The organism is Arthrobacter sp. GQ119, assembly GCF_059759125.1.
On the sequence record NZ_JCAXEA010000023.1, the window covers coordinates 1 to 56,967 of the forward strand.

At 66.0% G+C, this 56,967-nt stretch carries 50 protein-coding genes and 1 pseudogene (1 of these 51 only partly in view); 26 read left to right on the forward strand and 25 right to left on the reverse strand.

All coding sequences use genetic code 11. The features are described 5' to 3' along the window. Positions 1-94 precede the first annotated feature (94 nt). From AC6CH3_RS18810 to AC6CH3_RS18820, 3 genes are all read right to left on the reverse strand, one after another. Complete coding sequence (locus AC6CH3_RS18810; protein ID WP_498133863.1) at positions 95-901, reverse strand: IclR family transcriptional regulator; 807 nt, start codon at positions 899-901, stop codon at positions 95-97. A 150-nt stretch (positions 902-1,051) separates the two neighbouring features. Continuing rightward, a complete protein-coding gene (locus AC6CH3_RS18815) occupies positions 1,052-1,624 on the reverse strand; it encodes a GNAT family N-acetyltransferase (protein WP_498133864.1) in 573 nt (190 codons plus the stop codon). Between the two features lie 34 nt (positions 1,625-1,658). Next, positions 1,659-2,969: a helix-turn-helix transcriptional regulator gene (locus AC6CH3_RS18820; protein ID WP_498133928.1), complete on the reverse strand. Its 1,311-nt coding sequence runs from the start codon at positions 2,967-2,969 to the stop codon at positions 1,659-1,661. Positions 2,970-3,183: 214 nt separating this feature from the next. Here AC6CH3_RS18820 and hxlB point away from each other — a divergent pair, with 214 nt between their 5' ends. Together hxlB and hxlA are read left to right on the forward strand one after the other, a co-directional pair. After that, a complete protein-coding gene (gene hxlB / locus AC6CH3_RS18825; protein WP_498133865.1) occupies positions 3,184-3,786 on the forward strand; it encodes a 6-phospho-3-hexuloisomerase in 603 nt (200 codons plus the stop codon). A 90-nt stretch (positions 3,787-3,876) separates the two neighbouring features. Beyond that, a complete protein-coding gene (gene hxlA, locus AC6CH3_RS18830) occupies positions 3,877-4,500 on the forward strand; it encodes a 3-hexulose-6-phosphate synthase (protein ID WP_494036737.1) in 624 nt (207 codons plus the stop codon). 123 nt (positions 4,501-4,623) lie between these two features. On the opposite strand, the gene AC6CH3_RS18835 is transcribed toward hxlA, so the two are convergent. Further along, positions 4,624-5,880, reverse strand: a complete 1,257-nt coding sequence (locus AC6CH3_RS18835) for a D-arabinono-1,4-lactone oxidase (protein WP_498133866.1) — start codon at positions 5,878-5,880, stop codon at positions 4,624-4,626. Between the two features lie 231 nt (positions 5,881-6,111). Between AC6CH3_RS18835 and AC6CH3_RS18840 the strand changes: the two genes are divergently transcribed. The 6 genes from AC6CH3_RS18840 (at position 6,112) to AC6CH3_RS18865 (ending at position 13,148) form a co-directional block, all read left to right on the forward strand. Beyond that, positions 6,112-7,113 carry a LacI family DNA-binding transcriptional regulator gene (locus AC6CH3_RS18840; RefSeq protein ID WP_498133867.1) on the forward strand — a complete coding sequence of 334 codons (1,002 nt, stop codon included), beginning with the start codon at positions 6,112-6,114 and terminating at the stop codon, positions 7,111-7,113. A 184-nt stretch (positions 7,114-7,297) separates the two neighbouring features. Continuing rightward, entirely contained in the window at positions 7,298-8,629 is a 1,332-nt protein-coding gene (locus tag AC6CH3_RS18845) for an ABC transporter substrate-binding protein (RefSeq protein ID WP_498133868.1), read from the forward strand. A 27-nt stretch (positions 8,630-8,656) separates the two neighbouring features. Further along, positions 8,657-9,625: a carbohydrate ABC transporter permease gene (locus AC6CH3_RS18850; protein WP_498133869.1), complete on the forward strand. Its 969-nt coding sequence runs from the start codon at positions 8,657-8,659 to the stop codon at positions 9,623-9,625. A gap of 2 nt (positions 9,626-9,627) precedes the next feature. Further along, positions 9,628-10,515: a carbohydrate ABC transporter permease gene (locus AC6CH3_RS18855; RefSeq protein WP_498133870.1), complete on the forward strand. Its 888-nt coding sequence runs from the start codon at positions 9,628-9,630 to the stop codon at positions 10,513-10,515. 54 nt (positions 10,516-10,569) lie between these two features. Further along, a complete protein-coding gene (gene arfA, locus AC6CH3_RS18860; RefSeq protein ID WP_498133871.1) occupies positions 10,570-12,108 on the forward strand; it encodes an arabinosylfuranosidase ArfA in 1,539 nt (512 codons plus the stop codon). A 491-nt stretch (positions 12,109-12,599) separates the two neighbouring features. Continuing rightward, positions 12,600-13,148, forward strand: a complete 549-nt coding sequence (locus tag AC6CH3_RS18865) for a hypothetical protein (RefSeq protein ID WP_498133872.1) — start codon at positions 12,600-12,602, stop codon at positions 13,146-13,148. Between the two features lie 145 nt (positions 13,149-13,293). Here the strand turns inward: AC6CH3_RS18865 and AC6CH3_RS18870 are convergent, their stop codons facing one another. Continuing rightward, the gene (locus AC6CH3_RS18870; protein WP_498133873.1) at positions 13,294-13,965 is read right to left on the reverse strand and encodes a GntR family transcriptional regulator; all 672 of its coding nucleotides are present in this window, start codon (positions 13,963-13,965) and stop codon (positions 13,294-13,296) included. Positions 13,966-14,107: 142 nt separating this feature from the next. On the opposite strand from AC6CH3_RS18870, the gene glyA reads away from it, so the two are divergent. The 7 genes from glyA to purU are packed head-to-tail and all read left to right on the forward strand — an operon-like array spanning position 14,108 to position 22,973. Further along, positions 14,108-15,460: a serine hydroxymethyltransferase gene (gene glyA, locus AC6CH3_RS18875; RefSeq protein ID WP_498133874.1), complete on the forward strand. Its 1,353-nt coding sequence runs from the start codon at positions 14,108-14,110 to the stop codon at positions 15,458-15,460. After that, on the forward strand, positions 15,457-16,677 hold the full coding sequence (locus AC6CH3_RS18880) for a sarcosine oxidase subunit beta family protein (RefSeq protein WP_498133875.1): 1,221 nt from the start codon (positions 15,457-15,459) through the stop codon (positions 16,675-16,677). The genes glyA and AC6CH3_RS18880 overlap by 4 nt, the downstream gene beginning before the upstream one ends. A 27-nt stretch (positions 16,678-16,704) precedes the next feature. Beyond that, positions 16,705-17,127 carry a sarcosine oxidase subunit delta gene (locus tag AC6CH3_RS18885; RefSeq protein ID WP_498133876.1) on the forward strand — a complete coding sequence of 141 codons (423 nt, stop codon included), beginning with the start codon at positions 16,705-16,707 and terminating at the stop codon, positions 17,125-17,127. Beyond that, a complete protein-coding gene (locus AC6CH3_RS18890) occupies positions 17,124-20,072 on the forward strand; it encodes a sarcosine oxidase subunit alpha family protein (protein WP_498133877.1) in 2,949 nt (982 codons plus the stop codon). The genes AC6CH3_RS18885 and AC6CH3_RS18890 overlap by 4 nt, the downstream gene beginning before the upstream one ends. Beyond that, complete coding sequence (locus AC6CH3_RS18895) at positions 20,065-20,700, forward strand: sarcosine oxidase subunit gamma (RefSeq protein WP_498133878.1); 636 nt, start codon at positions 20,065-20,067, stop codon at positions 20,698-20,700. The genes AC6CH3_RS18890 and AC6CH3_RS18895 overlap by 8 nt, the downstream gene beginning before the upstream one ends. After that, entirely contained in the window at positions 20,700-22,073 is a 1,374-nt protein-coding gene (locus AC6CH3_RS18900; RefSeq protein WP_498133879.1) for an L-serine ammonia-lyase, read from the forward strand. Before AC6CH3_RS18895 ends, AC6CH3_RS18900 begins: the two co-directional genes overlap by 1 nt. 3 nt (positions 22,074-22,076) lie before the next feature. Further along, on the forward strand, positions 22,077-22,973 hold the full coding sequence (purU, locus tag AC6CH3_RS18905) for a formyltetrahydrofolate deformylase (protein ID WP_498133880.1): 897 nt from the start codon (positions 22,077-22,079) through the stop codon (positions 22,971-22,973). A gap of 127 nt (positions 22,974-23,100) precedes the next feature. Here purU and AC6CH3_RS18910 read toward each other — a convergent pair whose 3' ends face one another. Further along, a complete protein-coding gene (locus AC6CH3_RS18910; RefSeq protein ID WP_498133881.1) occupies positions 23,101-24,675 on the reverse strand; it encodes a PucR family transcriptional regulator in 1,575 nt (524 codons plus the stop codon). Positions 24,676-24,781: 106 nt separating this feature from the next. Here AC6CH3_RS18910 and AC6CH3_RS18915 point away from each other — a divergent pair, with 106 nt between their 5' ends. Together AC6CH3_RS18915 and AC6CH3_RS18920 are read left to right on the forward strand one after the other, a co-directional pair. Beyond that, the gene (locus AC6CH3_RS18915; RefSeq protein ID WP_498133882.1) at positions 24,782-26,299 is read left to right on the forward strand and encodes a purine-cytosine permease family protein; all 1,518 of its coding nucleotides are present in this window, start codon (positions 24,782-24,784) and stop codon (positions 26,297-26,299) included. A 12-nt stretch (positions 26,300-26,311) separates the two neighbouring features. After that, positions 26,312-27,271: a polysaccharide deacetylase family protein gene (locus AC6CH3_RS18920; RefSeq protein WP_498133883.1), complete on the forward strand. Its 960-nt coding sequence runs from the start codon at positions 26,312-26,314 to the stop codon at positions 27,269-27,271. Positions 27,272-27,380: 109 nt separating this feature from the next. Here the strand turns inward: AC6CH3_RS18920 and bcp are convergent, their stop codons facing one another. The 8 genes from bcp to AC6CH3_RS18960 all read right to left on the reverse strand — a co-directional run bounded on the left by bcp (position 27,381) and on the right by AC6CH3_RS18960 (position 36,041). Next, positions 27,381-27,860: a thioredoxin-dependent thiol peroxidase gene (gene bcp / locus AC6CH3_RS18925; RefSeq protein ID WP_498133884.1), complete on the reverse strand. Its 480-nt coding sequence runs from the start codon at positions 27,858-27,860 to the stop codon at positions 27,381-27,383. 146 nt (positions 27,861-28,006) lie between these two features. Continuing rightward, complete coding sequence (locus AC6CH3_RS18930) at positions 28,007-28,693, reverse strand: winged helix-turn-helix domain-containing protein (protein WP_498133885.1); 687 nt, start codon at positions 28,691-28,693, stop codon at positions 28,007-28,009. An 11-nt stretch (positions 28,694-28,704) separates the two neighbouring features. Then, complete coding sequence (allB, locus tag AC6CH3_RS18935; protein ID WP_498133886.1) at positions 28,705-30,048, reverse strand: allantoinase AllB; 1,344 nt, start codon at positions 30,046-30,048, stop codon at positions 28,705-28,707. Beyond that, entirely contained in the window at positions 30,041-31,240 is a 1,200-nt protein-coding gene (locus tag AC6CH3_RS18940; protein ID WP_498133887.1) for a glycerate kinase, read from the reverse strand. The genes allB and AC6CH3_RS18940 overlap by 8 nt, the downstream gene beginning before the upstream one ends. A 31-nt stretch (positions 31,241-31,271) precedes the next feature. After that, the gene (gene gcl / locus AC6CH3_RS18945; RefSeq protein ID WP_498133888.1) at positions 31,272-33,062 is read right to left on the reverse strand and encodes a glyoxylate carboligase; all 1,791 of its coding nucleotides are present in this window, start codon (positions 33,060-33,062) and stop codon (positions 31,272-31,274) included. Positions 33,063-33,188: 126 nt separating this feature from the next. Continuing rightward, a complete protein-coding gene (locus AC6CH3_RS18950; protein ID WP_498133889.1) occupies positions 33,189-34,067 on the reverse strand; it encodes a 2-hydroxy-3-oxopropionate reductase in 879 nt (292 codons plus the stop codon). A 53-nt stretch (positions 34,068-34,120) separates the two neighbouring features. Next, entirely contained in the window at positions 34,121-34,921 is an 801-nt protein-coding gene (locus AC6CH3_RS18955; RefSeq protein WP_498133890.1) for a hydroxypyruvate isomerase family protein, read from the reverse strand. A 226-nt stretch (positions 34,922-35,147) separates the two neighbouring features. Further along, on the reverse strand, positions 35,148-36,041 hold the full coding sequence (locus AC6CH3_RS18960) for a LysR family transcriptional regulator (protein ID WP_498133891.1): 894 nt from the start codon (positions 36,039-36,041) through the stop codon (positions 35,148-35,150). A gap of 110 nt (positions 36,042-36,151) precedes the next feature. Here AC6CH3_RS18960 and AC6CH3_RS18965 point away from each other — a divergent pair, with 110 nt between their 5' ends. From AC6CH3_RS18965 to AC6CH3_RS18980, 4 genes are all read left to right on the forward strand, one after another. Next, positions 36,152-36,919 (forward strand): enoyl-CoA hydratase/isomerase family protein, encoded by a 768-nt coding sequence (locus AC6CH3_RS18965; RefSeq protein ID WP_498133892.1) that lies wholly within the window; start codon positions 36,152-36,154, stop codon positions 36,917-36,919. A 14-nt stretch (positions 36,920-36,933) separates the two neighbouring features. After that, positions 36,934-38,517 carry an acetate--CoA ligase gene (locus tag AC6CH3_RS18970; RefSeq protein WP_498133893.1) on the forward strand — a complete coding sequence of 528 codons (1,584 nt, stop codon included), beginning with the start codon at positions 36,934-36,936 and terminating at the stop codon, positions 38,515-38,517. A gap of 5 nt (positions 38,518-38,522) precedes the next feature. Further along, positions 38,523-39,845 carry an MFS transporter gene (locus AC6CH3_RS18975; protein WP_498133894.1) on the forward strand — a complete coding sequence of 441 codons (1,323 nt, stop codon included), beginning with the start codon at positions 38,523-38,525 and terminating at the stop codon, positions 39,843-39,845. Positions 39,846-40,195: 350 nt separating this feature from the next. Beyond that, positions 40,196-40,402: a hypothetical protein gene (locus AC6CH3_RS18980; RefSeq protein WP_498133895.1), complete on the forward strand. Its 207-nt coding sequence runs from the start codon at positions 40,196-40,198 to the stop codon at positions 40,400-40,402. A gap of 154 nt (positions 40,403-40,556) precedes the next feature. Here the strand turns inward: AC6CH3_RS18980 and AC6CH3_RS18985 are convergent, their stop codons facing one another. From AC6CH3_RS18985 to AC6CH3_RS19000, 4 genes are all read right to left on the reverse strand, one after another. Beyond that, positions 40,557-41,834 carry a phosphotransferase family protein gene (locus AC6CH3_RS18985; protein ID WP_498133896.1) on the reverse strand — a complete coding sequence of 426 codons (1,278 nt, stop codon included), beginning with the start codon at positions 41,832-41,834 and terminating at the stop codon, positions 40,557-40,559. 138 nt (positions 41,835-41,972) lie between these two features. Further along, positions 41,973-42,923, reverse strand: a complete 951-nt coding sequence (locus AC6CH3_RS18990) for an SRPBCC family protein (RefSeq protein WP_498133897.1) — start codon at positions 42,921-42,923, stop codon at positions 41,973-41,975. Between the two features lie 299 nt (positions 42,924-43,222). Next, the gene (locus tag AC6CH3_RS18995) at positions 43,223-43,825 is read right to left on the reverse strand and encodes a dTMP kinase (protein WP_498133898.1); all 603 of its coding nucleotides are present in this window, start codon (positions 43,823-43,825) and stop codon (positions 43,223-43,225) included. 173 nt (positions 43,826-43,998) lie between these two features. Next, positions 43,999-44,253 carry a hypothetical protein gene (locus AC6CH3_RS19000; RefSeq protein ID WP_498133899.1) on the reverse strand — a complete coding sequence of 85 codons (255 nt, stop codon included), beginning with the start codon at positions 44,251-44,253 and terminating at the stop codon, positions 43,999-44,001. Between the two features lie 418 nt (positions 44,254-44,671). Here AC6CH3_RS19000 and AC6CH3_RS19005 point away from each other — a divergent pair, with 418 nt between their 5' ends. Next, complete coding sequence (locus tag AC6CH3_RS19005) at positions 44,672-46,063, forward strand: cation:dicarboxylate symporter family transporter (RefSeq protein ID WP_498133929.1); 1,392 nt, start codon at positions 44,672-44,674, stop codon at positions 46,061-46,063. Between the two features lie 16 nt (positions 46,064-46,079). Here AC6CH3_RS19005 and AC6CH3_RS19010 read toward each other — a convergent pair whose 3' ends face one another. Then, positions 46,080-46,520, reverse strand: coding sequence for a VOC family protein (locus AC6CH3_RS19010; RefSeq protein WP_498133900.1), 441 nt, complete (start codon positions 46,518-46,520; stop codon positions 46,080-46,082). Between the two features lie 215 nt (positions 46,521-46,735). Between AC6CH3_RS19010 and AC6CH3_RS19015 the strand changes: the two genes are divergently transcribed. Beyond that, positions 46,736-47,656, forward strand: a complete 921-nt coding sequence (locus AC6CH3_RS19015; protein WP_498133901.1) for a 2-hydroxyacid dehydrogenase — start codon at positions 46,736-46,738, stop codon at positions 47,654-47,656. A 12-nt stretch (positions 47,657-47,668) separates the two neighbouring features. Here the strand turns inward: AC6CH3_RS19015 and AC6CH3_RS19020 are convergent, their stop codons facing one another. Together AC6CH3_RS19020 and AC6CH3_RS19025 are read right to left on the reverse strand one after the other, a co-directional pair. Continuing rightward, a complete protein-coding gene (locus AC6CH3_RS19020) occupies positions 47,669-48,508 on the reverse strand; it encodes a PhzF family phenazine biosynthesis protein (protein ID WP_498133902.1) in 840 nt (279 codons plus the stop codon). A gap of 101 nt (positions 48,509-48,609) precedes the next feature. After that, the gene (locus AC6CH3_RS19025; RefSeq protein WP_498133903.1) at positions 48,610-49,128 is read right to left on the reverse strand and encodes a YbaK/EbsC family protein; all 519 of its coding nucleotides are present in this window, start codon (positions 49,126-49,128) and stop codon (positions 48,610-48,612) included. A gap of 183 nt (positions 49,129-49,311) precedes the next feature. Here AC6CH3_RS19025 and AC6CH3_RS19030 point away from each other — a divergent pair, with 183 nt between their 5' ends. Continuing rightward, the gene (locus AC6CH3_RS19030) at positions 49,312-51,060 is read left to right on the forward strand and encodes an ABC transporter ATP-binding protein (RefSeq protein WP_498133904.1); all 1,749 of its coding nucleotides are present in this window, start codon (positions 49,312-49,314) and stop codon (positions 51,058-51,060) included. Further along, the gene (locus AC6CH3_RS19035) at positions 51,057-53,111 is read left to right on the forward strand and encodes an ABC transporter ATP-binding protein (protein ID WP_498133905.1); all 2,055 of its coding nucleotides are present in this window, start codon (positions 51,057-51,059) and stop codon (positions 53,109-53,111) included. Before AC6CH3_RS19030 ends, AC6CH3_RS19035 begins: the two co-directional genes overlap by 4 nt. A gap of 122 nt (positions 53,112-53,233) precedes the next feature. Here AC6CH3_RS19035 and AC6CH3_RS19040 read toward each other — a convergent pair whose 3' ends face one another. Next, positions 53,234-53,815, reverse strand: coding sequence for an IclR family transcriptional regulator (locus tag AC6CH3_RS19040; protein WP_498133906.1), 582 nt, complete (start codon positions 53,813-53,815; stop codon positions 53,234-53,236). A gap of 733 nt (positions 53,816-54,548) precedes the next feature. Here AC6CH3_RS19040 and AC6CH3_RS19045 point away from each other — a divergent pair. Then, positions 54,549-54,782 (forward strand): annotated as a pseudogene (locus tag AC6CH3_RS19045) (PDDEXK nuclease domain-containing protein); the annotation flags it as partial. Positions 54,783-54,880: 98 nt separating this feature from the next. Here AC6CH3_RS19045 and AC6CH3_RS19050 read toward each other — a convergent pair. The 3 genes from AC6CH3_RS19050 to AC6CH3_RS19060 form a co-directional block, all read right to left on the reverse strand. Further along, a complete protein-coding gene (locus AC6CH3_RS19050) occupies positions 54,881-55,048 on the reverse strand; it encodes a hypothetical protein (RefSeq protein WP_498133907.1) in 168 nt (55 codons plus the stop codon). Continuing rightward, positions 55,045-56,583, reverse strand: coding sequence for an alkaline phosphatase D family protein (locus AC6CH3_RS19055; protein WP_498133908.1), 1,539 nt, complete (start codon positions 56,581-56,583; stop codon positions 55,045-55,047). The genes AC6CH3_RS19050 and AC6CH3_RS19055 overlap by 4 nt, the downstream gene beginning before the upstream one ends. A 124-nt stretch (positions 56,584-56,707) precedes the next feature. Beyond that, positions 56,708-56,967, reverse strand: the final stretch of a protein-coding gene (locus tag AC6CH3_RS19060; RefSeq protein ID WP_498133909.1) for a TetR/AcrR family transcriptional regulator. Its footprint extends 397 nt past the window's final position; the window shows 260 of its 657 coding nt (coding positions 398-657); the start codon falls outside the window, past its right edge — the gene reads right to left on this strand; the stop codon is at positions 56,708-56,710.

Here is a 56,967-nt window from a genome sequence, read left to right on the forward strand (position 1 = left end):
CCACCCCGGCCTCCTAAAGCACCGGCTCCAGTAACCCCATAACCAATTCGATGACCCCGGGCCCCAGCCCGGGGTCATCGCCGCGTGTGATTGCTTAACGCCGCGTGTACCCCATGTTCGCGCTGATCTGCATCCCCGCCTCCTTTAATGCATCAAGGAGTCCCGGAGTCTTTTCCGGGTCGAAACGGAAGGCAGGTCCCGAGATGCTGACCGCGCCGATCACCGTGCCAACGTGGTTGTACACGGGAACGGCCATGGATTTCAGCCCGATCTCGAATTCCTCGAGGGTCACCGCATAGCCCTCATGGATGACCTGGACGAGCTGATCCTCGAGCTTGTCCCGTTTGGTGATGGTCCGGGGCGTGCGGGCCGGGAGCCCTGTTTCTTTCAGGATCCTGTCCCGTTCGTCCGCGGACAGCGCGGCCAGGAGGACCTTCCCGCTGGACGTGGCGTGCAGCGGCGTCAGGCTGCCCACCCAGTCGTACGTGGCCAGCATGGACGGGCCCATGGCCTGGTCGACGTTCACCGCGTAGTTTGAGCGCAGCACGGCGAGGTTCACGGTTTCCTTGAACGCCTCGGCCAGGCCCTCCAGTACAGGCCGCGCCTCACGGACCAGGCTCAGCCTGCCGGGGATGGAGCTGGCCAGCCGCAGGATGCCGAAGCCCAGCTGGTACTTTCCGCGGTCACTGTTCTGATGGACCATCTCCCTGTTGACGAGGGATCCCAGCAGCCTGGAAACCGTGGACTTGTGAATGCCCATTTCCTCGGCTATTTCGCTCACGCCGGCGTGGCCGTCGCGGGCCAGGATCTCCAGGACTGCGAGGGCCCGGTCTACGGACTGGACACCGCCGTGGCCAGCCTCAGTGTCGTTCTCAGATTCAGGGTCACTGTTCGAAGCCATGCTCCATACTCTCGAGTAATTTCTGCGGCCCGGTTACCCGCCACAAGGCCGCCGCAGCGTCCTCTCATTTAGTTGCACACTCCGATCCTAGACCGGGAAGTGTGACGGGGCCGACATTGCATTAAATGGTTTAACGGAGCGGCCCAAACTTCAGCGCAGGTTAAGGCGCATCAGCACGCGTGGGAAGCCGTTGATGACGGAGTCCGTGTCCGCAGCCTTGGTGAACCCGCCGCCTTCGAAAAGCGCCCGAGTGCCGACGTAGGCCATCGTCAGATCGACTTTTGTCCCTTGGTTGTCCACGGGGTAGCCCTCGATGGCGGGTGCGCCGTAACGCCGGGCGAATTCGACGGCCCCTTGCAGGAGGTGATGCGAGATGCCGTTGCCGCGGTGCCCGGGCCGCACCCTGAGGCACCACACCGACCACACATCCAGATCGTCCACGTGGGGAATCCTGCGGTTGCGGGCAAAGCTGGTGTCGGCGCGCGGATGGACACCGGCCCAGCCCACCACCTCGTCGCCGTCGTATGCGAGGACCCCGGGTGGCGGGTCCTGCCGGACCAGTTCCTTCACCAGCTCCCCGCGCTCGACGCCCCGCAACTCCACGTTCTGTTTGGAGGGGATGCGGTAGCTCAGGCACCAGCAGACGTTCGCATCGGGCCGCTTCGGCCCAACCATTGCCGCAACGTCCTCGAACCGGTTTGCCGGGCGGATGTCGATAGCCATGGCTGCTATCCTTCCCCCGAAGCTCCGGCTCCGGCTACCGCAGGCCCTTGCTGTGGGCCATCGCGATGGCTTCCGTGCGCGAGGACGCGCCCACCTTCCGGAAGATGTTCCGGAGGTGGAACTTCACAGTGTTCTCGCTGATATGCAGTTTCGCGGCGATGGCCCGGTTCCGCTGCCCGGCGGCCAGTAGCTGGAGCACCTCCAGCTCGCGGTCGCCGAGCTTCCACTCGGAGACGTCGGCCATCTGGCGCGCCGGCGGATCGAGGGGAATTGCGACGGCGACGTCGGCGCCCCAGCCCGGCATTACATCGACGGACATGCGGCCGTTCAGGGCTTCCACCCGGTGACCGAGACGGGCCAGGTTCGGCGACTCTCCGGACAGTTCGCCGGGACCGTCGTCGCGCACGTTGACGAGCAGGTTCTCCCCGTCGCAGTCCCACTGCGTCCGGATCCGGCGCACTCCGCCCTGGTCCACCATCGCAAGGACGAGGCCCCGGACGATCGCCCGGGCGGCGTGGGCCACCTCGCCGGGAAGGGCTCGGCCGTTGACGGGGGGTTCGATGAACTGGACGTCAATGCCGCTGAAGTGCATCAGCGGTTTCAGATCCTCGCGGAGGCGTTGGAACGCGGAGGAGACGGGCTCCTCCACGAGTTCGGTGGTGCGGTCGCTGAGCGTGCGGAGTCCCACCAGGGCCTTGGCGGCAGTTTCGGTGGCCGCCTTGCGTGCGGCCTCATCAGTGAGTGCCGGAGAGCGCAGCGCGGCGAGCAGGGTTTCGAGGGTGGTTGAGTGCCTGTCCACGAGCTCGGCCGTCACCCTTACCCGTTCGGCTGAGGCCGCACGGGACTCAATGAGGTACGACGGCGGTGCATCCGCCACCTTCTCGCGGATGCGCTCGGCAGCCAGCGTCCAAAGGTAACGGAGCAGCCGTTCCGCAGGTGCCCGGTCGGCCGCATCCGGCAGGGGCTGCGGATCGGCGAGGACCAGCAGCGCATTGCTCGGCGAGGAGAGGGCCAGGACCGGGCGTTTCTCGCCGCCGAGCACGGCTTCGCCGAGCCAGGGGGAGCTGCCGCCGCCGGGCAGACCGTCGCCGCCCAACTCCCTATCGGAAAGGGACGACCGGATGTGGTCGAGTTCGGCGATGGAGACGCGGCTGATGATGGCCTCGTTGCCGGCCTTCTTTTGGGGCCGGCCGGTGCAGTCCTCGGTGAAGATGACCAGGGCGCTGCTGCGTACATAGGGGAGCGTGGCATCCCGCAGCCGCGCAGCGATGGTTGCCAGCGGCGCGGTGGACAGTGCGGCGATGGACTCAAGCAGCGGCTGCGCGTGGAGGGACAGCGTGCCCAGGTCCGGCACTCGGGCGTCCAGCGGGGCGTCCAGCGGGGGAAGGGGGGAAGTTTTGGGAGCTTCGACGGGAGTAACCACCTACCCAGTTTACGGGTCCTCGACAATTTGCCTACCCCTTTGGGTGGTTGAGACCGTCCGATCATAGCGTTGGACCCACTCAACGGATGGGCGAGGATGGACAGGTAACAACTTTCGTGAAGGAGGGTATCTGCCAATGAGCGTCGTCTCAGAAACTGACCAGGCCGCCCCGGCCGGTGTGTCCCGGTCATTTGATCGCAACCGGAGCCTGGTTCAGGACGAAATCAGCGGAGTGTTCCAGCGCGTCGATCCGGCGCAGGTCGCTGCCCTGGTCACCGAACTGAGGCTGGCCGACAGGATCTTCGTGACCGGAGCAGGGCGCAGCGGCCTCGTCCTGAAGATGGCAGCCATGCGGCTGATGCATCTCGGACTGACGGTGCACGTCGTCGGGGAGATCACCGCGCCCGCCATCCGCTCCGGCGACCTGCTCCTTGCAGCTTCCGGCTCGGGCACGACTGCAGGCGTGGTCAAAGCCGCCGAAACCGCAGCGGCCCAGGGCGCCCGGATCGCTGCCTACACCACAAACGCCGGTTCCCCGCTCGCCAAGGCGGCCTCCGCCGTCGTCATTATCCCTGCCGCGCAAAAGACGGACCACGGCTCGAACCTCTCCCGGCAGTACTCAGGGAGCCTGTTCGAGCAGGTGCTGTTTGCCACCACGGAAGCGGTGTTCCAAAGCCTCTGGGACGAGGACGCCGCAACACCTGAGGAACTCTGGCAGCGCCACGCGAACCTCGAATGAGCCGCCCGGCCCCGCTGACCTAAAACCTCACCCCTGAAGCCAGCAACAACAAAAAAGCCAGCCTCAATAAAAAGAGAAAGAGAATCACATATGAAACTGCAAGTCGCCATGGATGTCCTGACCGTCGAAGCCGCCCTGGAGCTCGCCGGCCAGGTTGCCGAATACGTGGACATCATCGAGCTCGGCACGCCGCTCGTGAAGAACGCCGGGCTGTCCGCCGTCACCGCGGTGAAGACCGCGCACCCGGACAAGATCGTCTTCGCCGACCTGAAGACCATGGACGCAGGCGAGCTGGAAGCCGACATCGCCTTCACAGCCGGTGCGGACCTCGTCTCGGTGCTCGGCGGTGCCGATGACTCCACCATTGCCGGTGCGGTCAAGGCAGCCAAGGCCCACAACAAGGGCGTTGTGGTTGACCTGATCGGCGTTGCGGACAAGGTGACCCGCGCCAAGGAAGTCCGCGCGCTGGGCGCCAAGTTCGTAGAGATGCACGCAGGCCTGGATGAGCAGGCCAAGCCGGGCTACAACCTGGACGTGCTGCTCAGCGCCGGTGAGGAAGCCCGTGTGCCGTTCTCCGTGGCCGGCGGCGTGAACCTCTCCACGATCAACTCGGTGCAGCGCGCCGGCGCTGACGTCGCCGTCGTCGGCGGCTCCATCTACAGCGCCGCCGATCCCGCCGTTGCAGCCAAGGAACTGCGCGCAGCGATCATCTAGTTGGCGATCATCTAGTTCGGCCGGGCTCATCCGGCCAACGACAGCGGATCCGCCGTCGCCTTACGGTGACGGCGGATTCGCTGTTGTCGAGGCAATACAGGGAGGCCGGCGTGGCGCAACCGCCTAGCGCGCGCTCACCGCAGGGACGCCGAGGATGCTGTCCAGCAGCCCGTTGCGGAACTTGCCCTCCGGATCGTGAGCTGCTTCCAGCAGCCGGAAATCGGCAAGGCGCGGGTAGAGCGACTCCCAGTCGTGGCCGCCCGGCGAGAACAGCTTGCCCCAGTGGGGCCTTGCCCCGAACGGCCGAAGCAGGTCCTCGAGCTGCGGCAGAACCGCCTCCACCTCCGGCTGCAGCGGCTTCCAGGTGAAGTGCACGGCAACGCTCTGCTGCCGGTAGAAGGGGCTCAGCCAGAAGTCCTCTGCGGCGCCGGTACGGACCTCGGAGACAAAAAGCAGCGGCGCGAGTTTATCCGCGAGGCTCCGCACAGCTTCGAGTGCGGCACGTGCATGCTCCAGCGGCAGGATGAATTCGCTCTGCAGTTCCTCGCCCTTGCTGGGCGTGAAATCGTGCCGGAAGTGCGGCAGCCGGTCCAGCCAGGGGCCGGGTTCATCCATCTGGACGGTGCAGTTCTCGGCTGACATGCCCGGCAGCGGGTGCCGGGGGAGTGGGGCAGGTGTGGCGCCGAACAGTTCGGTCAGCGGAGACTCAGTGTCCAGCGCCTTGAGCCAGACCTGGCTGATGGAATCGCCCGTGAAGTCGGTGAAGAGGCTCACGCTGTAGGCGCTGGAAACCAGTTGTGTGAAGTCCGCCATTGCCCGCTCCCACGGCAGGTTCTCCAGAACGCGCTGGCGCATCTGGAAGCTTGGCCTGACGGCGAGCTTCAGGCTTGTGACGATGCCAAGGGCGCCCAGGCCCACCACGCTGCCCAGGAACTCATCGCCGTCCCCAGGCGAGAGCGAAACCTGCTCGCCGGAGGGCCTGACCATATCGATTCCGACTACTGCCCCAGCCAGGGAGGGGTTGTTCACGCCGGAGCCGTGGGTGCCTGTTTGAATTGCTCCTGCCACGGAAATGTGGGGCAGCGACGCCAGGTTGTGGATTGCGAGGCCGGATTGTTCCAAGGTGCGGCACAGGGCACCATAACTCACCCCGCCGGTGACGCGCACCGTCTGCCGTTCCGGGTCCAGTTCGATGTGCTGCGGCAGGGCGTCCAGCAGCACGTGCACGCCGTCGGTATCCCCAACGCGGTTGAAGGAATGCCGGGATCCCAGGGCTTTGACCCGATCAGTGCGCGCCACCAGTTCGGCGAGCTTGGCCACGGATTGGGGCCGCTTGACAGCCGTTGAGGCGTAGTTCAGGTTTCCTGCCCAGTTCTTCATTCAGTCAGCTTTCCGGTGGAGGCGGTTTCCACCCTACTGTGAGCGCTAACAATTGCGGTTGTCAAGAAGCTTCCGGCGCCGGCCCGGGCCGGGCGGTAACATCGTCAGCAGACAATCCAACCGGGTCCGCCTTGGCGGCCGGCTCCGCCGGGGGCCGTGAATCCTGAGCCGTCAATCCCGGGAAGCGTGAGTCCCGGGAACGGTGAGTCCCGGAATCGTGAAAGGGGAGCAGTGCGCGCAACCGTCAAGGACGTCGCGCGTCTCGCCGGCGTTTCTCCCAAGACTGTCTCGAATGTCATGAACGGCATCGTTCCGGTCAGCGGATCCACTCGGCTCAAGGTGGAGCAGGCCATGCTCGAACTCGACTATGTGCCCAACCTCTCCGCGCGCGGCCTGCGCAACGGCAGGTCGGGCGTCATTGCCCTTGCGCTGCCGGACCTTGCGACGCCCTACTCTGCCGAAATTGCGCACAACGTGGTGGAAGTTGCCCACGAGCAGGGCTGGAGTGTCCAGATCGAGGAAACCGGGTCCGATCCGCAGCGCGAATACGAGCTGATGTCCCGCGCCCGCTCCAATCTCGTTGACGGCCTCATCCTCAACCCCGTGGTGCTGGACGAGAGTGCCGTCCAGGTGGGTGTCTCGCTGCCCCCGGTGGTCCTGCTGGGAGAAGTGTCTCAAAAGCTGGCTGACCGCGTGTGGGTGGACAGCGTTGCTGCTGCCCGCGACATGACGCTGGCGCTTGGCAGATCGGGTCGGCGTCGCATAGCAGTGCTTGGAACCGCCGAGGGCCGGAGTTCGGCCGCCGCAATTCTGCGCACCAGCGGCTACCAGGCGGCGCTGGATGAGCTCGGCATTGACCGGGACGACTCGCTGCTGATCCCCTGCGAAAAGTGGACGCCGCAGACGGCTGCCGCCGCGCTCACCGCGTACCTGGACTCGCACCCGCTCCCCGAAGCGCTCTTCTGTTTCACGGACTCCATGGCCATCGGTGCGCTCAGCGTGCTGTGGAAGCGGGGAATCCGTGTTCCGGATGATGTCGCCGTGGCCGGATTTGACGACATCGCCGACGGTCAATATGCCGTGCCGTCGCTGACCACCGTTTCCTTCGACAAGCGGCGCATCGCCACCGAGGCGCTGCGGCTGCTCACGGAGCGTATGGCAGACCGTACGGGCGGGCAGAGGGTGGCCACCGTCGACTACAGGATCGTCGAGCGGGACAGCACCCGGAGCTAATCGAGGCCCAAGCAGTAAAATTGTTGGCGCTAACAATTTTACCTTGTGGCTCTCATTACATCGATGTAATGTGGGGCCTGCGTCACACCACAGCCCTGCTCGTCCCGCGCGTAGCTAACCGGATCAAGAGGGTGGTGTGCCACTAGGACCTACTTTTCAGCGGACCCATCCAAAGGAGTGACGGGTGAAGCAGTTTGATTCTTTTGCCGGGAAACAAGTGACCCGGCGGCAGTTACTGGCAGGTTCGGCCGTCCTCGGCAGCATGCTCGCGGCCACCGGCCTCACAGGCTGCGGCGGAAGTGCCAACGCCTCGGCGCAGGACATTGCATTCTGGCATCTGCTGTCCGGAGGGGACGGCGTCAAGATGCAGGCAATGATCACCAAGGCGAACGAGGGCAATCCCGGTTTCACCGTTCATCCAACCGTTCTGGCGTGGGGGCCTCCCTACTACACAAAACTGGCCATGGCGTCCGCAGGCGGCCGTCCGCCGGAACTGGCCATCATGCACGCCAGCCGGGTTCCCGGTTACGCGCCTGGGGGACTTATCGACCCCTGGGATATGTCCTTGCTGGCCGAACACGGCGTGACGGCCCAAAGCTTCGCACCGAGGATCTGGGACAAGAGCCAGCAGAATGGCCAGGTCTTCTCCATCGCCCTGGACTCCCACCCCTTCGTCATGTTTTACAACAGCGACGTTGCGGGCAAGGCCGGAGTTCTCGCCCCCAACGGACAGCTGCAGGAGGCCGGCTCCCCGCAGGAGTTCCTCAAGATCGCCCGCGAGATGCAGAAGGTGACCAAGGCGCACGGCCTGTCCTTCGGCTACCTTGGCAGCGGGTCCCAGATGTGGCGTCTCTTCTACACCCTCTACAAGCAGCACGGCGTGGACATGGAACTCACCCCCGGCCGGCCCATGAAGGCCGACAGGGACGCCGCGGTGGAGTCCCTGGAGTTCATGGCGTCCCTGTTCGACGACACCATCGCCGCCAAGAGCGGGGACATCAGCACCGGCATCGCCGAGTTTGCCCGCGGCGGTTCAGGGATGCTCTTCAGCGGCGTCTGGGAACTTCCCACCCTTAAGAAGGCCGGGTTGCCCGTCGACGCGGCAACCATCCCCACCCTCTACGGGACCCCGGCTTCCTATGCCGACTCGCATTCCTTCGTCCTGCCCCGCCAGTTGAACGACAACGACGAGAAGCGGCGCAGCGCATACAAGTTCGTCAGCGATGTCCTCAAGGGGTCGCTGTCGTGGGCAGAGGCCGGACACGTCCCGGCCTATCAGCCGATTGTGCAGTCACAGGCGTACCGGGAACTGACCCCTCAGATTCATTACGCCAACGCGGCGGACATCATCACGTACGACCCCGAATCCTGGTTCAGCGGCTCCGGCTCGGACTGGCAGACCTACTTTGCGGAAAACGTGCAGAACGTGCTCCTCGGCCGCGACAAGGCTGCCGACGGCTGGGACGCCTTCGTGCACCGCACCAACACCCTCCTCTTCCGGCCCAACCCGGTGTGAGCCACCCGAGTGACAAAGGAGTCCCTGATGAGTTCCTTAGCAACATCCGGCCGCAGCGCTGAGCCTGCCGCCACCTCGAATCCCGCCGGCCCCGGTCTCACAACGTCCGGCCCGGACCCGTCCCGTCCCCGCCAAACCAGGGACAACCTGACCGGCTGGGGCTTCGCCGGCCCTTTCCTTGCCTTTTTCCTGGTCTTCCTCGTCTGGCCCATTCTCTACGGCCTGTTCATGAGCCTCACCGGCAAGTCCCTCACCGGCGCCAACGACAGCATGATCGGGCTGGCCAACTATGCTGAGGCCCTGGCCGACGCGGACATGTGGCGTTCCCTCGGCAACACGCTCTACTTCACGGTGATCAGCACCGTTCCCTTGGTGCTCGTTGCCCTGGTGATGGCAGCACTGCTGAACGTCGGACTGCCTGCGCAGTGGCTGTGGCGGCTCTCTTACTTTGCTCCGTACCTGCTCGCCTCGACGGTGGTCTCGCTCTTCTTTACCTGGATGTACAACCCTCAGCTGGGGCTGATCAACGATTCCCTGTCCAAAATCGGGCTTCCCAAAGTGGCCTGGCTGAACGATCCGAATGTGGCGATGTGGGCCATCGTCATCGCCACCCTGTGGTGGACCGTCGGGTTCAACTTTCTGTTGTACCTGGCGGCCATGCAGAACATCCCCCACCAGCACTACGAGGCGGCATCCCTCGACGGGGCCGGAGCCTGGCGGCAGTTCTTCTCCATCACCCTGCCGCAGCTGGCGCCGACCACCGTGATGATCGTCCTCCTCCAAATCCTGGCATCACTGAAAATTTTCGATCAGGTGTACCAGATGACGGCCGGAGGGCCCAGCGGTTCCACCCGGCCGGTGGTGCAGTACATCTTCGAAACCGGATTTACCGGCTACCGGCTGGGCTACTCCGCAGCCGTGTCCTACATTTTCTTCGGGCTGATCGTGATCGTCTCGGTCATGCAGTTCGTCGTCACGCGCCGCAGGAGTGCATAACCATGGCTACCCAGACACTCACCCGCCCCGCTCCCGCCGCATCCGCCGTCCGGAAACCCCGCAGGAAGATCACCGCCGGCAAGGCGGCCGTGACGGCGGTGGCCGCGCTCCTGGCAATCCTGTGGCTCGTTCCCTTCACGTGGGCCACGGTCACGGCCTTCAAGAGCGAGACCGACGCCGCAGCGCCGGAAGTCAGCTGGTTCCCGCCGTCGGGCTTCACCGCCGATGCCTTCGTCAAAGTGTTCCAGGACGGCAACATCCCGCTGTGGACGTGGAATTCCTTCTACACCTCAGCCGCCATCACGGTGATCACGCTCGCCATCTCCGCACTGGTCGCCTACGCCCTGTCCCGCATCGACTTCCGGGGCAAGAAAGTCCTGATGACGGTGATCATCGCCTCCATCATCATCCCGCCGCCGGTGCTGATGATTCCGCTGTTCTACCAGATGGTGGCGCTGCACATGATCGACACGTCCTGGGCGGTCATCCTGCCCCAGGTCATCCATCCAGCCATGGTGTTTGTGCTCAAGAAGTTCTTTGACCAGATCCCGCGCGAACTCGAGGAAGCCGCGGTGATGGACGGTGCCAGCCGGATGCGGATTTTCCTCCAGATCATCCTGCCGCTCTCACGCCCGATCCTCGCCGCAGTTGCCATCTTCGTTTTCATCAGCGCGTGGAACAACTTCCTCTGGCCCTTCATCTCCACCAACGACGGGTCCATCCTGACCCTTCCGGTGGGACTGCAGACCATCAAGAGCGCCTACGGCATCCAATATGCACAGAACATGGCGTCCGCGCTGCTCGCGGCGTTGCCGCTCATCCTGGTTTTCCTCTTCTTCCAGCGCCAGATCATCAAAGGCGTAGCGACGACGGGACTCGCCGGCACCTGAACCGGCCCCTTGATTACTTCCAACGAACCTGTTCAACCAAAGGAGATACTCCACATGTCCCGCGCAAGAATCACCCTCGACCGCGACTTCACCATCGGGGAGGTGCCCCGCCGCCTTTTTGGCTCCTTCGTTGAGCACATGGGCCGCTGCGTCTACACCGGAATTTACGAACCGGGCCATCCGGAGGCCGACGAGAACGGTTTCCGGCAGGACGTGCTCAAGCTCGTCAAGGAACTCGGGGCCACCGTCATCCGCTACCCCGGCGGGAACTTCGTCTCCGGTTACAACTGGGAAGACGGCGTGGGTCCCCGGGAAAACCGCCCCCGGCGGCTCGACGGCGCCTGGCACACCCTGGAAACCAACGCCTTCGGACTGCACGAGTTTGTGGACTGGTCCCGGCAGGCGGGGACCGAAATCATGGAAGCTATCAACCTGGGCACCAGGGGAGTGGATGCGGCACGCGAGATCGTGGAGTACGCCAACCACCCGGGCGGAACCCATCTGTCGGACCTGCGCGCCAGGAACGGGCACAAGGATCCCTTCAACATCAAGCTGTGGTGCCTCGGCAACGAATTGGACGGGCCCTGGCAGATCGGCCACAAGACCGCGGACGAGTACGGCCGGCTGGCCCAGGAGGCCGCCAAGGCGATGCGCTTCGTGGACCCGGACATCGAACTCGTGGCCTGCGGTAGCTCCAGCTCCGGCATGCCGACCTTCGGCGCCTGGGAACAGACGGTGCTGACCCACGCCTACGAGGAAGTGGATTACGTCTCGCTGCACGCCTACTACCAGGAGCATGAGGGCGACGCCGGCAGTTTCCTTGCCAGCGCCGTGGACACCGACTACTTCATCGAATCGGTCATCGCCACCGCTGACGCCGTCCGTGCCAAGGGAAAGCATAAGAAGCGCATCAACCTGTCCTTCGACGAGTGGAATGTCTGGTACCAGCGCGGCCTCGACACGGAAGACCAGCCGCACAAGGTCTCCAAGGCCGGCTGGCGCGAGCACCCCCGGGTCATCGAGGACAAGTACAACGTGACGGACGCCGTCGTCGTGGGTACCCTGCTCAACTCGCTGCTGCGCCACGGCGACCGGGTCAAGATCGCCAACCAGGCGCAGCTGGTCAACGTCATCGCCCCGATCTTTAGTGAGGAAAACGGCCCGGCCTGGCGGCAGACCATCTTCCACCCCTTCGCACGCATGGCCGAACTCGCGAAAGGCCAGATCCTGCGCCTCGCCGTCGACTCTGACAAGTACGAAAATGCCCGCTTCGGGGACACCGACCTCGTGGACGTCAGCGCAACGTGGAATGAGGAGACGGGCCGCGTGGCTCTGTTCTTGGCAAACCGCGGCCTCGAGGAAGCCGCAGACATCGACGTCGCACTGCGCGGTTTTGATGCCCGCCAGGTGCTCCGGGCGGAGGTCCTGGAAATCCCCGAAGGAGGGGACCGCTTCACAATGAACACCCAGGGCAGCCCGGAGCGGGTCGGGCTCAGGCCGCTCGAAGGCGCAAAGGCGAGCGGCTCCGAACTCCGGGCCACCCTGCCGGCGCTGTCCTGGGCCGTGATCGAACTGGACGTGGTCAAGAACTGACCAGTCGCCGGCAATGGTGAGAGGACGACGGCGGGAACCTCCCGCCGTCGTCCTCTCACTTGGCCGTTAAAAGCCATTCCTTAGAGGGCGACGTCGTGGCACACTTGATGAACTATCGAGTGGCTGGGGGATCCAAGTCAGGAGATCAGTAATGTGCATTCCCATGCACCCCCGCACCCCGGGCCGTCGCGTAGCGGTGAGCAACCCATGATGATCGGGTGGGCCTACCTCATTGCGGCAATCATGACGGTTGACTCCTTGTTGCTGGGATTGCTCCTGTTGAACGTGAAGTGGCCGACGCGCCGGAAGAAACACCGCTGAAGCCGTGCCCGCCCTCGGCGAGTGACATGATCGCCTGGCTCGCATTCACAGCGCGCTGACAGGTTCCGAACAGCCGTGCCTTAACCCGCTGCCTCATCTTTGAGGAAGGGCGGAAAACAGCCGCCTTTTCAGCAAAAGCCGCGTCATGCGGCGGATTGAGGAGAATCGGCATGTCACGTAGTAAGAGAATCACGCTGGGCATCGCGGCCGGGGCATTGGCCCTCGGCGCCGGAATGGGAGTCACGGGGATGGCATCGGCTGCCGAAACACCGGCGCCCACCCCAAGCGCCAGTGCATCGGCAGACGGCACAACACCTGCCGATGGCTTCGGCAAGCGCGGCGGCCACAAGGGGGATCGCGGCCAGCTCGCGGCGGATCTTGCCTCCAAGCTTGGGGTCGAGGAAGCCAAAGTGACCGAGGCGCTCCAGGCGTTCCGTGAAGCCAACAAGCCCACGACGCCGCCTGCCGAGGGCACCAGGCCCGACCGTTCCGCCATGGACGCGGCGATGGCCAAATCCCTGGCTGAGAAGCTCGGGGTCGAGGAATCGAAGGTCACGGCGGCTCTCGAGGAAATCCGCACCGCCGCCCAGGCCGAGCGCGCCGCCGCCCTGAAGACCAGGCTCGACACCGCTGTCAGCGACGGCACGCTGACCCAGGCCGAGGCCGACGCCGTCACCAAGGCCGTGGAGAAGGGCGTGATCGGCGGAGGCGGACGCTAAGTCCCTGTTTGAGGGGTCCCTGTTGAGCGCCTGACGCAGTTGGACAGCGAAGGATCCCCCGGGACCACCCGGGGGATCCTTCGTGTGAGTGAGGGGAGTGAGGGAGCGTTGGGGAAGTGAGGGAGCGTTGGCTGGGGTGGCGGGCCTACAGCACCTTGCGGATGGTTTCTTCGAAGCTCGTCACGTGATGCAGCGCGAGCTCGCCTGCCTTGTCCGCGTCTCCGCCCGCCACGGCCTTCAGCAGGTCCACGTGCTCGGTGATGTGGCCGCTGACCGACGGGACCTTGTCCAGGACAACGCACCAGATGCGGGTGGCCAGGTTGTCGTAGCGGATCAGCGTGTCTTCCAGGTGCGGGTTGGCAGCCGCGCGGTAGATCAGGCGGTGCACCATCAGGTCGTAGCGCATCAGTTCCCGGGACTCCGCGGGGTTGGGGGCGAGCTCCGCGATGGTCTCGGCGACCTCGAGCAGCTCGCGGCGCATGGCAGCGCTGGCGCGGATGGCGGCACGGCGGGCCGCCAGCGGTTCCAGCAGCTCCCGGATTTCCGAGACGTCGGCCAGTTCCGTGAAGTCCACGGTGGTGGCAAAGGTTCCCCGGCGGGGATACGAAACCACGAGGTGGTCCACCTCCAGCCGTTTGATCGCCTCGCGCACCGGCGTCCGGCTGAAGCCGAGCTCGATGGCCAGCTGTCCGTCATTGATGGGTTCACCCGGGCGGATGTCCAGCATGATCAGCTTGTCGCGCAACTGCCGGTAGGCGGCCTCCGCCTGGGACGGCGCTTCTTCCTCGGCGGGAAGCAGGGCGGTCAGTGCATTCACGGCGCGGCTCCAATCCTGGGATCGATCGGAAGCGGGGCCCACTTTGCTTCCGGCTATTGACTCACTTGTGATTGCAATCATACCATTGAGACCAACACTGATATATCAGTCCAAGTCAAAAAGGTATTTCAAAGGAGCACCCGTGGTTGAGCAGTTGAACGAGCGACTTTCCGCAGTCGATCCCGAGATCCAGCAGGCAATTGACCGCGAGCTGGTGCGCCAGCAGTCCACCCTGGAGATGATCGCCTCGGAGAACTTCGCTCCGTCCGCCGTCATGGAAGCGCAGGGTTCGGTCCTCACGAACAAGTACGCCGAGGGATACCCCGGCAAGCGCTACTACGGCGGCTGCGAACATGTCGATGTGGTCGAGCAGCTCGCCATTGACCGCGTGAAGGCCCTCTTCGGCGCCGAGTTCGCCAACGTCCAGCCGCACTCCGGCGCCCAAGCCAACGCCGCCGCCATGTTCGCACTGCTGAACCCGGGCGACACCATCATGGGCCTGGACCTGGCCCACGGCGGCCACCTCACCCACGGCATGCGCATCAACTTCTCCGGCAAGCTTTACAACGTGGTTCCCTACCGCGTCCGTGAATCCGACTTCCGCGTAGACATGGCCGAAGTCGAGGCCCTGGCACTGGAGCACAAGCCGAAGCTCATCGTCGCCGGCTGGTCCGCCTACTCCCGCCAGCTCGATTTCGCGGAGTTCCGCCGGATCGCGGACCTCGTGGGCGCCTACCTCATGGTGGACATGGCCCACTTCGCCGGCCTGGTCGCAGCCGGGCTGCACCCCAACCCGGTTCCCTACGCCGACGTCGTCACCACCACCACCCACAAGACCCTGGGCGGACCGCGCGGCGGAGTCATCCTCGCCAAGGAGCAGTACGCCAAGAAGATCAACAGCGCCGTATTCCCTGGCCAGCAGGGCGGCCCGCTGGAGCACGTCATCGCCGCCAAGGCCGTGGCCTTCAAGCTCGCCGGCGGTCCCGAATTCAAGGAACGCCAGGAGCGCGTCCTGCAGGGCGCCAAGCTGCTCGCCGAGCGCTTCCTGCAGCCCGACGTCGAAGCTGCCGGCATCACCGTGGTCAACGGCGGCACGGACGTGCACCTGGTCCTCGTGGACCTGCGGAACTCCGAACTGGACGGCCAGCAGGCCGAAGACGCTCTGCACAAGATCGGCATTACGGTCAACCGCAACGCCGTGCCGTTCGACCCCCGCCCGCCGATGGTCTCCTCGGGCCTCCGGATCGGCACCCCGGCCCTCGCCACCCGCGGCTTCGGCGCCGCCGAATTCACCGAGGTTGCAGACGTTATCGCGACGGCGCTCATCGCCTCCGCCGGCAGCGGCAGCAGCGGTGTATCGCTTGACGATGCGACCGCCGTCGAACTCCGCGCACGCGTGACGGCGCTCGCCGAGCAGTTCCCCCTCTACCCGCACCTGAACGGCGACTCCGAGATTGCCGCCTTTGAAACAGACATGATTGGAGCAGCCCAGTGAGCACCCATCAGCTCCCGGAACACCCGGACTTCCTGTGGCGCAACCCGGAGCCCAAATCCTCCTATGACGCCGTGATCGTGGGTGGCGGCGGGCACGGCCTGGCAACCGCCTACTTCCTTGCGAAGAACCACGGCATGACCAACATCGCCGTCCTCGAAAAGGGCTGGCTGGCCGGCGGCAACATGGCCCGCAACACCACCATCATCCGTTCCAACTACCTCTGGGACGAGAGCGCGGCCATCTACGAGCACGCCCTGAAGCTGTGGGAGATCCTGCCTGAGGAATTGGAGTACGACTTCCTGTTCAGCCAGCGCGGCGTGATGAACCTGGCCCACACCCTCGGCGACGTGCGCGAGAGCATCCGCCGCGTGGGCGCGAACAAGCTCAACGGCGTTGACGCCGAATGGCTGGAACCGGAGCAGGTCAAGGAACTCTGCCCCATCCTGAACACCAACGACAACATCCGCTACCCCGTCATGGGCGCCACGTACCAGCCGCGCGCCGGCATCGCCAAGCACGACCACGTCGCCTGGGCCTTCGCCCGCAAGTGCGACGAACTGGGCGTGGACATCATCCAGAACTGCGAAGTCACCGGCTTCCTCAAGGACGGCGAGCGCGTGGTGGGCGTCAAGACCAACCGCGGCACCATCAACACCGAAAAGGTGGGCCTGTGCGCCGCGGGCCACAGCTCGGTCCTGGCCGAGATGGCCGGATTCCGGCTTCCCATCCAGTCCCACCCGCTGCAGGCACTCGTGTCCGAACTGCACGAGCCGGTCCACCCGACCGTGGTGATGTCCAACCACGTGCACGTGTACGTCTCCCAGGCGCACAAGGGTGAGCTGGTCATGGGCGCCGGCGTCGACTCCTACAACGGCTACGGCCAGCGCGGTTCCTTCCACGTGATCGAGCACCAGATGGCAGCCGCCGTCGAACTGTTCCCCATCTTTGCCAGGGCACACGTGCTCCGGACATGGGGCGGCATCGTGGACACCACGCTCGACGCCTCACCCATCGTGGGACTGACCCCGGTGGAGAACATGTTCGTCAACTGCGGCTGGGGGACCGGCGGCTTCAAGGGCACCCCGGCTGCCGGCCTGACCTTCGCGCACACCATCGCCACGGGAACACCGCACAAGCTGAACAGGCCGTTTGCCCTGGAGCGCTTCGAAACCGGTGCCCTGATCGACGAGCACGGCGCTGCCGCCGTCGCCCACTAGCCGCCGTCCACAAGAAAGAAAACGCACATGCTGCTTATCTCCTGCCCCAACTGCGGCCCGCGGGACGAAACCGAGTTCCACTACGGCGGCCAGGCCCATGTGGCCTACCCCGAAAGCCCCAACGATCTCAACGACCGGGAATGGGCTGAGTACCTGTTCTACCGGGACAACACCAAGGGCAGCTTCGCTGAGCGGTGGGTGCACAGCACCGGATGCCGGCAGTGGTTCAATATGCTCCGCGACACGGTCACCTACGACATCCAGGCCATCTACCCGATGGGCACGCCGCGGCCCGACGTGAGGATCCCCGCCGCAGCGGAAGCCGGAACTGCCAGCACCGCCGCTGACAGCACCACCACCGGGAATGCCGCACCCAGCATCTCTGCTACCAGCATCGCCCCGGCTGCTTCAACAGCCGGCACCACCGCCCCGAAGGGAGCAACGAAATGACTTCCCAGAACGCGCGCCTCAGCACCGGCGGACGCATTGACCGCAGCATCTCCTGGCGCTTCACGGTGGACGGCGAGGAATTCACGGGACACCCGGGCGACACGCTGGCCTCTGCGCTGCTCGCCAACGGCCGGGTTGCCGTCGGCAGTTCCCTGTACGAGGACCGGCCCCGCGGCATCATGGCCGCCGGGGTGGAAGAGCCCAACGCCCTGGTGCGGATCGAAGCCCGTTTCCCCGGTGACGTGGCCGAGTCCATGCTTCCCGCCACCACCGTTAGCCTGGTGGACGGCCTGAAGGCTGACCTGCTGAACGGCCTGGGCCGTCTGGATCCGGCTGAAGACAAGGCGGAGTACGACAAGAAGTACGTCCACACCGATGTCCTGGTGATCGGCGGCGGCCCCGCAGGCCTCGCCGCCGCCCGCGAAGCAGTGCGGACCGGCGCCCGCGTCATCCTGATGGACGACCAGCCCGAACTGGGCGGATCGCTGCTGTCCGGATCCACGGCTCCCGGACTGGCGGACACCATCGAAGGCAAGCCCGCACTGGAATGGGTGGCCGACGTCGAGGCTGAGCTCGTCTCCGGCGCCGAATGCACGGTGCTGAACCGCACCACGGCCTTCGGCGCCTACGACGCCAACTACGTCATCGCCGTGCAGAACCGCACCGACCACCTGTCCAGCCCGGCCGCCCCCGGCGTGTCCCGGCAGCGTATTTGGCACATCCGTGCCAATCAGGTGGTCCTGGCTCCCGGTGCGCACGAGCGCCCCCTGGTGTTCGAGAACAACGACCGCCCCGGCATCATGCTCGCCTCGGCCGTCCGCAGCTACCTCAACCGCTACGCCGTCGCCGCCGGGACGCGGGTGGTCATCGGGACCACCAACGACTCCGCTTACGCCCTCGCCGCGGACCTGCGCGCCGCCGGCGTCAAGCTTGCGGCCGTCGTCGACGCCCGTCCCGCCCTCACGCCGGCGGCTGCAGCCGCCGCCGAAGCCGGCACCCGGGTGCTGATCGGCAGCGCCGTGGCCGACACGGCTTCCGGCACCGACACTGACGGCCGGCTCAACAGCGTCACCGTCCGCAGTATCAACGACGACGGCGAACTCACCTCCGGCGTCGAAGAGATCGACTGCGACCTGCTGGCAGTCTCCGGCGGCTGGAGCCCGCTAGTGCACCTGCACTCACAGCGGCAGGGCAAGCTGCGCTGGGACGAGGACCTGGCGGCCTTCGTGCCGTCCACCGTCGTGCCGAACCAGCAGACAATCGGTTCAGGCCGCGGCACCTTCGAACTCGCTGACTGCCTCGCCGAAGGCATCTCGGCCGGAGCATCGGCGGCCATCGCCGCCGGCTTCGAATCCGCTGTGCAGCCTTCCGTCCTCAGCGAGCCGAAAGCGTCCGGTACCACCCGCCAGCTGTGGCTCGTCCCCGGGCAAACCGGCACGCCGGATGACTGGCACCACCACTTCGTCGATTTCCAGCGCGACCAGTCCGTGGCCGACGTCCTGCGTTCCACCGGCGCCGGCATGCGGTCCGTGGAGCACATCAAGCGCTACACCTCCATCAGCACCGCGAACGACCAGGGCAAGACCTCGGGCGTCAACGCGATCGGCGTCATCGCCGCGGCCCTCCGGCAGGCCGGCGAAGCGTCCCGGGGCATCGGCGACATCGGCACCACCACCTACCGCGCGCCGTTCACCCCCGTGGCCTTCGCGGCACTGGCCGGACGCCAGCGCGGCGAGCTGTTCGACCCCGCCCGCGTCACCTCGATCCACCCGTGGCACGTCGCCCAGGGTGCACTGTTCGAGGACGTGGGGCAGTGGAAGCGGCCCTGGTACTACCCGCAGGGCGGGGAAGACATGGAAGAAGCCGTGCTCCGCGAGTGCGCCGCCGTCCGGGAATCCGTGGGATTCATGGACGCCACCACCCTCGGCAAGATCGAAATCCGGGGCAAGGACGCCGGTGAGTTCCTCAACCGGATCTACACCAACGCGTTCAAGAAGCTCGCACCGGGGTCTGCCCGCTACGGCGTCATGTGCCTGCCCGACGGCATGATCTTCGACGACGGCGTGACCCTGCGCCTCGACGAGGACCGCTACTTCATGACCACCACCACCGGCGGTGCGGCGAAGGTGCTGGACTGGCTCGAGGAATGGCTGCAGACCGAGTGGCCGGAACTGGACGTGCACTGCACCTCGGTGACCGAACAGTGGAGCACCATCGCCGTCGTCGGGCCCAAGTCCCGCGCGGTGATCGCGAAGGTGGCACCCGAACTTGCCGCCAACGGCGGCCTGGACGCCGAGAATTTCCCGTTCATGACCTTCCGCGAAACCACCCTCGCCTCGGGCGTGCGGGCGCGGATCTGCCGCATCTCGTTCTCCGGTGAGCTGGCCTACGAGATCAACGTGCCGTCCTGGTACGGGCTGAACACCTGGGAATCCGTGGCCGCTGCAGGCGCCGAATTCAACATCACCCCGTACGGCACCGAAACCATGCACGTGCTCCGCGCCGAGAAGGGCTACCCCATCGTCGGGCAGGACACCGACGGCACGGTCACCCCTCAGGACGCCGGCATGGAGTGGATCATCTCCAAGGCCAAGGACTTCATCGGCAAGCGCTCGTACTCCCGCGTGGACGCGCAGCGCGAAGACCGCAAGCACCTGGTCAGCGTCCTGCCCGTGGACGGCAGCCTGCGGTTGCCGGAAGGCACGCAGCTCGTGGAGAAGGGGATCCCTGTGAAAACTGCGTACGGCCCCGTGCCCATGCAGGGCTTCGTGACCTCGAGCTATCACAGCGCCGCACTCGGCAGGTCGTTCGCACTGGCGCTGATCAAGAACGGCCGCAACCGCATCGGGGAGACCCTCGTGGCCGCCGCCGGCGACCAGCTGGTCGACGTTGTTGTCGCAGAAACCGTACTTTTTGACCCCGAAGGGACCCGCAAAGATGGCTAACACCGCAGCTTTCACAGGCATCAATGGACTCCGGGAAATCCGCCGCAGCCCTGCCTCACACCTGGCCGGTGCCATGGAGGCCGGTTCCATCGAAGGAACGGTCGCCCTGAAAGAGGGACAGTTCCAGACCATGGCGGGCGTCCGGGTGGATCCCGGCTCCGAGGCAGGCGCACGGATCGCGTCCGTTACCGGCGGACTGCCGGCACGCTGCGGCGAAGTGGCCGGCACTGAGCGCGTCACGGTTCTGTGGCTGGGCCCGCAGGAGTTCCTGGTCGTGGCTCCGGAAGAGGCGCACGACTCCCTGGGCGGAGACCTGATCGGCTCCCTCGTCGCCGCCCTGGGCGACGCCCCCGGCCAGGTGGTGGACCTGTCCGCCAACCGCACGACGTTCGAGCTCTCCGGAGCGCGGGCCCGGGCCGTGCTGGAGAAGGGCTGCTCCCTGGACCTGCACCCGCGCAGCTTCACGCCGGGGACAGCCTTGAACACCGAAGTGGGCAACATCCCGGTGGTCCTGTTCAAGACCGGCGACGAAAGCTTCCGGCTGTTCCCCCGGGCCTCCTTTGCGGACTACCTGGGCCGCTGGCTCCTGGACGCCATGAGGGAGTTCGCTTCCCCTGAGGTGCCCTGATGGCGCTCAGCGCCCTGGATCTGTTTTCTGTTGGCATCGGGCCGTCGTCGTCACACACGGTCGGCCCGATGCGGGCAGCAAAGCAGTTCGCTGACGGACTGAAAGGCACCGGGCTCCTGAGCTCAACCAGGCGGGTCCAGGCAGAGCTGTTCGGGTCGCTCGGTGCGACCGGCCGCGGCCACGGCTCGGACAAGGCTGTGGTCCTCGGACTGCAGGGCCTGGAGCCGGAAACCGTGGACACGTCCACCGCGGACGACCAGGTGGCTGCCGCCGCGCTGGATGCCGAACTGCGCATCGGCGGGGACCACCGGGTGGACTTCAACTGGGACGAGGACGTGGTGCTGCACCGCCGCAAGTCGCTGCCCGCACACCCGAACGGCATGACCTTCCGGGCCCTGGACCACACCGGTGCTGTCCTCAGCGAGCGAAGCTTCTATTCCATCGGAGGCGGTTTCGTCGTTGACGGCGACGCCGCCCCCGGCGACAACGTGGTGGCTGATGACACCCCGCTGCCGTACCCCTTCACCACTGCCGACGAACTCCTGGCGATCTGCCGGCGTGAAGGCATGTCGATTTCCGACGTGATGCTCGCCAACGAGCTGGTGTGGCGCAGCGAAGCGGAGCTCCGCGAGGAGCTGCTGAAGCTGTGGGCGGTCATGCGCGAATGCGTGGACAACGGCTGCTCCGCAGAGGGGATCCTTCCCGGCGGGCTGAAGGTGAGGCGGCGTGCGCCGCAGCTCTTCCAGACCCTGACGGCGGACACCGGCATCACCGATCCGCTCCGGGCGATGGAGTGGGTGAACCTCTTCGCGCTCGCCGTCAACGAGGAGAACGCGGCCGGCGGCCGCATTGTCACAGCCCCCACCAACGGCGCGGCCGGAATCGTCCCGGCCGTCCTGCACTACTACGCGAAGTTTATTCCGGGGGCGGACGACGACGGCGTCGTGCGCTTCCTGCTGGCGGCAGCCGCCGTCGGAATTCTGTTCAAAGTCAACGCCTCCATTTCCGGCGCTGAAGTGGGCTGCCAGGGCGAAGTGGGCTCGGCCTGCTCCATGGCGGCAGCCGGGCTGTGCGAGGTGCTCGGGGGAACGCCCGAACAGGTGGAAAACGCCGCCGAAGTCGGGATCGAACACAACCTCGGGCTGACCTGCGACCCCGTGGGCGGCCTGGTGCAGATCCCCTGCATCGAGCGGAACGCGATCGCCAGCGTGAAGGCCATCAACGCCGCGCGGCTGGCGCTGCACGGCGACGGCAGCCACAAAGTGTCCCTGGACAAAGCCATCAAAACCATGCGTGAAACAGGAGCTGACATGAAAACCAAGTACAAGGAGACGTCCCGCGGGGGCCTCGCCGTGAATGTGATCGAGTGCTGAGCCATGACTGCCACTAAACCTGAATCCATCCCTGCCGAGCCCGCGACCACCGTCGAGCACGTGCTGACGCTCGACTGCCGGGAGTCGCCGGGCATCGTCCACGCCGTCTCCGGCTTCCTGCTGGAGCACGGCTGCGACATCATCGACAACCAGCAGTTCGGCGAACGCTCCGAAGGGCACTTCTTCATGCGGGTGCACTTTGCGTCCGACGGCGACGCCTCCACCGCTGACACCTTGCGTGCCGCTTTCGGCCCCGTGGCCGAACGCTTCGGAATGCGCTGGCGGCTGGAGCCGCACGGATCCAAGCGCCGCGTGCTGATCATGGTCTCCAAGTTCGGGCACTGCCTCAACGACCTGCTCTTCCGCGCCCGCATCGGCGAACTCCCTGTGGACGTGGTGGCCGTGGTCTCCAACCACACCGACCACCAGACGCTCGTGGAATGGCACGGCATCCCGTTTTTCCACGTGCCCGTCACGGCGGCCACCAAGCCCGAGGCGGAGGCACGGCTGCTGGAACTCGTGGACGAGTTCGACGTCGAGCTTGTGGTGCTGGCGCGTTACATGCAGGTCCTCAGTGACAACCTCACCCGCAAACTGGAGGGGCGTGCCATCAACATCCACCACTCGTTCCTGCCGAGCTTCAAGGGCGCCAAGCCGTACCACCAGGCCTACGCCCGGGGCGTGAAGACCGTCGGTGCCACCGCGCACTATGTCAACGCCGAGCTCGACGAGGGACCCATCATCTCCCAACAGGTGGTGGACGTGGACCACACGTACGGGCCGGAGGACCTGGTGGCCGCCGGGCGCGACACCGAATGCAAGGCCCTCAGCAACGCCGTCCGCTGGCACTGCGAGGGCCGGGTGATCCTCCACGGCAACAGGACGGTCGTGCTCCGATAACTGCTTGCCGGGCCCGGACGATCCCTCACCTCCCGCCGCTTGATTCGAGACGCTTCCTCACCCGTGAGGGAGCGTTTCGTTTTTTCTTGCGAAAGGTGAGGGAGCGTCCTCCCAGTTGCCCACGGGGCTACAGCGCGGCGAGCCGGGTTGCCAGATGCAGTGCCGCGAGCCTTCCTGTTCCCCGCGGATCGCCGCCGCACAGCTCAAAAATCCGCTGCAGCCGGTGGTGCATGGACTGCCTCTCGACGTGCAGTTCCCTGGCTGCCTGCGCAGTGTTGCAGCCGGAGTCGAGCCAGATCGCCAGGGTTCGCAGCAGCTGGGAGTTCCGCCGCTCGTCGTGCTCGAGCACGGGACCCAGCTGCTGGCGGACATAATCCTGCCGCGCCGCCTGGTCCAGGTGCTGCGCCGCCAGCCGCTCCACGGCGAGTTCTTCGACGTCGACCACCAGCCCTGCCGTGTCCGAGGTCGGCCGTTCCGCACGGAGCCCCTTGCTCCCCGCGATGTCCAGCGCACACCTGGCCTCCGTGAGCGACCACGTTGCGTTCTCAATCCCGGCTGCGAGAGGTCCGACGGCAGTTATGGTTCCGGCGTCGACGGGAAGTCCGCGCAGGGTGTCCACGAGATCTGCGCGGGCTGCGGCTTCCCGGCCGCCCGGAAGTACCGCAAGAGCGAGGAGCTCGGAATTGTCCACATAGCTGGCGCTCTGCTGGGCCGACTTCTTCAGGATCTTGTCCATCGCAGACCGCAACTGCTGCGACGTGGACGTCCGGACGATCACCGCCACCGCAGTCGCCGCCGTCGGGATCCCGGCGGCCGGCGCGAGCTGCTGAAGCCGCCATGGCTGGCTGCCGGAACTGACCGCGCGCAGCAGGGCGGTGCCGGCCACCTCCTTCAACCCGGGCGGCATCCGCTGCAGCAATGCCAGGGACAGGATGTCAACACACCTGCCTCCTGCCACGCGCGCCAGGTTGACGTCACCGTGCAGCGGGACGCTGATGGCCAGCCTCGCCGAGGGCACCCCGCGGACGGGCACGTCGATGTTGATGAACGTCCCGTCCGTTCCTGGCCCGCGCCCCGGCATGTTTCCGTGCGGTTCGCCGGGCCCCGGGCCGTCTGCAGGACTTAGGGCCCCATCGGCGGGCACCGCGCTGCCCAGCGTCACGCCGGAAACAGTCGAGAGCTCGAGGGCCGCTTCAATGTTGCCGGCGAGGACGGCAAGGATCTGATCGAGGCTGCTGCCATGGGCCAGCTCCACAGCCATCGCATGGCTGGCTTCGTCGGCTTGACGCAGGTGCGCCACTGATTCGCTGACCAGCATCGAATTGATGGCCTGCATGATGCCGACGAACGGCACGACTTTACGGAATTCGATGAGGGGCAGCCCTGCCTCTTCCGCGGCCCGGATCATCGACGACGGCAGTGAGGGCAGGGTCTGCCCGCTCTCCACGGCGAGGGCGCCAACGCCACGGCCGGCAAGTTGCCGGATGTAGTCCACGCGGCGCGCATCTGAAGCCGACACCAGGGCATCGCCTCCGGTGAGAAGCAGTTCGCCGCCGCTGAGCAGGGGAGCAATGTCCAGGACCTCACTGGAATGGACCCATCGCAGCTGCGTTCCCGCAACCGCGGCGGCGCCGGCGCGGATGACGGGATCGGCGGCGGTGAAGGTGGGATGTTTCAGAACTTCGCTGAGCAGGATCGGCATGACGCTCCGTATTGCATATGGCCTTTTTGATGTACACATCGTATCTTGTTGGGTGTGGTCTGGCGCACATAGCCTGAGAGTGTTCCATTTCCCCACGGAGGCCCACATGCACAACAATTCCACTGCAGTCCCGGCTGGCCCGGGGCCCGTAGCCGACAAAGACGTCGAAGCTTGGCTGCAGCCCATCCCTGAATCACAGCGCACGCGAAAGGTCTCAGGCCAGTTCTGGATCTGGGCCGGAGCCAACCTGGCGCCCATCAACTGGGTTCTGGGAGCCCTGGGCATCCACCTCGGACTCGGCTTTGCTGACACCGTCACTGTGCTGGTTTTGGGAAACCTCATCGGAATGCTGCTGTTCGGATGCTTTGTCCTCCTCGGCCAGAAGACCGGGGCAACGGGCATGGTCCTGGCCCGCGCGGCCTTTGGACGGCGCGGCAACTATCTGCCGGCCGCCATCCAGGCACTGCTCGTCATCGGCTGGTGCGCCGTGAACACCTGGATCATCCTGGACCTGGTGATGGCGCTTTTCGGCACACTCGGATGGGTGGATCCCACGGCCCACAACTACGGCTGGAAGATCGGCGTCGCCACCGCCATCATGGCCGCACAGGTGGCCATCGCCTGGTTCGGCTACAAGGCCATTGCAGCCTTTGAAAAGTGGACCGTGCCGCCGACCATCATCATCCTTGCAGTCATGTCCGCCGTGGCATGGTTCGGCATGAAGATCGACTGGGGCTATGCCGGGCCCGCCGGCAACATCCTCGAAGGTTCCGAACGGATCGCTGCAATGAGCGCCGTGATGACGGCGATCGGCATCGGCTGGGGCATCACCTGGTTCACCTATGCCGCAGACTACTCCCGCTTTGTCAGCACCGAAGTCCCCAAGCGCAAGGTCTACCTGGCTTCGGTCCTGGGCCAGTTCATCCCTGTCGTCTGGCTGGGCATCCTGGGCGCCAGCCTCGCCACCAACAGCGGCGAGATCGATCCCGGGAAACTCATCGTCCAGAACTTTGGCGTCCTGGCCCTGCCGGTTCTGCTCATGGTCCTGCACGGTCCCATCGCCACGAACATCCTGAACATTTACACCTTCTCAGTCGCCACCCAGGCCCTCGACATCTCCATCAGCCGGCACAAGCTGAACCTGTTCGTCGGCGTGTTCTCGCTCGCCGCCGTCGTCTTCTTCATCTTCCAGGAGGACTTCGCCGCGGTGCTCGATGCCTGGCTGATCGGGCTCGTTGCCTGGGTGGCTGCCTGGGGCGGTGTGATGCTGGTGCACTACTTCTGGATCGAGAAGCGCTGGCCCGGCGAGCCTGCACGGCTGTTCGACGCCGTAGGCACCAAGCGGCTCCCCGGGATCAACTGGGCCGGCGTCGTATCCCTCCTGGTCGGCATTTTCGCCACCTGGCTGTTCATGTACGGGCTCGTGCCCGCCATGCAGGGCCCGGTCGCAGTTGCCCTGGGAGGCTGGGACCTGTCCTGGCTGGCCGGCGGACTCAGCAGCGCCGCGAGCTACGCCATTCTTGGCCCCCGGATGCACCGGAAGTTTCTGGCCGGTGGCGAGTTGCTCCCCGCAGGCGTCCCTGTAGCGGCGAACAGTCCGTCCACCACCGCAGCCAGGCTCTAGAGAGGAACCGCCATGGAATTCCCCGCCTTCCCGGACTCCGCCCACCCCATTACCTGGCCCGACGGCTACCGGGCGGCCGCGTCCTTCACCTTCGATGTGGACGCCGAGTCATGCACCATTGCCCACGATCCCACCAGCACGCGCCGCATGTCCCTCATGACCCACCAGTCCTATGGGCCCAAGGTTGCGGTGCCGCGGCTGCTGCAGATCCTCCAGCGCCAGGACGTCCAGGCCACGTTCTTCATCCCAGGATTCACCGCGGAAAGCTACCCCGACGTCGTACGCCGGATCGTGGATGCGGGCCACGAGATCGCCCACCACGGCTACCTGCACGAACCGATGCAGGGCATCGACGCCGCCACCGAGGCCCGGTACATCGACCGGGGACTGGAGGCGCTGGCCGAGGTCGCGGGCGTGCGTCCGGTCGGCTACCGCGCTCCCTGGTGGGAGCTGAACTGGCACTCGCCCGCGTTGCTGGCTGACCGCGGCTTCCTGTATGACTCCAGCCTGCTCGACGGCGATGCACCCTACCGCTTCAGCGTTGCCGACGGCGATCGCCGGGATTTGGTCGAAATCCCCGTCGACTGGGCACTCGATGACTGGGAGCAGTACGCCTTCTATCCGGGAGTGACAGGCAGCGGAGTGATTGAAAGCCCGGCCAAGGTCCTGGAGATGTGGACCCTGGAGGCTGAAGCCCACCACGCCGCCGGAAGCTGCTTCGTGCTGACGAACCATCCGTTTATCTCCGGACGGCCGTCCAAGGCGGTGGCACTGGAACAGCTGATCAGCCGCGTCAAGGCCATGGACGGCATGTGGGTCACCACCCTGGCCAAGATCGCCGATCATACGCGGGACACCGTCGCGGAGGTCCATAGCCACGCCCGGATCGAGGTTCCGGCATTCCCCGACGCCGGCGCGCGCTTCACCCCGGCCCAGGTCCGCCAGCCGCAGCTGGCCGCCGACCAGTTCTGACGCTCCCTCACTTCCTGCCAATTAACGCCAGACGCTCCCTCACATGATGATCAGTTCATCAAGTGAGGGAGCGTCTGGCGTTTCGCTGGAATAGGTGAGAGAGGGTGGCTTAGACGCCGAGGGCTTCCTTCAGCGCCTGGACGTGGCCCTGGGCCTTGACCTGGTACTGGGCCAGTTTGACCTTGCCTTCGGGGTCCAGGACAACCGTGGAGCGGACGATGCCCTCGTGGACCTCACCGTCGACGAGCTTTTCACCCCAGGCGCCGTAGGCGAGGGCCACGGAGTGGTCCTCGTCGGCCAGCAGCGGGAAGGTCAGCTCGAAGTCGCCGGTGAAGTTGGCCAGCTTTTCCGGAGCGTCGGGCGAGACGCCGAGGACCTCGTAACCGGAGGCCTGCAGAGAGGCCAGGTTGTCGCGGAAGTCGCAGGCCTCGGTGGTGCAGCCGGGAGTGGCCGCCTCGGGGTAGAAGTAGACAATGACGTTCTTGCCGCGGTAGTCGGCCAGCTTGGTGTGCTTGCCTTCGGCGTCCGGCAGGGTGAAGTCAGGCGCCTGGATTCCGGGCTGGAGCTTCGTGGTCAGTTGGGTGCTCATGGCTTTTCCTTCGGATGGATCGTGCAATGTACAGCTGTGCTGTACATAACCGTGCAGTACAAAGCTGTGCTGGACATGCCTGTGCTGTAGATGAATCTGCGGTACAAGCTGGTTGGACAATAATGCTCAAGTGGATAACAGCCCAGCTAGATGCTGTATTCCGCCGGTCCGCGCACGGTTGCGGCAGGACCGGGAACGAACCGGTAGCCGCCGCCGCGGACGGTGGCGATCGCGTGGCGGCCGCCGCGCAGCTTCCGCCGCACCCGCCCGACATACACGTCGATAGAGCGGGGCGCAGCGCCGGGATTGTCGAACCGCTCGAGGAACTGCTGCAGTTCCTCCCGGCTGATCGTTCGTGAACAATTCTCCACGAGGTAGCGCAGGAGCGTGAATTCGACGCCGGTAAGTGACACAGCTTTACCGTCCAGCAGCACCTCGCCTTTGGCGAGGTCGACGGCGACCCGGCTGACGGGGCCGGGTGACGGCGGAAGGAAGGAGGCGCCGTCGTCGTCCTCGTGCGGGGAGTCCTCCGGGGAGGACGACGACGGCGCGGGAGTGCCGCCGTCGGGCCCGTCCGCTGCCTCCTCCCCAGGGGGCATCGCGGCGGGTGTGGTCCCGACGGCGGACGTTGCAGCTCCGGCGGCGGGCCAGTGGACTTCCGCCTCCGGGGCAATCTTCAGGGCGCGCGCCAGCATCAGTTCGGCGGCGTATGCCAGGACGGCATCATCGGTTTCCTGCCCTGCCCCGACGGTCACCCAAACGGCCAGTCCCCGCGCCTTAAGAGTGGGCGCGGACCGTCCCCTCGGAGCCGGCGTGTGGGCATGAACAGCCATGGCAGGACGCCTCAGACGCCGCCGCGGCGGATCAGTTTGCCGCCGGGGGTCTGTCCGTCCACCACGGCACCGCGCAGGTAGGTGCGGCGGACGACACCGGAGAGTGCCTTGCCGTCATATGGGGTGATGGGATTCTTGTGCTTCAGCTTGGAGACGTCCACCACGAAGGCCTCGTCGGGCGCGAAGATGGAGAAGTCAGCGTCGTACCCGAGGGCCAGCTGGCCCTTGTTGGAGAGGCGGGCCAGCGCGGCGGGCTTCTCGGCCATCCAGGACACCACCTGTTCCAGCGGGATGCCGCGGTGCCGCGCCTCGGTCCAGATCAGCGACAGGCCCAGCTGCAGGGATGAGACGCCGCCCCAGGCCACGGCAAAGTCGCCGTTCTCCAGGTCCTTCAGGTCCAGCGTCGACGGGGAGTGGTCCGAGACGATGCAGTCGATGGTGCCGTCCTGCAGGCCCTTCCAGAGCAGCTCGCGGTTGGAGGCCTCGCGGATGGGCGGGCAGCACTTGTACGCGGTGGCGCCGTTGGGGATTTCCTCGGCCATCAGCGTGAGGTAGTGCGGGCACGTCTCCACGGTGAGGTGGACGCCGTCGCGCCTGGCGGAGGCGATCATCGGCAGCGCGTCCGAGGAGGACAGGTGCAGGATGTGGGCGCGGGCGCCGGTCCAGCGGGCACGCTCGATGACCTCGGCAATGGCCTTGTTTTCGGCGCCGCGGGGGCGGGAGGCGAGGAACGTGGAGTACTGGTCGCCGCCCGGGTGCGGGGCATGGTCGATGGCGTGCGAGTCCTCGGCGTGGACGATCATGAGCGAGTCGAAGGACTTCAGCTCGCGCATGTCCTCCTCCATCTCGTCGGCGTCCAGGTGCGGGAACTCGTCCACACCGGAGTGCAGCAGGAAGCACTTGAAGCCGAACACGCCCTCATCGTGCAGCGGGCGCAGGTCGGCCTTGTTGCCGGGGATGGCGCCGCCCCAGAACCCGACGTCAACAAACGCCTGGTCCTCGGCGACTTCGCGCTTGAGCTTGAGGCCGTCCACGTTGGTGGTGGGCGGGATGGAGTTCAGCGGCATATCGATGATGGTGGTGACGCCGCCGGCGGCAGCGGCGCGGGTGGCGGACGCGAAGCCCTCCCACTCGGTGCGGCCGGGCTCGTTGACGTGGACGTGGGTGTCCACCAGGCCGGGGATCAGGGTTTCGTCGTCGCCGAGTTCGATCACGTCAGCGCCGGACAGGCCGTTGCCGAGAGGCTCGATCGCGACGATCTTGCCGCCGCGCACACCCACCTCGCGCGCAGCGATGCCGGCAGTGGTGAGGATGCGCTGGCCCCGGATGACCAGGTCAAAACGTTCTTCAGACATTCAGTGGCTCCTTTGTGCTGGCGTGGGCGGCGGGCGTCAGCTCCGCCAGCTCACGGCCAATGTGCTTTCCCAATTCTTCAAGCAGAGGTCCTGCCTCGGCTATGCATACTTCTACCTTGGCCTCCAGCGAGGTCAGGGGGTAGACCTGCCGGAAGCCGGATTCGCGCTGCTGCTGCGGGGTGAGGGTGGTGCGGCCGCAGACGGCCACCACCGGAACGCCGGCCGCTGCTGCGGCGCGGGCCACGCCCACGGGCGTCTTGCCCAGCAGGCTCTGCTCGTCCAGGCTGCCTTCGCCCGTGATAACGAGATCGGCGTCCTCGAGGCGGCTGGCCAGTTTGGTGAATTCGAGGACGACGTCGATGCCCGGCCTGCGCGTCGCGGCCAGGACCGCGATGGCCGCGTAGCCAACGCCGCCGGCGGCACCGGCGCCCGGCGCGCCCGCGGCTTTCACCGCGCGCGGGCCGATCTCTGCGGCGAGGACGTCCACAAAGTGGGCGAGGGCGGCGTCGAGGTCTTTGACGTCCGCCGCCGTCGCGCCTTTTTGCGGGCCGAAGATGGCGGGGGCCCCCTCCTGTCCCAGCAGCGGGTTGTCCACGTCGCTGGCGAGGACGAAGCGGGCATCGTCCAGGCGGGTGTCGAAGCCGGAGAAGTCGATGCTTGCGAGGCCGGCGAGGGCAGCGCCGCCCGGAGGCAGGTCGCTGCCGTCGGCGTCGAGGAGCCTGGCGCCGAGTCCCTGCAGGAGCCCGGCGCCGCCGTCGGTGTTGGCGCTGCCGCCGACGCCCAGAACGATCTGCCGGCATCCCGCGTCCAGGGCTGCCCGGATGAGCTCTCCGGTGCCCAGGCTGCTGGAGGTCCGGGCGGTGGCGGAATCCGGCCGCCCGGCGTTCCCGGAAGTGCCGGGCAGGACGGCCAGGCCGGAGGCAGCCGCCATCTCGATGACTGCCTCCCGCCCGCGGACTGCGAACTCTGCCGTGAGCGGCTGCCCGGTGGGGCCGCTGACCACGGCACTCCGGCGCGTGAAGCCGGAGCCGTCGGCGGCATCCAGGGTGCCTTCGCCGCCGTCGGCCACGGGGATCCGAAGGACCTCCAGGTTGTGGCCGGCGGCAGTCTGCAGCCCTTTCTCCAGGTGCCGGGCTACCTCAGGGGCCGAAAGCGAGCCCTTGAATTTATCCGGCGCGATCACAATGCGCATGGCGTTGCCTGTTTCTGTCGGGCGCTGCGGCTTAGGGCTGCAGGGCGAGGATTGCGGTGGGGGCGTCGTCGCTGGTCTCGGCCAGCTCCTCGAATTCGTTGACGGCGTTGATTTCCACGCCCATGGAGATGTTGGTGATCTTCTCCAGGATCACTTCAACCACCACCGGAACCTGGAACTCGCCCGCCAGGGCCTTGGCCTTGTCGAAGGCGGCGCCCATGTCGTTGGGGTCCTCCACCCGGATGGCCTTGCAGCCCAGGCCTTCGGCCACCTTGACGTGGTCCACGCCGTAGCCCCTTGTGCCCTCGGACAGGTCCGAGCTGTTGATGTTCTCGAACGCCAGGGACACGTTCTGTTCCATCTTGAACCCGCGCTGCGACTGGCGGATCAGGCCCAGGTAAGAGTTGTTCACCACCACGTGGATGTACGGCAGGTTGAACTGCGCGCCCACGGCCAGCTCCTCGATCATGAACTGGAAGTCGTAGTCGCCGGAGAGGGCAACCACAGTCTCGTCCGGCTTGCCGCGCACCACGCCCAGCGCCGCCGGAGCGGTCCAGCCCAGGGGACCTGCCTGGCCGGCGTTGATCCACTTGCGCGGGCCGAAGACGTGCAGCATCTGGGCGCCGGCGATCTGGGACAGGCCGATGGTGGACACGTAGGTGGTGTCCCTGCCGAAGGACCTGTTCATCTCCTCGTACACGCGCTGCGGCTTGATGGGGATGTTGTCGAAGTGGGTCTTGCGGTGCAGGGTGGCCTTGCGTCCGGCGCACTCGGCAACCCAGGCGGAGTAGTCCGGCAGGCTATTCGCGGTGCGGCGTTCGCGGGCCAGTTCCAGCAGGCCGTCCAGCGCCGCGCCGGCGTCGGAGGCGATGCCGAAGTCCGGGGAGAACACGCGGCCGATCTGGGTGGGCTCGATGTCGATGTGCACGAACTTCCGGCCCGCCATGTAGGTGTCCAGGCCGCCGGTGTGGCGGTTGGCCCAGCGGTTGCCGATGCCGATCACGAAGTCGCTGCGCAGGTAGTTCTCGTTGCCGTAGCGGTGCGAGGTCTGCAGGCCCACCATGCCGGCCATCAGCGGGTGGTCGTCCGCGATGGCGCCCCAGCCCATCAGGGTGGGGATGACGGGAACGTTCAGCAGCTCGGCCAGCTCCACCAGCTGCGCGGACGCGCCGGCGTTGATGATGCCGCCGCCGGCCACGATCAGCGGGTGCTTGGCCGAGGTCAGCATGTCCAGGGCCTTTTCCAGCTGCTTGCGTCTGGCCTTGGGCTTCTCGACGGGCAGCGGTTCGTAGGTGTCGATGTCGAATTCGATCTCGGCCATCTGCACGTCGATGGGCAGGTCCAGCAGCACGGGGCCGGGGCGGCCGGAGCGCATCAGCTGGAACGCCTTCTGGAAGGCGCCGGGAACCTGGCCGGGCTCCAGGATGGTCATGGCCATCTTGGTGACGGGCTTGGCGATGGACTCGATGTCCACGGCCTGGAAGTCTTCCTTGTGCAGCTTGGCCACGGGGGCCTGTCCGGTGATGCAGAGCATCGGGATGGAATCGGCCCACGCGGCGTACAGGCCGGTGATCATGTCGGTGCCGGCGGGGCCTGAGGTGCCGACGCAGATGCCGATGTTGCCGTCCGCGGCGCGGCTGTAGCCGTCCGCCATGTGGCTGGCGCCTTCAACGTGGCGGGCCAGCGTGTGGCGGATGCCGCCGTGGGCCCGCATGGCGGAGTAGAAGGGGTTGATTGCCGCGCCTGGCAGGCCGAACGCCTCCGTGGCGCCCTCCTTTTCCAGGATGGCGACGGCTGCGTCAACTGTGCGCATCTTCGTCATGGTGTGCTCCTTGAAAGTCTGTTTTTGGGTGTGCCGGGGGAGCCGCCGTCGTAAATTACGACGGCGGTTTCCCGGTTTTGCTTGTTATCCGGCCTGCGGCCGGGGGTGCTTTACTTGCGGCTTGGGTTATTTGCGGCCAGAGAGCTGGAGGACCTGCTTGAAGAGTCCCGAGTGGTCCAGCCCGCCGTCGCCCTGGTTGACGGTGGCGGCGACGAGCTGGGCGACGACGGCGCCGAGCGGGATGGAGACGTTGGCTTCGCGGGCGGCGGACGTGACGATGCCGAGGTCCTTGTGGTGCAGGGCGAGGCGGAAGCCGGGGTCGAAGTTGCGGTCGAGCATCTTCTGGCCCTTCTGGTCCAGGACCTTGGAGCCGGCCAGGCCGCCGCCGAGGACCTTGAGGGCTGCGTCGGTGTCCACGCCGTAGGCCTCCAGGAAAGCGATGGCCTCGCCGAGAACCTCGATGTTGACCGCGACGATCAGCTGGTTGGCAGCCTTGACGGTCTGGCCGGAGCCGGAGGGGCCGACGTGGACGATGGTCTTGCCGACTGCGTTCAGGACGTCCTGCGCAGCCTCGAAGTCGGCCGCGTCGCCGCCGACCATGATCGAGAGGACGGCGTCGATGGCGCCCTGCTCGCCGCCGGAGACCGGGGCGTCGAGGGGCCGGATGCCGGCCGCGACTGCTTCTTCGGCCAGGCGCTTGGCGACGTCGGGGCGGATGCTGGAGGCGTCGATCCAGAGGGTGCCCTGCTTGGAGTTGGCGAAGACGCCCTCGGGTCCGCTGACTACGCCTTCGACGTCGGGGGAGTCCGGCACCATGGTGATGACGACGTCGGCGTCCTTGACGGCGTCCGCGATGCTGGTGGCGCCCTTGCCGCCTTCGGAGACGAGCTTGTCGATCTTGTCCTGGCTGCGGTTGAAGCCGGTGACCGTGTGGCCGGCCTTGACGAGGTTGATGGCCATGGGCAGGCCCATGATTCCGAGTCCGATGACTGCAACGTTGCTCATTGTGTTTCCTTTACTGAAGTCTTTGTTTATTCGCGCAGGTGTGCGGGTGGGGGTTACCGGGAGGCGTGCTCGCGGATGGCCCAGGCGAAGGCCGTCTCCTGCGGTTCCTTGTATTCGAGTCCGATGTAGCCCTGGTAGCCGAGTGCGCGGCTGCGGGCGATCCACTCGCCGAGGGGAAGCTCGCCGGTTCCGGGAGCCCCGCGGCCGGGGTTGTCGGCGATCTGGATGTGGCCGAAGCTCTTGGCGTGGTTCTCGATGACGGATTCGACGTCGTCCCCGTTGACGGCGAGGTGGTAGAAGTCGGCGAGGAGCTTGATGTTGTCTACGCCGGATTCCGCCTTGACGCGGGCGATCACCTTGAGCGCGTCCTCGGCCGTGAGGAGCGGGTAACGGGGTGCGCCGCTGACGGGCTCGAGGAGGACGCTGCCGCCGATGCGCGCGACGCCCTTGGCCGCGGCGGCCAGGTTCTCGGCGCCGATGGCATCCTGCTTCTCGGGGGATTCGCCGTCGACGCGGTTGCCGTAGAGGGCGTTGAAGGCCTTGCAGCCGAGGCGCTCGCCGATGCCGGCGACAACGTCGATATTGTCCTGGAACTCGGTGGAGCGTGCGGGCCAGGAGACCAGGCCGCGGTCGCCGCCGGGCATGTTGCCGGCGTTGAAGTTCAGGCCCGTGAGCTGAACGCCGGCGTCCTTGATGGCGTTCTCGAATTCGGTGACCTGGGCGTCGGTGGGGACGGAGGTGTCGAAGGGCCACCAGAACTCGACAGCGTCAAAACCGGCTGCCTTCGCGGCGGCGGGGCGCTCGAGCAAGGGCAGCTCCGTCAGGAGGATGGAGCAGTTCACTGTGTACGTCATCGTAGGTCCTTCCGAGGAGGGGCTTTGATCTATCTTCCCTTGCTTCACTTTACCGTTTCCGCTTTGTGGAATTTAGATTCTGCTTTATGAAAAGTGTAGGGAAGGGAGGGTGTGGGAGTCAAGGGGGTGGGCTGTGGGCCTCGCTCGATTCGAGCAGTTCCGCTAGTGCCTGACGGCGGAAGGTGCTGTTTGGTCAGGAGCTCCGGTCACCTGCGCGGCACCGAAATCATCCATGCCCGCCCGCCGCCAATCCAGCCCACACAGCCTCAACAAAAGCATCCGTCTCCGCTGACCTCCGGCTCCTCAGCCACAGTGCCGACGTCCGCCACGCCAGCGGGTCACCAGCCAGCGGCCGCCATACGATGCCAGAAGGCAGCGGCGTCCACGGCTCCTCGTTGAAGTGCACGCCACGACCGGCCAGGATCAGCCCATGCGTGAAGTGCTGGTTCCGCGCATGCACGATCGCCGCCGGCAGGTACCCGGAGTCGCGGCACGTCTGAAGGAATGAGTCGTACAGGGGCGGAGCCATGTGCCGCGGGAAGATGATCAAGGGATTGCCCTGCAGATCGCGCAACTCCACAGAAGACGAAGACGCCAACGGATGCGCCTCATTCAGCACCACCCCCAACGCCTTCGAAGCCATCGGTCCCGACTCGAAACCCACGCTGCTCAAAGGGTGCCGGACCACCGCAACGTCCAGTTCGCCGTCGCGCAACCGCTCCACCTGCTCCACCGTGGTGAGCTCGTGCAGGTTCAACAGCACGTCGGGCGCCGCGTCACCAAAGGCAGCAACAATCGCCGAAAGCGCCCGCGGGTTTGTGTCCGGCGGCACCGCCACCTGCAGGATCCCCGAGGCGCCGGGGCGGATCCGCCGCATCGATTCCTGAGCCATGGCAACGTGGTCCAGCACCCCGCGCGCGTGCTCCAACAGCAGGGCGCCCGGCTCGGACAGCTCAACGCCGGTGCGCCGCCGATGAAACAGCTGCACCCCGAGCTCTTTCTCCAGGTCCTTGATCCGCTGCGACAGCGGCGGCTGGGCCATGTGCAAACGCTGCGCGGCACGGCCGAAATGAAGCTCTTCGGAGAGCACCACGAAGTACTTGAGATGGTGGATGTCCATGCCGCACCATATCAGTTTGATATCACAGCAAGTAGATTTTGATGTTAGACGGGTCACAACCGCGGATGGTCTGATGGATGAAATTCCCCCAGATCCACGGAAGGAACACAATGTCCCAGGACATCCTCTTCGAACAAACAGGCTCAACTGCCACCATCACGCTCAACCGCCCGGACAAGCTCAATGCCTGGACCGAGTCCATGCGCAGCGAACTTATCGCCCACCTCGAAGGCCTTAAAGGCAACGACGACATCCGCACAGTCATCCTCACCGGCAACGGACGGGCATTCTGTGCCGGACAGGACCTGGCCGAGACCGCGTCCATGAACCCCGAGGACCACGCGTCCGCGGAGGCCTGGATCGACGGCTTCGACCGCCTCTACCGCGCCGTCCGCAACCTCGACCAGATCACCATCGCCGCGGTCAACGGCGTCGCCGCTGGCTCCGGTTTCCAGTTCGCACTCCTCACGGACCTCCGGGTCGGCGACTCCAAAGTCCGCATGGGTCAGCCCGAAGTCCTCTCCGGCATCCCCAGCATCACCGGAATCTGGGCCATGTGGAGCATCCTTGGCAAGTCCAAGACCTCCCAGTTCGTCCTCACCGGCGAGTTGGTGGACGCTGTCGAGGCTCAACGCCTCGGCCTCCTTAACTACATGGCGGACGACGGCGGCGTGTTGGCTTACGCGAAGGACCTCGCCGCGCGCTTGAGCCTCCTTCCTCCGGGCGCGGTCCGCCTGACCAAGAACCGGTTGCGCAGCCTCGAGGACGACGATCTCAGCGACGCCATGGCAGAAGCCAAGCGCGTCCACCGTGAGGCATACGGCACCGGCGAACCGCAGCGCGAGATGGCCCGCTTCCTCGCCGGCCGCGGACGATAAGGGGTTTTGGAGACATGACTACCCTCACTGAAGATCGCTACTCCGAACTGGTTAGCAGCCACCGCTGGGAAGTGCCGGAGTTCTACAACATGGCCGTCGACGTGGCCGACCGGCACCCACGTGACAAGCGCGCACTCATTCTGGAGTCCGCCGTCGAAGGCCGACGCGAGGTGAGCTGGGGCGAAATCCAGGACCGCTCCCGGCAGATCGCTGCCACCCTGCAGGCCGCCGGCATCAAGAAGGGCGACCGCGTGGCTGTGCTCCTGCCGCAGCGCGCCGACACGCTTGCGGCCTACCTCGGTGTACTTCGTACCGGAGCCATCCTGGTCACCATGTCCCTGCTCTGGGCCGCCGAACCGATCCGCTTTCGGCTTGAGGACAGCGGCGCGTCAGTGATCATCGCCGAGGACTCTGCCCAAGGGCTGTTCGAAGGATACGACGGAACGTTCATCGACATTGACAGCCCCGCCATCGCTAAAGCCTCCACAGCGTTCGCGGACGCAGAAACAAGAGCCGACGACCCCGCACTGATTTTCTACACCTCGGGCACCACCGGCCGCGCCAAGGGAATCGTCCATGCGCACCGGACCCTCCTTGGCCACAACGAATTTGAGTACTGCCACCAAATCGGCGATGGCGACGTCTTCTACGGCGCGGGGGACTGGGCGTGGTCGCTCGCCAAGCTCATGGGCCCGCTCCGGCTCGGCGCCACGCACCTCGTCTTCCGCCCCGCCGGCGGCTTCGACCCGGCAGCTCTGCTGGACAGCATGGGCCGCAACCGCGTCACCAGCGCGCTCGTCAACCCGACGTTTCTACGCAAGATGCGTGAGGACGTCCCCGACGCCGGAACCCGATTCCCGCTGTCCCTGCGGACGGTTTGCTCCTCCAATGAGCCGCTGACGCCGGATTTGATCTCTTGGTTCCGGGAGCAGTTCGGGGTGACTGTGCTGGATTACTACGGCTCCACCGAGTCATACCCGCTCCTGGGCAACTACCCGGAAGTTCCGGTGAAGCCCGGCTCGATGGGCCGCCCGCTTCCTGGCTGGGAGGTTCGTCTGCTGGACGAGAATGAGCAGGAGGTGCCCGTTGGCGAGACGGGTGAGATTTGCCTCCGGGCCCGGTCCAACCCGCAATTCCCCTTGGGATACTGGAACATGCCAGAGGCGTCCGCTGCGGCATTCGGTGGTGGCTGGTATCACACCAAGGACCAGGCCTACGCGGACGATGACGGCTACTTCTGGTTCCTGGGGAGAACCGACGACGTCATCAAAACGTCCGGCTACCGAGTAGGGCCCTACGAGCTGGAGGCAGCCATTCGTGAACTCGATCCCGTGAGGGACGTGTCAGTAACCGGTGTGCCGGATGAGCTCCGGGGCCAGTCCATCAAGGCGTGGGTGGAACTCATGCCCGGCCACTCCGGGGGAGCGGATCTGAACGAGAAGATTGTGGCCCACGTGAAAGCGAACTTCTCCCGTTTCGCCTATCCACGGTTCATTGAATACGTCGCCGAGCTGCCGAAATCAGCTACCGGAAAAGTCCAGCGGGCCCAGCTTCGCGAACGCCCGCACACAGCCCCTTCTCCCCGTCACGAAGGATAACCCTCATGAACACCATGACGCAGCACGCAGCCGAGACTGAGTCCTCCCCTCGCAGAAACCTCAAGCGCGTAGCCTCGGCGGCCGCCATCGGCAATTTTGTGGAATGGTTCGATTCCGCGGCCTACGCCGTGATGTCGGTGACCATCGCGAAGCTCTTCTTCCCGGATTATTCGACGACGGCGTCACTGCTGGCCGTGTGGGCGATCTTCGCTGGCGGCTTCATCGCCAGGCCGCTGGGGGCGGCTTTCTTTGGACGCTACGGTGACCGGATCGGGCGGAACAAGATGCTCGGCCTGTGCGTGCTGATCATGAGCGCGGCCACGTTCTGCATCGGTATCCTGCCGACGTTCGCGGTGATCGGCATCTGGGCTCCGATCCTGTTGTTCGTCTTCCGGGCCGTCCAGGGCTTCACAACCGGAGGCGAGTACACGGGATCCTCGGCCTTCATCGTGGAGTACGCCCCCGAGGGCAAACGTGCAACGTACGCCAGCATTATTCCGGCCACGGTAGGCCTGGCCTCGGTAGCAGGCGCGCTGCTGGGCGCAGCCATCACGGCGACGCTTAGCGCCGAGGACCTGCAGGCCTGGGGCTGGCGGATTCCGTTCCTGCTGGCCGCGCCACTTGGCCTGATCGGTCTTTACATCCGCTCCAAGGTGGACGACACCCCGGTGTTCCGAGGACTGGAGAAGAAGGGCGAAGTGGCCAAGAAGCCCCTTGGCGACGCCATCCGGCTCTGCGCCCGCCAGATCTTCACCCTCTTCGGCTACAGCATCACCAACGCGATCGCGTACTACCTGATGAGCAGCTACATGATCGCCTATATGACCTCGAGCCTGCACTACTCGAGCACAGAGTCCATGATCACCAGCGTTGTGACGATGCTTGTGTACACCATGGTTTGCCCAGTGGCGGCCAGGGCGAGCGACCGCTTTGGCCGCAAGAAGATGCTGCTGGTGGCCTGTGTCGGTTTCGTGGTGATGACCATCCCTGCGTTCTCCATCATGCCGCTCGGACTCGGCTTCGCCATCTTGGGCACCAGCATTCTGGGCGCCCTGGTGGCCGTGATCGGAACGTCGAACGTGCCGGCCCTGGTTGAGATGTTCCCTTCGTCGGTGCGGGCCTCCGGGTCTGCCATCGGTTACACGCTGGCCTATGTGTTGTTCGGTGGGACGGCTCCGTTTGTGGCGACCTGGCTCGTGGCCGGGTTCGGCACGCCGTTGGCTCCCGCGTTCTACCTGATGGGAATGGCCGTTGTTTCCGCAGCGGTTGTGATCCTGTTCTTCCGGGAAACAAAGGACCTGTCCCTGTCCCGAACCTCGGTCCTGTAGGCGCCCAGCGGCGGCAGCTTGGCGCTCTTGCGGGCAGGTCTGCACCACTTTCGCGGCGGCCAGGGTCCCGAGCCCGCGGTATTCAGGGACAGGCCGGCCGAGCGGCGGGCCAAAGTGGTGCAGATCTGCCGGGGAAGTCCAAGGAAATGCGGGAAACTCCCTGTCTGTGAGGCCGCCTGGCCCGTAAAATAAAGGTGGGGCCGACGGCAGAGCCCCGGGAGCCGGGGTGCCTTCCCAAGCGCCGCCGGCCCTTCTTCATGGCGGGCTTCATGGCGCGCGCCAGATTCCGATCCGGTCACACTACAGTCACAGCCCTTCCGGCTGCGTCACGGGCGTGTGAGGATACCGGCATGAGCGAAGAGATGATGGCGGCGGCACCCTCCGGCGGTGGCGTTCCCCGAAATCGAAGGGCCGGAATATTCCATCCCGAAGGCTCCGAGGCCACGCGGAAGTTGCGCGAGCAGGCCCGGCGGCGGCGGGAAGCAGAGGCGAAACTGCAGCTGCACCTGATGCAAACCCACAAGAAGCGGACCGGATCACCCGATCCTGTGGTCTGATAGCCACTACACCAAGCCACCGAAACAGCGGTCATTCAGGCGCAGCGAGGCGCCTGGGTGGCCGCTGTTCGGTTCAGCAGACAAAGTCATTCAACGCGCTGCACCCGCACTGCAGGTTGCCGCCTCAGGAGGTGCCCCGCCAGGAGCCGTTCCGTCAGGAAGCAATCAGCTCCTGTGCCCTGCGCAGGTGCCAGGCCATGTCCGCGGCCCAGTCCGATGCCCGGTCGTTGAAGGGCTCCAAACAGCGCGTAAACAGCCGAACTGCCGCCCACGCGTTCACGTCCCTCTGGCTGAATCGGCCACCGGCCCCGGCGTAACCCTCAGCCAGTCCGGCGGTGGTTGGGCCGCCTGCGCACGGCCCTGCGGCGAGCGGCTGGCCCGCTTCTTCCGCTGCTGCAAACGATCCCAGGTCGGCTTCGGGTGCACCGGCGTGCGCCCGGCCGAAGTCGAGGATGCGGACCTCAGGGCCGTGGACCAGTACCTGTTCGGGGGAGAAATCGCCGTGCACCAGGACGGGCTCCCGGGATCCGGACGACGCGGGCAGCATCCGGAGCGCGGCCTCCAGGCGCCGCGCTGGCTCCTCCAGCCCGGGGACCAGCGAGGCGACCATGGAGCGGACTTCAGCAAGCCGGTTCGAAAGTGCGGATGTTCGGGAAGACCCGCCGCTGCCGGGATCCGCCGGCGGGGGCATGGCGTGGACCCGTGCGAGGGCTTCACCCGCGCGCCGGGCTCCGCCGCCCTCGTCGAGCCCCGCCAGGTCGCCGCCGCCCCAGGCTGCGCAGGCGCTGATTCCATGCTTCGCACATTCAGAATTGCCCAGCTGCGGCAGGACCGGCACCCCGTACAGATGCAGGGTTTCGTGGAATTGCCGGTGCCCGGTATCGAGCGGCTTCGCGGAAGCCTTGACCACGAGGGGCGCCCCGGCGTTGGGAAGCAGCAGCACCAGGCAGCGCCCGGGCTTGTAACGCAGCACGGAACTGGAGCCCGCGAGGAGGCTGGTCCCCGAGGGAAGGCGGAGGCCGAGGCGCTCCGGGCCATGCTCGCGTAGCCAGGCAAGATTTTCCTGCAGCGCCCAGTCGTCCTCGACGCCGCCCACGGCCACCATGGCGTCCGGCAGCTTCGGGTCGGGATGAAGGATGCGGACATCCCCGCCAAGTGTTCTGGATGCTTCTTCGCGCCTGCGGAGCTTGCCGTTCTCTTTGGCAGCCCGTGTCAGGGCCCAGCCATAGTTGAAACTTCCGTTCCGGGTACGGCGGAAGGCCACCAGCAGCGACGTCCGCGGGCTGTAGCGGACCCTCGTAACGTGCACGGATTCGCCGAGGAGATCGGACAGGCGGTGGTTGTCCAGCAGATAGGGCAGACAGGGGAGGGCAGTGTCACGGAGGGCGAGGGACCGGTCAGGGTGCCAGTGTCTGGACTCCGCTGTTGTCATGGGGTCTGGGCCTTCCGGGACGTTCCAATGCATTCAACGGAGACCGCTGAGTGACAACCATTAAGGAGCCCGGGCGGCGGAAAAGCAAGGGACGACGGCGGGAGGTCCCGCCGTCGTCCCCTCAATTCAATTGGGCTGCTAGTGCTGTCCCAGCGTCCCGCCTACGGGCGGAATGGTGCCGGGGCCGCGATCGGCGGCCTCGTCGCGGTCGGCCGCGCTCAGCGTGTCACTGGCCGCGGTTTTGTCCGAGTCGCCCTGGTCGTCAATGAGGTCATTGGTCTGGTCAAAGGGATGAGCGATGGCGTCGTCGGGCAGGGCCGACCCGCCGGCAGTGGCCCCGGCTGCCCCGGTTCCCGCGGTTGCTCCGGGAATGTCCGCTGTCCCGGTGGTGCCAGCCCCAGTGGTGTCTGCCGTGTTCGTGTATGCCGGTGCCACCGCCGGCGTGGCGGTGTCTCCGGCCACCGGCACTGTAGTGCCGGTATCGGACTCGCCGCTGCGGGTTGCGGCGACCGCTCCGGCCGCTGCTGCTGCGGCTACCCCGACTCCGGCGGCGAGCTTGCCGGATACGCCGGCCTTGCCGCTGTCTCCGCGTGACTCCGCCGCCTGTTCGACTCCGGGTGTCCCCACGGCAGCGCCCTCGTTCACGGAGCCGCGCCAGGCGCCGCTGGCATACCGTTCGTCCTCGATGAATTCCTTGAACTTCTGGAGGTCGGACTCGGCCTGGCGTTCCACCACGTTCAGCTTGTCACCGACCTTCTCCACCAGCCCCTCGGGCTCGTAGTCGATGAAGAGCTGCACAGAGGTCTGCCCGCCGCCGACGTCTTCGAATTCGACCGATCCGGCGTTCGTGGCGCCCTCGGTGGCGGCCCAGGCAACTTTGCGGTCAGGGATCTGCTCCAGGATTTTGGCTTCCCATTTCCGTTTGACGCCGGCGATCTCGGCGACCCATTCAAGGCGGTCGTCACTGAGCTGCGTCACGCTCTTCACCCCGCCCATGAAGTGCGGAAAATCCTCGAACTGCGTCCACTGGTTGTAGGCCGTGCTTACCGGTACGTTGACCAGAATTCGTTTTTCTACCCTCGTGCTCACAGTGTCTCCTTCGTCGACTTTTGGAACAGGCCATGACGAACAAAACCTAATTCGTCAGCATGCTTACCATATCGGGTTGAGTCGCGGGATGGCCAGAGTCGGGGCGGTTCCGGCGGGCGCCGGGAATGGAGGCTGCGGGAGTGCAGGGATGGGATGGGGAAGTTGAGCGGGGGCCCCAGCGCGAGTCTGTTGGCTCGAGCGCGGGGGCTCCCTGGGCTCTCCGTTCTGGGGGAACCGGAGAGCTTGGAATCAATGTACCGCCGGAAATTGCCGATTCGGCGGTCTTGGTGAGTTCTTGATTAAACCTTGAGTCTTGCCGCGCTGATGCGGGCTTTTTCCGCTTCAGCGAGGGTGTGCCTCAGGTCCGCAAGGACCTGGTGCTCCGGCGCGCCGGCATCGACAACTGTAAAGCCGGTGAACTCCGGAAGTGCGCGGTAGGCGTCACGGAGTGCCGTCAGGTCGGCAAGGGATTCCTCGTCCGTGCCGCGCGCCACGATTCTGTCATGGGCCTGCTGCGGGTCGATGTCGAGGTGGATAACGACGTCGGGAGCCGGAAGTTTTCGAAGGAGCCAGGGGAGGGCGCGTCCCCGCGGCAGCCCCTTGGCCTCACGGAGTGCCAGCTGGCAGTGAAGGTGCCGGTCCATCACCACCAGCCCTTGGAACCGGCTGGCCCGGGCGTGGGAGACCAGCACGTTGGCCGAGCGGATGGTGGATTCAACAGCGTCGGCCAGCCGTGGCGGAAGTCGGACCCCCAGCCCGGCTGAGAGCAGCGACATCCTGCGCCGTCCGGCGTAGTTGCTAAGAAGCAGGGCTTCCCTGCCTTCAGCCAGCGCGGCGGATGCCAGGGCGCGGGCGGCCGTCGTCTTTCCCGAGCCGTCGATTCCCGTCAGCACAATCAGCAAGTAGTCCTCCTTCCGTTTTCGTTACCAGTCCCAACGACGGGTGCCCTTTGACCGTCCCGGCGTGAGGGGGCATCACTCGAGCCTATGCCGTGCTGTCCACAAAAGAAGAGGCCGACGGCGGCGCTTACGGGGCCGCCGTCGTCCTCCGTAGTCCTGCCTCCAGCTCCATTGGGCTAGCCGCGGCGGGTGTAGCTGCCTTCGGTTTCGTCCAGGTGAGGGGTGTGAAGCGTGACGTAGCGGCCCTGGACCTTCTCGCCGTTTCCGGAGTGGCCGCCCGGCGTCGTTACGTACGTTCCCTCGGTGCGGGAAATTTCGTTCCGGGCGGCGGGCAGGGTCACGTAGCTGCCGCCCCGGGGTGCAGTGTGGTGTGCCGGACGCGTGGTGGTCCCGGCCTTCTGGTGCGCGAATCGCTCGGTCTGCGAAGTCATCGTGTTCTCCTGATGGGTCGCGGGATGGGTGGGGCCGTTCCGGTTTAGTGCCGCGTCGCTCGACGGGAGAGTTGCGTTCAAGCGGCGCATCCAGGCGGTGCCCGGTTGCGGCAATGTGGTGTCGCGGGGCAACCGTGCGGCACTCAAAGGGCTCCGGCTGCCTGCTTTAACGCTACCTACTTATTCTGACTGAATCAAAATAAGGTGGGCGAACTCACTGTAGGGACTTTGACCTGTTCCATTACGCGGTTAAACGATTCCGCATTGCGGATTTAGCTTTCCGGAAACATCCGCTCTCTAGCGTTGCCGGTGACCAACAACGGCGACACGTTCCGCCCCTGACCGACAGGCATCCACGATGAACCCCTCCTCCCTAGCCGCTTCTCCGCCGGACAAGACGCCCACCGCCGCGAGCACTATGGCCGGGAATCCCGCCAGAAAGCCCTTCCATAAGCAGCTGTTCTTCCAGATCCTCGTGGCGGTGCTCCTGGGCATCGTGATCGGGCACTTCTGGCCGGACCTCGGCTCCAGCCTGCGGCCTTTGGGGGACGGGTTCATCCAGCTGATCAAGATGATCATTGCGCCGCTGATCTTCCTCGTCATCGTCACGGGCATTTCGGCCGTGGGCGACGTCAAGGCAGTGGGCCGGGTGGGCGTGAAAGCCCTGCTGTACTTTACGGGAGCCACTCTGTTTGCCTTGGTCTTCGGGCTAGTCGTGGGCAACGTGATCCAGCCGGGGGCGGGCCTGAACATCGATCCGGCGACGCTCTCGCAGGACGCGCTGGATGCCAAGACGGGCACTGCCCCGCCCAAGGATGCAGGGCAGTTCCTGCTGGGCGTCATACCCACCAGCGTGGTGGGTGCCTTCGCGTCCAACAGCCTGCTTCAGGTGCTGTGCTTTTCGGTGTTCTTCGGGGCCGCCATCGCAGTGGTGGGCCGTGAGCGGTGCCTGCCCGTGGTGACTCTGCTGGAGACTGTGCTGGAGCTCTTCTTCAAGATCATGGGCTGGGTGATGCGCGTGGCCCCCATCGGCGCGTTCGGTGCCATGGCCTTCATCATCGGGCAGTACGGCTTGGATTCGCTGGGCACTTACGCGGTGCTGATAGCGGCCTGCTACGGCGCGGCGCTCGTATTCATCGCGCTCCTGTTCTTCGTCGCCTGGGTCTATCCGCGCGTTCCGCTGTGGCAGTTCGTCCGGTACTCGCGGGAGGAATTTCTGCTGGCACTCGGAACTGCCTCCACCGAATCCGTGCTGCCGCGCATCATGACCAAACTGACGAACGCCGGCTGTTCCCGTGCCACAACCGGGCTGGTGGTGCCCACCGGGTATTCGTTTAACCTGGACGGCGCTGCGCTCTACCTCTCGATCTCCCTGCTCTTCCTTGCCCAGGCCTTCGGCCACAGCCTTGACCTCGGGCAGCAGCTCGCTGCCCTGGGCATCCTGATGCTGACATCGAAGGGAATGGCCGGGGTGCCTGGCTCCGCATTCCTGGCGCTCTCGGCGACGGCTGGGGCGCTGGGCATCTTCCCGGTGGCCGGCGTGGCCCTCCTGCTGGGCGCCGACCGCGTCATGGATTCCATGCGCGTCGTGGTGAACCTGCTGGGCAACTGCGTCGCCACCTTCGTGGTTGCGAAGTGGGAGGGCCAGTTCGACCGGGAGGCGATGCTGGCCGCTTTCAGCGGGGAAAGCACGACGGCGGGCGGCCCGCCGGAGTCTCCCGCCGCCGTCGGACTTTCCACTGCTGCTGACGACGACGGCCCGGCCGCTGCTGATGCGCCCGACGGCGTGCAGCCGGCAGGCCTCCGCTAGCTCTTCCGGACGGGCGTCAACCGATCCGCTCGGCCAGGGCCACAATGATTCCTTCCGGTCCGCGCACGTAGGCCATGCGCCAGACGTCCTCGTATTGACCGACGCCGCCAATCAGGCCGTAACCGTCGACGGCCAGCCGTTCGACGGCTGCTTGAAGGTCGTCCACCTCGAATGCCACGTTGCGCAGCCCCAGTTCGGTGGACATCGGGGCGGAAGACCCGGGCTGGTGGTCGGGGTGGATGAAGCTTGACAGTTCCACGCCGGCGCCTCCGTCGGGCGCCCGCAGCATGACGATCTCGCTGCGGGAGTCGGGGATGCCGATAACGGTGTCCACGAACTCGCCCTCCATGAACATCCGGCCTTCGACCTCGAGACCCAGACTGACAAAGAACGCCAGTGCCCTGTCGAGGTCGGCAACGGTGATGCCGACGTGGTCGAAGCGTCGCACATGTGGCATGGGTGCAGTCTCCAGTTCTGGCGACGCCTGCATCGACGTCGGTCTAGGGACGGTCGTGGCAGCCGCCCATTCCGAATGGCTTAGCGGTCCTCAGCCTACCCGCCTGACCTGGCCGCTCCACTAGGCTGGCAGGGAGAATATCCACTCGGCAGCCGCATCCACGGACACCGCCATGGACGCGGCTGCCACCGAGCCGACGGAGCTGTTGGAGACCCATGACCCGGAAGATTACTGTGAGCCTGCCGGACGCGGCACTGCGTGAGTACCTGAAGCCGCATGCTGACGTCACGGTGCTGGAGTGGGACTTCGCGAGCGAGCCGCCGCAGCAGCGCATCGACATCGTGGTCCCGCCCTACCAGGGCGGGGCACAGGTGCTTCGCAGGCTTGAAGACGTGGAAACGGCCCTGGTGCAGAGCCAGTCGATCGGGTACGACGGCGTGGCGGATTCACTGCCCGCCGGGAGGGTCTTCGCCAATGCGGCCGGAGTCCACGAGACCTCCACCGCGGAGCTTGTCCTTGCCATGATGCTGGCGAGCCAGCGCGAGTTCCCGCGGCTCCTGCGCAACCAGCAGGAGGGCTTCTGGGAGACCAGGCCAACCGCCAGCCTGGCTGACAGCCGGGTCCTGATTGTGGGCTACGGGGGCGTGGGCAAGGCGATCGAGCAGCGGCTCGTTCCGTTCGAAACCAGCGTCACCAGGGTGGCCAGCCAGGCGCGGACGGATGAACGGGGAGAGGTGCACGGCATCGACGAACTGCCGGCGCTGCTGCCGGAGCACGACATCGTGGTGGTGGGGGTCCCGCTGAGCGACGGCACGCGGCACCTCGTCGACGACGCCTTCCTTGAGGCCATGCCCGACGGCGCGCTGCTCGTCAACGTGGCCCGCGGAGCGGTGGCCGACACCGACGCCATTGTCCGCCACACCTCCGCCGGGCGGATACGCGCCGCCCTGGACGTCACCGACCCGGAGCCCCTGCCCCGGGACCACCCGCTGTGGTCGACGCCCGGCGTCATCATCACCCCGCACGTGGGCGGCGCCAGCGCCGCGATGCCTCCCCGGATGGGACGGCTGCTGCAGCGGCAGATCGACCTCATGCTGGCAGGGCAGCCGCCGGCCAACGTGGTGCTGGGCGGCTGATCCGCGGCCGGTTCAGAGTGAAACGCTGCCGCTAATCACGGTGCGGCTGGCACCGCCAACCCAGACGTCGGAGCCATCGCTGGTGATGGTGATCAGGCCGCCGCGTCCCAGGACAGTGCCTTGCCTGGCGGTGTAACTTCCGTCGACCACGCCGTCGGCCAGGAGCCACAGCGCCAGGCCGGCGTTGAGGCTGCCGGTTACCGGGTCTTCCGGGACGTCGAGGCCAGGGGCGAATCCGCGCACCTCGAAGTCCGCGGGGCCTCCCGGGCCGAACGCGCCGATGACGCCGACCAGCAGTCCACCCATGGCGGCGAAGTCGGGCTTGAGGTCCAGTACGGCTTCGGCGGAAGCCAGCCGGAGGCCGAGCCAGCCCGGGCCGTTGTCTACCCAGTTGCTGGCCAGCACGTCGTCCTCGCCGATCCGAAGGCTGGAGAGTGCCTGCTTCAGCACGGCCGGGTCCACGGGTCCTGATTGACGCAGGGGCGGCGCCGCAAAGGCGAGCTCGTGCCCTTCACGCCTGATCTTCACCGGCCCGACGCCGCACTCCTGGATCAGTTCCCCTTCGGTGCGGGGCTCGCCGCCGCGCTCCAGCCAGGCGTGGGCCGAGCCGAGCGTGGGATGCCCGGCGAAGGGCAGCTCGGCCCGCGGGGTGAAAATCCGCAGCCTGTAATCCGCGTCCGGATGGGACGGCTGCAGCAGGAACGTGGTTTCGGAGAGGTTGGTCCAGTTCGCGAAGGTCTGCATCTGCTCGGTGGTCAGGGCATCGGCGTCATGCACAACGGCTACCGGGTTGCCCGGCTTCGGGCCCGGGGCAAAGACGTCTACCTGCGAAAAGTTGTAACTGTTCACCATGGCGGCTTGCTCTTTCGTTTCAAATACGTTGGCGTTCCCACCCACGCTAGGGAACGGACACGCAGCCGTACCAGAGCCAATTGCGGAAAGTGGACCCGGCGTCAGTCCCGCAGCAGGTCCGCGGGATCACGCGGTGTGGCCAGGCCGTCCACTACCTCGACGCCGGGCAGCTTGAGGAGTTCGGCCGGTGCAAGGACGATTTTGCTGGACCTGTTCCCGCCGCCCATGACAACCCGCTCCGCGTCCAGTACCGCACGGTCCACGTAGACGGGCAGCCCCTCGATGCCGGGAACGGTCACTCCGCCGATGAGCATCCCGGTCACCGCCGTGGTGGTTTCGGCGTCGGCGAAGGAGGCCCGCTTGACGCCCAGCAGCCCGCACACGGCGCGGTTTACGTCGAGCCGCGTGGTGCCGAGCACCACGCACACCGCGTACGAGGGCGGATCCACCTTCTTCGACGTCACGACGATGGTGTTGGCCGCCTCCTCGAGGGTGAATCCGTAGTGCTCGCAGAACGCCGCCGTGTCCGCGAGCTCCGGGGAGCACCCGAGTACTTCGTGGCGGACGCCGTGGCGCTCCAGGGCGTCGGCCACCTCGGCCATCAGTATCGTGTCGGTCACGGGGTTCCTCTCGTCCGTTCCAAAATACCGCCACCAGCAGCGCGCCGCCCCGTTGGCCCTGCGCCCGCACGGGTCACGGCCGGGCCCAAGGCGCCGGACGTACACTGGCCTTCGAATCTGTTTGCGCGGGGTCCGCCGGAACTCCAGTTCCCCGGAACCTTGCCGGCGGGAAGTGGAGCCCGGATGCTCTGGAAGCTGCTTGTTGAATACCTGCGGCCGCAGCGGCGGCTGCTGATCGCCGTCGTGATCTTCCAGCTGGCGCAGTCCATCGCGTCCCTGTACCTGCCCACGCTCAACGCGGACATCATCGACGAAGGCGTCGCGAAGGGGGACACCGGGTACATCCTGAGCGTGGGGACCCTGATGCTGTTCATCACCCTGCTGCAGATCGCCTGCGCGGTGGTGGCCGTGTACTTCGGGGCGAAGGCAGCCATGGGCCTGGGCCGTGACCTGCGCGATGCGATCTTCACCCGGGTGGGGGAGTTCTCTGAGCAGGAGGTCACCCGGTTCGGGGCGCCGAGCCTCATCACCCGCTCCACCAACGACGTCCAGCAGGTCCAGCAGCTGGTGCTGATGTCCGCCACGCTGATGGTGGCCGCGCCCATGCTCAGTATCGGTGGGGTGGTCATGGCCGTCCGGCAGGATGCGCAGCTGTCCTGGCTGATCGCGGTCAGCGTGCCCGTGCTGCTGGCAGGGGTCGGGCTGATCATCACCCGGATGGTGCCGCTGTTCCGCAAGATGCAGGTGCGGATCGACACCGTGAACAGGGTGCTTCGCGAGCAGCTCACCGGCATCCGTGTGGTGCGGGCGTTCGTGCGGGAGGACATCGAAACCGCCCGCTTCACCCGCGCCAACGAGGACGTCACGGACACGGCGCTGCGGGCCGGGCGGCTGATGGCGCTCGCATTCCCGGTGGTGATGCTGGTGCTGAACGTCTCCAGCGTGGCGGTGATCTGGTTCGGTTCGTTCCGGATCGAGGACGGCTCCATGCAGGTGGGGACGCTGATCGCGTTCCTGAGCTACCTGCTGCAGATCCTGATGTCCGTCATGATGGCCACGTTCATGGCGGTGATGATTCCCCGCGCCGCGGTCTCGGCCGACCGGATCGGCGAGGTGCTGGACACGGAGTCCAGCGTGCGGCCGCCGGAGCATCCGGTCGCCGCCGGCGCGGGCATTGGCGGCGCGGGCAGCGGCGAGCTGGAGATGCACGACGTCGGGTTCGCCTACCCGGGTGCCGAGCAGCCCGTCCTGTCCGGCATCAGTTTCACTGCCCGGTCGGGGCAGACGACGGCGATCATCGGCAGCACCGGGTCCGGCAAGACCACGCTGGTGAACCTGCTGCCGCGGCTTTTCGATGCGACCTCCGGTTCCGTGAAGTTCGACGGCGTGGACGTCCGCGAGCTGCACCCGGACCTGCTGTGGGGCCACATCGGGCTGGTGCCGCAGCGGCCCTACCTGTTCTCCGGAACGGTCCGCAGCAACCTGCTCTACGGCAAGCCGGATGCCACCGAGGAGGAGCTGTGGCGGGCGCTGGCCACGGCGCAGGCGCAGGATTTCGTCCGGGAGATGGAGGGTGGGCTGGATGCGCCCATCTCGCAGGGCGGCACCAGCGTCTCCGGCGGGCAGCGGCAGCGGCTCGCGATTGCCCGGGCGCTGGTGAAGCAGCCAGAGCTCTACATTTTCGACGACTCGTTCTCGTCGCTGGACACCGCCACGGATGCCCGGCTGCGGCAGGCGCTCAAGCGTGACACCTCCGGGGCCACGCTGGTGATCATCGCCCAGCGCGTGTCCAGCATCGCCGACGCGGACCAGATCCTGGTGCTCGAGGACGGCAGGATCGTCGGGCGCGGAACGCACGGCGAGCTGCTGGAGACGTCCGAGACGTACCGGGAGATCGTCTCCTCCCAGCTGGCGGCGGAGGAGGCGGTATGAGCGCGCCGCACCGCCCGCCGTCGGGCGCTGCTTCCTCCACCGGCACCGGAACCGCAGGGGCCGGCAAAACGGGGAGTGCCGACGTCGTCCGCATTCCCCGCCCGGCGGCCGGACCTGGCCGCGGCGGACCGTTCGCGGGGATGAACATCCCCGCGGAGAAGGCGTTGAACTTCGGGCCGTCCGCGAAACGGCTGCTGGGGCAGCTGCGGCCGGAACGGCTGTGGCTGGTGCTGGTCTTCGTGCTGGGTGTGGCCGGGGTGACGCTGTCTGTGATCGGGCCGAGGCTCCTGGGCGAGGGCACCAACCTGATTTTCGCCGGGGTGGTGTCGAAGGAGCTGCCCGCCGGGGTGGGCAAGGCCGAGCTGGTGCAGCAGCTGCGGGAGGCGGGGGAGGACCCGCGGGCGGACATGCTCAGTGCCATGCCGCTGACGCCCGGCGCGGGGATAGACTTCACGGCGCTGTCGAGCGTGCTGCTGTGGGCGCTGGCGCTGTATGTGCTGGCGTCGGGGTTCATGTGGATCCAGGCGTACGTGCTCAACGGCGTGGTGCAGCGGACGGTGTTCCGGCTGCGGGAGCGGATCGAGGCGAAGGTCAACCGGCTGCCGCTGCGGTATTTCGACTCGATCCAGCGCGGCGAGCTGCTGAGCCGGGTGACGAACGATGTGGACAACATCTCGCAGAGCCTGCAGCAGACGCTCAGCCAGGCGGTGCTCTCCGTTCTGACAGTGGTGGGCGTGCTGCTGATGATGTTCCTGCTTTCGCCCACGCTGGCGCTGATTGCGCTGGTGACGATTCCGCTGACGCTCGTGACGACGGCGCTGATCGCCAAGCGCTCGCAGAAGCTGTTCGTGGCGCAATGGAAGCACACCGGCGAGCTGAACGGGCAGATCGAGGAGACGTACACCGGGCATGCGCTGGTGAAGGTGTTCGGCCGGCAGCAGGAGGTGGGGGAGCGGTTCCGGCAGAAGAACGCGGAGCTGTATGACGCGAGCTTCGGCGCGCAGTTCATCTCCGGGCTGATCATGCCGGCCATGACGTTCATCGGGAACCTGGTGTACGTGGGGATCGCCGTGGTGGGAGGCCTGCAGGTGGCGACCGGGGCGATGCAGCTGGGCGATGTGCAGGCGTTCATCCAGTACTCGCGGCAGTTCACCCAGCCGCTGGCGCAGCTGGGGTCCATGGCCAACCTGCTGCAGTCCGGCGTGGCGTCGGCGGAGCGGGTGTTCGAGCTGCTGGACGAGGACGAGCAGCTGCCGGATCCTGTTCCTTCTTCTGTGCCGCCCGGCGGGCGGTCCTCCGATGGCGGGCGCGGGCGGCTGGTGTTCGAGAACGTGTCGTTCTCCTATTCACCGGACAGGCCGCTGATTTCTTCTCTCAGTCTCGTTGCCGAGCCCGGGCAGACGGTGGCGATTGTCGGCCCGACGGGCGCGGGGAAGACGACGCTGGTGAACCTGATGATGCGGTTCTACGAGATTGACGCGGGGCGGATAACGCTCGACGGCGTGGACGTCACCTCCGTCTCCCGGCGCGAGCTGCGCTCGCGGATGGGCATGGTGCTGCAGGATACGTGGCTGTTCGGCGGGTCGATCCGCGACAACATCGCATACGGCCGGCCCTCAGCTACTGAGTCTGAAATTCTCGAAGCTGCGCGGGCGACGTACGTGGACCGGTTCGTGCACTCGCTGCCGGAGGGGTACGACACTCTTCTTGAAGATGAGGGGTCCAACGTGTCCGCCGGCGAGAAGCAGCTGCTGACGATTGCCCGCGCGTTCCTGGCCCGGCCTTCGGTGCTGATTCTCGATGAGGCGACTTCTTCGGTGGATACGCGGACGGAGGTGCTGGTGCAGAAGGCGATGAGTGCCCTGCGGTCCGACCGGACTTCTTTCGTGATTGCGCACCGGCTGTCCACCATCCGCGACGCCGACCTCATCCTGGTGATGGAGGCCGGGCAGATCGTGGAGCAGGGGACGCATGCGTCCTTGTTGGCTGCGGGTGGCGCCTATGCGCGGCTGTACGAGGCGCAGTTCGCGGCTCCTGCGGCGGAGGTTTAGGCGGTGCGTTTCGCAAGCGGCGGGTTGGCAGGCGCTCTAGGGGCGCTCGAAATCCCTGTACCGACAAGGCACCAATGACCGCAAACAGTCCTCGCAGGATGCCAGGGGATCTGGCTCTGTGGTCAGGGGCCTCCATAGCCCAGCGACTGTGAGACCTGGCGGGCTGCTTTCTGCATCACGGGGATCAATGCGCGCATGCGCTGCATGGGCATGAAGGGGCGTGTTGCCGACACGCTGACGGCCGCAACCACGGAGCCGCTGGCATCGCGGATGGGTGCTGCCACACAACGGATTCCCGGCTCGTTTTCCTCAAGGTCCATGGATGCTCCCGCTTTGGCGTATTCCCGCATCCGCTTGAGGAAATCACCGGGGTCGGAGGTTGCCGGGTGCTCGGCTTCGAAGATGCGGGTCCAGTCGTCCTGGCGGTCGAGGATGAGGGCCTTGCCGATCCCGGTAGTAGTCAACGGCATTCGATGGCCAATTCGAGAGCGCATCTCGGCGCCACGGCTGCCCGGAATCTTGTCCAGATACAGGACCTGTCCCGATTCTTCGATGGCCAAATGCACTGTGTCCTGGACCCGTTCGGCGAGTTCCTCGATTACCGGCCGGGCCACCACTGGAAGGGGGTTCTGGTGCAGGGCCTGGAACCCGTATTCGATCAGCGTTGGTCCCAGGGAATAGCTGCGTCCATTGGCAACGCGCACGTTTCCACTCCTGGGATTTCTTGCGGTGTGCCTATTAATCCTTCTTGTGCTGACCCCCATCGCTGTAGTTCGCACCCAGCGGGCTAGGGCAGTCGCCGTAGCCAAGGGAATCCGCGTAGAAGGCGTAAGAGCGACCAAATCCGTGGAAGTTGGACGTTGGATCGGAAGCGCTACGCGAAAGGATCCGTTCAATCGTTCAAAGCCAGAGGAGATTCTCAAGAGTTGAAGAGGCCCCCGGCGGAGTGGATGTCTATGTCCGCGGCAACATTTGGACTTGGGGTGAGGTCATCGAAATTAGATTCTCCGAGACGGATGAGGGCACCGAAATCAACGCTGTTTGCCGGCCTCGGCTTGCAACGACCCTCGTCGACTATGGGCAGAGTGCCAGCGACTTGCGTTTGTTTATCGATCTTCTGCTGCGGCGGACGGAATCTGGCAGAGCCATCATTTCTCGCACTCCGCCCACCCCAACCGTGCAGTTAGACGCTCCCTGAAGGGAGGACAAACGCTACATTCAACTACTACTTGACCCTTAGCCTGAATCTCCGCACCGATCCTCCGCAGACCCCGCCCCACCAGAGCGGGGCGTTATGCGAAGAACCCCTTCAGCGAGACCCATCAACACGCCAGCGCTAACGACGACTTGGGCATAACGTCTGGCTGCGCATAACCCGCGTTATGGCCAGCTGGCCATAACGCCGGAAAACTCAACTTCTAAGTCGCCCTCGTCGACGACGCGCTCCGGCGCGATCACCACAACGAAACCGTCGGCATCCTGATCTGTGGCACCAAGAACGACCGGAGCGTCCGGTACAGTCTCGGCCGCTCTATCTCACCGATGGCGGTGGCCGCTTATACGTACGACAAGCTGCCTGCAGCCGAACGAGAGGCCCTTCCCAACGAAGGGCATCTCGTAGCTGCTTTGGAATGGGCAGAACCCGCCGCCGACACAGAAGACAGCCAATAGCCGCCTTCACTTGCCGTGGCCGGCGTCGGGAGTCAGATCAGCACGACAAGCGCACCCGCCTCGTCACATCCTTTGAACCCTGAAGGAGGCTGGGTGTACTAGAAGCAGCTGTCGAGGAGCTCGGCGCGACTCCTGATGGCGTTGACATAGTTGTCCAGAGTTTGGGCTGTGTGCGGGCGCGTGTTTCCTAGGAGCCTTACCAGGGGTCCGTTGACTTCTTCCTTGACGATGAGGTGGGTGAGGCCAATCATGGAGTTTGTTCTCATGCTCGCTTCGCGCCTGGGCGCCCGTTCTCAACCCGGAACGAGGCATCGATCACGGCCGGAGAGACGGTGTCGGCGGCGGACGCGACCACGAGGTAGTCGCTGCGGAATTCCTCTGGCGTCACGGTGCACCGGGTCCAGCCGCGTTTGTCGGGGTTGATGTAGCTGGTGTGCGGATTAGCGGGTGGTAGTCCATTCTTGATGGCTTGCGCCCAGCCGCAGCCGGAGCTGATCGAGGTACCCACGAACTCTGTGGCGATCACTTTCGAGCCAGGGTCGGCATGGTCGAGCAGGACGTCGTTGACGAAGGCCGCATGCCAGTCGCCGGTGAGGACCACGGGGTTGGCCGGCGCCTTCTGGTTGATGAAGTTGGTGAGCCGGTTGCGGGAGACCACGTAGCCGTCCCACTGGTCGTGGTTGACCGACAGGATCTCGCCCGGGTCGTAGTCGTACTGGGCCATCATGGTCTGCTGGGCGATCACGTTCCAGCGTGCCTTTGAGGAGGTCAGGCCGCCGAAGAGCCACTGTTCCTGCTCGTCGCCCATCAGGGTGCGTGTGGGGTCGAACACATCGGGGTGCTGCGGGCCGCCGGGGAAGTTCTCGGTCAGCTGGTCCGAGCGGTACTGCCGGGTGTCCAGGACATGGAACCTGGCCAGGTTGCCGTAGTCCAGGCGGCGGTGCAGCAGCATGTCCGGACCGGTCGGCCGCTGCGGCCGCCGCAGCGGGAGGTGCTCGTAGTAGGCCTGGAACGCGTTGGCGCGCAGCTGTAGGAAGCGCTGCGGGTCGTTGGACGCCTCTTTGTCCGGCTGTGAGATGCCGTCTGCCCAGTTGTTCTCGATCTCGTGGTCGTCGAAGGTCACCACGAAAGGGAACCTTGCGTGCGCGGCCTGCAGGTCAACCGAGCCCTTGTACTTGGCGTGGTTGTTTCGGAAGTCTGCCAGTGACTCGTGGTTCCTGCCCTCGTAGGTGTAGTCGCCCACGTGCACCACGAGGTCAAGGTCCTCCTGGGCCATGGTCCGGTAGGCGGCGTACCGGCCGCCGGCCCAGGACTGGCAGGACGCCAGGCCGAACGCGATGCTGGCCGGGTCCGACCCTGCCGCCGGCGCAGTGCGGGTGTGGCCCACCGGGCTTTCCTCACTGCCGACGCGGAAGCGGAACCAGTAGTCGGCTGACGGCTGCAGTCCTGCGACTTCGGCATGCACGGAATGGGCAAGTTCCGGCGTGGCCGGTTCGCTGCCGGCCGTGACGACGTTGCGGAAGTCCGGGTCCGTGGCGACCTGCCAGATCACCTGAACCTGGTACGGCGGCATGCCTCCCATGCCGTCTGCGGCTTGCGGTTCGGGTGCCAGCCGGGTCCACAGCACGACGCCGTCGGGGGTTGGGTCGCCGGAAGCGACACCAAGCGTGAACGGGTTCTGCGGGAACCGGGGCTGTGCCCAGGCGGGGGCCGCCGAGAAGCCATAGACGGCGGCCGCTGCGACGGCGGTTCCGGACGCGGCAAGAAAGCCTCGGCGGGACGGAGTGAAGGAACGGGGCATGGTGTCTCTCCTGAAGGGGAGGCGGGGATGGTCCCGTCCATTCAGGCAATGACAGTTGATCGGACCATGAATGCTGACTGAACGCCCGCCGAACGTTCCCCGCATGCCCCGGCGATGGGGAACCTCAGGGCGAAGAATCGTCGGCAGGTCCGGCAGATGGACGGCATGTCGGACGCGCACCGTGGAACACCAGCTGCACGGCAGCCCGGACCCGTGCACGCGTCTCGGCCGGATCGGAGGGCGCGCGGACAACGAACTGGTAGTAATGCAGGCCGTTGATGAGATCGATCATGGCCTCCACATCCACCCCCGGATCGATTTCCCCAGTCTCGATGCCCCGGCGAATCTCCTCAGCAATCGGTTCCCGGCGGCGTGACACGTGAC

Excerpts from the sequence above, each read along its gene's own strand:
- AC6CH3_RS19020 (WP_498133902.1), bottom strand. The coding sequence starts at position 48,508 with ATGGTGAACAGTTACAACTTTTCGCAGGTAGACGTCTTTGCCCCGGGC.
- AC6CH3_RS18940 (WP_498133887.1), bottom strand. The coding sequence starts at position 31,240 with ATGCGCATTGTGATCGCGCCGGATAAATTCAAGGGCTCGCTTTCGGCC.
- AC6CH3_RS19035 (WP_498133905.1), top strand. The coding sequence starts at position 51,057 with ATGAGCGCGCCGCACCGCCCGCCGTCGGGCGCTGCTTCCTCCACCGGC.
- AC6CH3_RS18810 (WP_498133863.1), bottom strand. The coding sequence starts at position 901 with ATGGCTTCGAACAGTGACCCTGAATCTGAGAACGACACTGAGGCTGGC.
- AC6CH3_RS18815 (WP_498133864.1), bottom strand. The coding sequence starts at position 1,624 with ATGGCTATCGACATCCGCCCGGCAAACCGGTTCGAGGACGTTGCGGCA.
- arfA (WP_498133871.1), top strand. The coding sequence starts at position 10,570 with ATGTCCCGCGCAAGAATCACCCTCGACCGCGACTTCACCATCGGGGAG.
- AC6CH3_RS18920 (WP_498133883.1), top strand. The coding sequence starts at position 26,312 with ATGGAATTCCCCGCCTTCCCGGACTCCGCCCACCCCATTACCTGGCCC.
- AC6CH3_RS18960 (WP_498133891.1), bottom strand. The coding sequence starts at position 36,041 with ATGGACATCCACCATCTCAAGTACTTCGTGGTGCTCTCCGAAGAGCTT.
- gcl (WP_498133888.1), bottom strand. The coding sequence starts at position 33,062 with ATGACGAAGATGCGCACAGTTGACGCAGCCGTCGCCATCCTGGAAAAG.
- hxlB (WP_498133865.1), top strand. The coding sequence starts at position 3,184 with ATGAGCGTCGTCTCAGAAACTGACCAGGCCGCCCCGGCCGGTGTGTCC.
- AC6CH3_RS18985 (WP_498133896.1), bottom strand. The coding sequence starts at position 41,834 with ATGACAACAGCGGAGTCCAGACACTGGCACCCTGACCGGTCCCTCGCC.
- AC6CH3_RS19050 (WP_498133907.1), bottom strand. The coding sequence starts at position 55,048 with ATGAGAACAAACTCCATGATTGGCCTCACCCACCTCATCGTCAAGGAA.
- AC6CH3_RS19000 (WP_498133899.1), bottom strand. The coding sequence starts at position 44,253 with ATGACTTCGCAGACCGAGCGATTCGCGCACCAGAAGGCCGGGACCACC.
- AC6CH3_RS18950 (WP_498133889.1), bottom strand. The coding sequence starts at position 34,067 with ATGAGCAACGTTGCAGTCATCGGACTCGGAATCATGGGCCTGCCCATG.
- allB (WP_498133886.1), bottom strand. The coding sequence starts at position 30,048 with ATGTCTGAAGAACGTTTTGACCTGGTCATCCGGGGCCAGCGCATCCTC.
- AC6CH3_RS18930 (WP_498133885.1), bottom strand. The coding sequence starts at position 28,693 with ATGGCTGTTCATGCCCACACGCCGGCTCCGAGGGGACGGTCCGCGCCC.
- AC6CH3_RS18910 (WP_498133881.1), bottom strand. The coding sequence starts at position 24,675 with ATGCCGATCCTGCTCAGCGAAGTTCTGAAACATCCCACCTTCACCGCC.
- purU (WP_498133880.1), top strand. The coding sequence starts at position 22,077 with ATGACTGCCACTAAACCTGAATCCATCCCTGCCGAGCCCGCGACCACC.
- AC6CH3_RS18965 (WP_498133892.1), top strand. The coding sequence starts at position 36,152 with ATGTCCCAGGACATCCTCTTCGAACAAACAGGCTCAACTGCCACCATC.
- AC6CH3_RS18975 (WP_498133894.1), top strand. The coding sequence starts at position 38,523 with ATGAACACCATGACGCAGCACGCAGCCGAGACTGAGTCCTCCCCTCGC.
- AC6CH3_RS18855 (WP_498133870.1), top strand. The coding sequence starts at position 9,628 with ATGGCTACCCAGACACTCACCCGCCCCGCTCCCGCCGCATCCGCCGTC.
- AC6CH3_RS18970 (WP_498133893.1), top strand. The coding sequence starts at position 36,934 with ATGACTACCCTCACTGAAGATCGCTACTCCGAACTGGTTAGCAGCCAC.
- AC6CH3_RS18915 (WP_498133882.1), top strand. The coding sequence starts at position 24,782 with ATGCACAACAATTCCACTGCAGTCCCGGCTGGCCCGGGGCCCGTAGCC.
- AC6CH3_RS18890 (WP_498133877.1), top strand. The coding sequence starts at position 17,124 with ATGACTTCCCAGAACGCGCGCCTCAGCACCGGCGGACGCATTGACCGC.
- AC6CH3_RS19005 (WP_498133929.1), top strand. The coding sequence starts at position 44,672 with ATGGCCGGGAATCCCGCCAGAAAGCCCTTCCATAAGCAGCTGTTCTTC.
- AC6CH3_RS18865 (WP_498133872.1), top strand. The coding sequence starts at position 12,600 with ATGTCACGTAGTAAGAGAATCACGCTGGGCATCGCGGCCGGGGCATTG.
- AC6CH3_RS18895 (WP_498133878.1), top strand. The coding sequence starts at position 20,065 with ATGGCTAACACCGCAGCTTTCACAGGCATCAATGGACTCCGGGAAATC.
- AC6CH3_RS18955 (WP_498133890.1), bottom strand. The coding sequence starts at position 34,921 with ATGACGTACACAGTGAACTGCTCCATCCTCCTGACGGAGCTGCCCTTG.
- AC6CH3_RS19030 (WP_498133904.1), top strand. The coding sequence starts at position 49,312 with ATGCTCTGGAAGCTGCTTGTTGAATACCTGCGGCCGCAGCGGCGGCTG.
- AC6CH3_RS18885 (WP_498133876.1), top strand. The coding sequence starts at position 16,705 with ATGCTGCTTATCTCCTGCCCCAACTGCGGCCCGCGGGACGAAACCGAG.
- AC6CH3_RS18835 (WP_498133866.1), bottom strand. The coding sequence starts at position 5,880 with ATGAAGAACTGGGCAGGAAACCTGAACTACGCCTCAACGGCTGTCAAG.
- AC6CH3_RS18900 (WP_498133879.1), top strand. The coding sequence starts at position 20,700 with ATGGCGCTCAGCGCCCTGGATCTGTTTTCTGTTGGCATCGGGCCGTCG.
- AC6CH3_RS19015 (WP_498133901.1), top strand. The coding sequence starts at position 46,736 with ATGACCCGGAAGATTACTGTGAGCCTGCCGGACGCGGCACTGCGTGAG.
- AC6CH3_RS19010 (WP_498133900.1), bottom strand. The coding sequence starts at position 46,520 with ATGCCACATGTGCGACGCTTCGACCACGTCGGCATCACCGTTGCCGAC.
- AC6CH3_RS18980 (WP_498133895.1), top strand. The coding sequence starts at position 40,196 with ATGAGCGAAGAGATGATGGCGGCGGCACCCTCCGGCGGTGGCGTTCCC.
- hxlA (WP_494036737.1), top strand. The coding sequence starts at position 3,877 with ATGAAACTGCAAGTCGCCATGGATGTCCTGACCGTCGAAGCCGCCCTG.
- AC6CH3_RS18850 (WP_498133869.1), top strand. The coding sequence starts at position 8,657 with ATGAGTTCCTTAGCAACATCCGGCCGCAGCGCTGAGCCTGCCGCCACC.
- bcp (WP_498133884.1), bottom strand. The coding sequence starts at position 27,860 with ATGAGCACCCAACTGACCACGAAGCTCCAGCCCGGAATCCAGGCGCCT.
- AC6CH3_RS19055 (WP_498133908.1), bottom strand. The coding sequence starts at position 56,583 with ATGCCCCGTTCCTTCACTCCGTCCCGCCGAGGCTTTCTTGCCGCGTCC.